Consider the following 57671-nt stretch of genomic DNA (forward strand, 5'->3'; position numbering starts at 1 on the left):
TGTTAACAGGTATTTGATTTTCGATTCCTTGATGTCTTCTTTTGGTATTATAATAGTTAAAATATTTCTTGAGTTGTCTGTATAAATCTATGGCAGAGTCTGGCGTATTATTATGTTGACTCACTCATGCTTGGCACTAGTTATAAACTAGCGCTAGCGCTCACTCTGTCGCTGACTTTCTATGGGCAGCTTGGTTTTTTTAGAAAAAAAATATCTAGAAAATTATTTTACTTAGAATTTAAAATTTCATCTAAACTTCTAAATGTATTATCATAATTGATTTCATTTTTCAAAACTTCTAAAAGTTCTTCTGAGTCATTCATTTTGACTCCATCTATTTCGATTCCATGATAGGCTCCAAAACATATACTATCTTTCTTATTATTTTTATATTTAATAAAAACTTTAATTTTAGAGTCTACAGGTTTACTGTCTTTGGATTCAGTAAGAACATTTTTTAAGGATAAAAACTTATCTATAAATTCATTATTTGTAATTTTTTTATAATGAATTTCTTCGATTGATCGCTCTTGATCAGCAACAAAACTGCAATCAATTCTTATTGGATACGTTGTTCCTTTCTGAATAAAATAGACATTTATATAATCTATATTCTTATCTACTTCATTTGATTTTTCACAGCTAAATGAAAAGGTCAGAAGTATTAAAAAATATTTTCCTAAGCTAAATTTCATTATTTTTTCTTTTTTCTAAAGCTTTTATACTTTTTCCCACTTAGATTATATGCAGGATATACTTTCTGTATACGCTTTGTTGGTGATTTTTATTTTTCAGCATCAACTTCTGTTGAAGTTGGACTACTTGTATTAACTTTTGCTCCGTTATGATTTGTGCTAGTAACCGTAACAGATTCACCATTACAACTAGCGCACTAGCTATAAACTAGCGCTAGCGAGCTTATTTCCATTTTCCAATTAATAGGTAATACAAGCATAAAATTATAGCAAGAACACAAGCCATTATTATATCGAATCTCGTAAAATCTTTTTGTTTGATAAAGGAAAAAATAAAGCTAATTCCAATTGCAACTATGCAGAAGAGTATTAAATAAAATGATATTCTTAGTTTTTTATTTCCATTTTTTGCAAATTTTATTTTGAGCAACTTTTATTATTCTGGCAATTCTATCATGTTCATTGCCTGATTCAACAGATTAAATTATTCCTTTAAATAAATTCCCTTGTTAGCGCTAGCGAATTAATATTTTATTCTCCATTTAGGATTTAGGATTAATTTTTTTTCTCCCAAAGCCTGTTGTTTTATTACTGATTCATCATCTTTTGAAAGTTTTGTATCAAATATCTTTAATATTCCAGTAAGTGTTATAATCTTGCCTCTTATTTTTTCAGGCCAGCTTTTAATACCATCAATAAAATAGAATTTATTATTTTGATTTGAAATTATGACTGCTCCAGCTTTCATATCTTCAGCCTTCCCAGTGATTTCCACAGATTGATTTTTCATTGTTACACAAGATAAATAACTCATTAACAGTATTATAATAATTATATTTTTCATATTTTTTAATTCATTGGTACTATAGTTATTGCTATACTAAAGGTTTGCCTGTTGAAATCCAAAAAAGGTCTTGAATAATAACTTAAGGTGCTTTCATATACTTCCATTTCAGATTCTTGATGATTAGCTATAATTTATAACAATTTTTTCACCATTAGCTTCTATCTTCTCATATTTTAAGTTACCTGCACCTATGTAGTATTTATTACCATCATCTGTATCAATCACAAATATTTTTTGTAAATCCCAATAAAAATAAAAGTTTTTATTCTGTGCATTGATGTAATTCTTATCTATATCTTTTCCAAATCTAATTTCAAAATTATTTATTGAAATAGGAATCTGAATATAGAAAACAGCAGAAAAGATTAAAGTTTCTGTAACTTTATCTAAAGAATCTTCTGGATATTTTTTTAATACTAATATTCTATGAGACTCTTTATACTCATATAATTCAAAAACATTTTTAAATCTAATCATTTTTCAAATGGATTAATTGGGTCTACACGATTCTATTTTGTGCCACTTATTTTATAGAAAAAGGTATTTTCAGCATGCTAGCGCGAGTTTATAACTCGTGACGATACACAAGCTAAAAATATTTAATATCATCAATTTCTAAAATAGTCTGATCTTCTTGATAATTTTTAGCACTTGAGTATTTCCAATCAATTGGATTGGTTACAAAACCACTTGCTAAGGGATTGTTATGAATATAATCATTTTTTTGCTTAATCACTTTTTCACTCCATAATTCTATCGGCTTGTTATGATGTTGCCAAAACTGATATTTACTTGTGGTTGTATTCTTTTTACCTGCACTCTCAAACATCTATAATACGCATTCTTTTCTGCTTTCTTGTGGATTACTTTGTAAGTTTCCAATAGTTTCTTTGATGTATGACGTTTAAAATCCCGTAGTAATTCCGATGGTTGATCTGTACTGGATCGAAAGATTAAATGGACGTGGCTTGGCATGAAACAATAACAATATAACTCCAAGCCTTTATTTGCCCTGCAATAATTTACACTATCAGCTAACACTTCAAAATACACTTGTCGTGTAAATACGTCTATCCAGTTTATGGTCGCAAAACTTACAAAATATTATCCACTCTTGTTATGAAATTTGTACCTCCTACTCATATCTCCAAAATACAAAAAGCTACACTAAAAAATTAGCATAGCTTTTTGTTTTGAGTATTATTATGTTGACTCACTCATGCTTGGCACTAGTTATAAACAACTGCTAACCCTTAATTTAGCATTAGTTATTTACATAGAGATTGTTTAAATAAATTAATAATGTTGTAAGTGATTGAATTTCTTTTCTTTTTACTTGTTTTTATCATGGAAATCGAGGGGAACGATGAACTCAAAAACATCTGTCAAATAGAACACTCAAGACATAGAAGCTTTGGCAATTTTTTAACCATTTTGATCACTGGTTTAATAGTAAACAGCTTCTTCCCTAAAAACCTTCTATCCGATATCAAAAAAAAGATTTAGCAAAAAATCATTTTAATCTGATAGCATAAGAAATAAGCCAACACCAAGGAAGGCACGCACTTTATTGGTATCATTTACCAATGATATATCTAAATTTGCAGGCCCTAATATAGAATCATAAGAAAAAGTTGTTCCAACAGAAAGTAAACTGCTTGGCTCAAAAGATTCTGTCCAATTTCCAGTTGGCAACACTGCTTTTTTTATATATTCATTAAAGTTTCCAAAACCTATGGTAGCATAATTTAGGTGCGGAGAAATATATACGTTATGAAATGGATTAGTTTGTAATTTTAGATGAAATTTAATGGCTTGCGTTACAGGAACATCGTTTTCATTCAATCCTGGAAACCTTAGACTGTTCTCTCGTGTACCATTTAAGTACCCTCCAAGGTAATAATGTGCTCCTAGGCCATACGTATCAAAGGGAACTTGGTTACTTTTCAATTGGTCTTGAAAAATAAAATGTACACTAGATCCTAATATGAGAGTTAAGTTTTTATGAAATCGCATTCGCTTTTGATAGGAAAGAAGTAGCTTCGTAAAATCACTAGTTTTTCTATCTTCTAAACTAATTCCTCCACCAGAAGATTGGTAATTCAATTTATGATCTATGGATCGTAAGACTTTACTTTTAAATAAAGATCCCTCTTTTGCAAAAAATAATTTACTCAAGTTATTGTTTACAAAATGAATGTCTACTGATAAGTTTTGAAAACGGTACTTTTCAAAACTAAATACATTGTCATTTATTTCAGTATTTACTCTTGGTTTCAGTAAAAAGTTTTCATAATTCATCCCTATTCCAACATAGCTTTTAAGAGACACAACATTTTTATTGATTTCATTTTTAAACTGTATAAAGTCAAAATTCAAATCTTCTGTATAGTCTCCTAGTCTGTAAATTTTTTGATTCAAAAATTCACCAAATATTTCATTGCGCCACCACCAAGATTTATTTTTCCCAAACTGCTTTTGATATTGAATTCTAAATCTGGGTTGTTTTCCAAAATCAATTGTAGTCACCAGTCTGGATGATGTTCCTAAAAAGTTTCTTCCTGTATAATTTAAAATTAGTCCTACACCTCTGTAATCGTCGTAATGCAAAGAGGTCCTTAATCGGTGATTAGAATTTTCTTTAGCAATAAATTCAAGGTTCATAAAATTATCTTTTGTGACAGGTTTTGCATCAATCTGACTAAATAGTGTGGTTCCCATTGATCTGTCAATTCCCTTGACAATTTCGTCAACAGTATACGCTTGTTTTGCTTTGATGTTAGAACGAGATTTAATCAAATCCAAATTGGAATTACTCACACCTTTAAAATAGATACTGTCAAAAATAATTTTTTGATTTTTATAGGGTATCAATGGTTTTTTTTGAGGATATTTTTTTATAATTTCGGAAAGCTTTACCAACTCATTCAGTTGAAGTTTTGTCGCTATAAGCCCTTCTTTATAGATTGCTTCGTGGTCTTGAAAATCTCCTGTCGAATAGGTAAGATGTGGATAATGATCAACTAAAATATCACACATTGCTCTGCTTTCAGGATTTTTCATATTGCTCACCAACATCGCGGCTTGAAATAAAATAGGTGTAATTCCTTCAAGTTCTTCTTTGCTTTGCATACCTCCACTTACATCACTACCGATGATGATGTCTGCACCCCATTTTTTTGCAATATCTACAGGAAAGTTATTTAATATGCCTCCGTCAACAAGCAACACATCTCCATAAGGAACAGGTTGAAAAATACTAGGAATAGACATACTAGCGCGCATGGCTAATGCCAAACTTCCACTTTTTAATACCACTTCCTTTCCATTAACAATATCTGTAGCAACGGCTCTGTAGGGAATAGGTAACTCATCAAAATTAGAGACATTATATACAGGATTCGTGTAGGTCATAAAAAACTCCCTTAGATACTGGTCATTGAGTATGGCTACTTTGCTCTTTATTTTTTTGTCTTTTATGTCAAAGTCAAGAAGGTACTTTCCGAACTCACTTTTTTCTTCAACGGTTACATCACTTAAAGAAGTTTTTCCACCCAACAATTGATCCCATTTTGCATTTTGCGTAATTTTTTTAATACTATCTCCTGAGTATCCCATGGTATAAAAACCGCCTACTAAACTTCCCATACTGGTTCCAACAATTAAATCTGGCACAATGTTTAAGGAGTCCAACGCTTGTAATAAAGGAATATGAGCAATTCCTTTAGCTCCCCCACCACTTAAAACAACAGCTATTTTCGGTTTATTTTTATGTTGCGCTTGCACTATCCCGAGACTTAATAAAGATGCAAAAAATACAGATGTGAGGATTTTGATAACTTTCATACTAAAGAGATTATTTAGCCACTTAAAGGTAATAAACTACAACATAACAATGGTGTATTATTGAAAGATTCTTTGTCTATTTGATATTGTTACCATATCATCACTTTTTATCTTAGACTTTCTTTTACAAATGGCATTCATTATTTTGAGTTACTAATAGTTAAATACAGGTGCTATACCATGTATTATCAGTTTATTTTTAATTTTTATCACATACATAATTTTTCATTTGTATGTGTGCTCCCCCTCTTAGTCGATTATCGAACCGCATTGATTTGAATTTTAGTGAGTTAGCTATTTTTTAGACCCCTCTTAGACATCGAACCAGTAGTGTTTTTCATTAATTTAGTTCGAATTTTCGAATCGAGGAAGATTCGACTTTCATATTGAGAGATTTTTGTTTTTCTTCTTTTTTTGTTTTTTTGATGATGCAACAGGTTTACAAAAAGTATCATTCGGATGTCAAAACATCTTATGCTCTTGGCATTCACGAACAAGTCCTTCCATATTCATTCACCAAAGATATTGTTCGAAGTACATCCTTCTATTGGAGAAAGGAAGACCCACAAAAATATATTGGTGGCGAGTTTGCTGATAAGATTCAAAGTTCACTTGATGATACTAAACTATTTCTTAATTCCTTTGAGAATATTTCTGATGACTTTCCTGTAAGTAAGCATGTCTTGCTTCGATTTCTTGATATTTCTAAACACAGATACATGATTTGGCTCAATGAACGTGCCTCCTATTGTAACAACTCGATCATCGGACAGTGTTTTAAGCGAAGACCTAATCAAATTTCTCCTTTGGAGATCAATGTCTTAAAACGTTACATGAATAATCCTAAGTACAAGATTTGGTGTATTCGATCAGTATGGGGTAAAGCCGTTCGTGATAGTGCTGTATCTATGGCGGTATCTACATGGTACAAGTACGTTCGTAAACTTGGATTTTCAAAGGCGAGAAAGCCACAAAAGATCAAACGTAAACGAGGATCGTATGATGCTTCTCGTCCTAATGAAACGTGGCATATGGATATTTCACAATACAAAACCTTTGATGATATTACCTATTACATCTATACCGTAGTTGATAACTTCTCTCGAAAGATCATTTCTTATGATATTTCTACGCAAAAATCTGCAAAGATCAGAACCGATACGGTTAAAAAAGCCATCAAAAAAGAGTTTGGTGTTGATCTGAAAGATTATTCCCTTGATCTTATCGTTGATGGTGGAACTGAGAATAATAACAAAACCATTCATCAGTTTATCCAAGAGTGTCAACTTAACATCAATAAAAAGATTGCGCTGAAAGACGTAACTTTCTCTAATTCCATCGTTGAAGGACCGTACAAGATTATGAAATCATATTATTTCAGAATCAAAAAGATACTTTCTACCACCATACAGCAAGAACTCGATTTCTTTGTTGAGAATTACAATGACGAAAAGCCCTGTAACAAGCATAAAATTTATACCCCAAACGAGGTGCATAAGAATCCTAAACTTGCTGAAGCAAAACTCGTCCTGAGTAAATCCAATAAAGAACGACTTGAATACAACAAGAACTATTGTTGTAAAATCGCTGTGTAATTGCATAAGTATATCAGCTTTATTTTACCTTTTTTATCTCTCAATACATCAAAGAACATTATTTTTTTACTCTTTCTTCAAGAGTTATTTTTTCATTCGTGATTTGTATCACATATTAATTTCAAAAATAGATTTTTTTGTCAATTCTATGACTCAAAAAATCAATATCAATACTAAAACAGTAGTTTCGAAAATTCGAACCTACTGACCTAGAACTACTTATGTTATTTATATCTAACTTACCTGATTTATTTTCAAATCGTTAGATAATATGTGTATGAACTCTATTATATGGCTTCTCAATAGAGGGAGCCGGGAACCTTTTTTGAATTATTATTCAGTAGTATCCAAAAAATAGGTAATGCAGTAAAATTGTCTAAAAAACTTGGAAAGTTGGCGGTTTACGAGAAGTATACGTATAAAAAAAGCCACCCTAATGGATGGCTTTTGAAAGCTTTGCTCCCCCTCTTGGGCTCGAACCAAGGACCCTTTGATTAACAGTCAAATGCTCTAACCAACTGAGCTAAGGAGGAGTGTTATTGCTTTTTGCGGTTGCAAATATATGCTATTTTTTATTTCGAACAAACATTTTTTAAAAAAAATCAAAAACTTTTAAGTTCTGTTCTAGTACTATTGATTAGCTACCTTTTATTAAGTTCCAAATATCGTTTCCAAAGATCACAACCATTAAACTCATAATGATTACAAAACCAATGATTTGGCCTATTTCCATCACTTTTTGAGATGGTGCTTTCCCCACAATGATTTCGTAAAGTAAGAACATTACATGACCTCCATCTAAAGCCGGAATAGGTAAGATATTTAAAAAGGCTAACCACACAGAGAACATTGCCATAAAACTCCAAAAGAACTGCCAATTCCATGATGTTGGCATCATTTCTACAATTCCAATAGGACCTTTTACTTTTTTGTACCCTTGAATAACAGGATTAAAAATGAGCTTGAATTGTTTTACCTGACGTACCAATACATTAATGGTTTCTTCAAAACCTCTTGGTATCGCCTCAAAAAAGCCATATTCACGTGCAATAGATAATTTTTCTTTGGCTAAATCTAAATCCGGTATAACACCCAATCCAAGACTGTCCGAAACCTGCGCATTAATATCAATTAATTCATTATTCCTCTTTACTTGTATTGCAATAGATTTTCCTTTTCTTTTAGCAATTTCTTCTGAGAATTCGTCCCAAAACTCAAAAGTATTACCATTAGCCATTACAACTTCATCTCCTGGTAATATTCCAGCCTTTTTTGCATTAGAGCTATCTGCAACATTCCCAATGACTAAAGTATTGTATCGTGGAACTATTATTTGTCTTCCTCTACTATCTAAAGCTGCTTTTTTTCCTTCATCACTTAATGCTACTGTTACTTCTTTTCCTTCACGTATTACCGTTACTTCGTCACCAAGTAATAAATCAATATTTAAGTATTTGTCTAATTTTTCAACTTTATCTCCATCGATAGCAATGATTTTATCTCCAGTTTTAAGACCTATTTTTTCACTTACACTATCAAAGTACAATCCATGCTCTATTTGATCAACAGGAACATAAGATTCTCCATAATACATGAATATTGATATGTATATCACCCACGCTAATAAGAAGTTTACAATAACTCCTCCTAACATAATAATTAAACGTTGCCAAGCTGGTTTTGAACGGAATTCCCAAGGCTGCGGAGGTTGTTCCATTTGTCCTTTATCCATACTTTCATCAATCATTCCGGCAATTTTCACATAACCTCCTAGAGGTAACCATCCAATTCCATAAACAGTATCACCGACTTTCTTTTTTACAATAGAAAACCACGGATCAAAGAATAAGTAGAATTTTTCAACCTTTGTTTTAAAAAGTTTTGCTGGTATGAAATGTCCTAATTCATGAAGAATTACTAGAATTGAAATGATAAGGACAAACGATGTAATCTGAATAAATACTCCCATTTATAGTATAAAATGTTTATAGAACGCACAAAAGTAAGCTTTTATGATTACTTAAAAAAAATAGCAGCACTCTAATAATTGGATTTTACTAGATTTATTCAGAAACGATACTGTATCGTATTATTTTTCAGGAGTAACTAAGGTAGTTTTGTTTCCGGTATTATTGATAGAAGATTGAATTTCTAATTCGGCAATAGCTTCAATGTCAATTCTAATGCTGTTATTTTTAGAAATCATATCAAATTTTGGATCAATAATGATATCTGCAATTTCAAAGTCAAAAGCTAAAGAGAAAGATTCACCATCAAAAGTATTATCTACAGTTACATATTTTTCTTCTCCATTCATTCCTACAATTAAAAAGGGAACTTTCATTTCAAAGAAATCTACTTTTTTGCTTGATTGTGATTGATTCATCGTGATGTTTAACTCATTTTGAGCTTTTTGATACCAAGCAACATCATACGAAGGATATCCTTCACCATAAATCCAATCACTAAAAAAATTATCTAAGTTTTGACAACTTTCATTTTCTAAATGCTCCTTTAATTGATCTGTATTGGCATATCCATAGGCTAATTCTTCATCATTCAAATAATTTCTGATGGCTTTAAAGAATACATCATCTCCTAATTTTTGACGTAACATGTGAATTACCATTGCACCTTTGTTATACGTTAATCGTGAGCTAAAGATGCGTCCAGGATTATCTAACTTCTCATCTTGTACATATACAGAACCTGCTCTTGCAGTTGTAATATCTGCAATTTTTCCACGCTTCCAATTGATAAAGTCTTGTTCTCCATCAAAATGATTTTCAACTAATCCAGATAAGTATGTAGCAAAACCTTCATTTAACCAGATGTCATTCCAGGAATCACAGGTAACTTTGTTTCCAAACCATTGGTGTGCTAATTCATGTGCGATTAAAGATCTGCTAAAGTTCCCCATAAAAGAAATTGTAGAATGCTCCATTCCGCCACCATATTCAAACTCAGCATGACCATATTTTTCATCTTTATAAGGATATTCGCCAAATAAATCTTGGAAAAAGTTCATAATTTCAACAGTCACTTTCGTGTACTCTTCTGCTTTTTCTCTAGATTCAGGATATACATAGTTTACAATGTCAAAACTATATCCGTTTCTTTCAACAGTTTGTGAGAATACTTCATAATCAGTTACAGCAATTCCAATTAAATAAGTTGGAATTGGGTAATTGTGTTGCCAATGCGTCGTCATCATAGCTCCATTCTGTTTTTCTGATATTACCATTCCATTAGAAACAGCTTTGTATGCCTTCGGAGCCGTGATGATGACGTCAATTTGATCTATTTTATCGTTTAAGTCTTGTTTGCAAGGCCACCAATCTCTTGAACCATAAGGCTCAGAAAGTGTATATAATGATGGCGTTTTGTTATGTGTTGTTGTTACAAATCCATCTCCATCTACGTTTTTGTTTGGAACACCTTCATACGCTACAGTAAGTGTGCGTATAGCGTCTTCACAAACATCATCGGCAAATGTGATAGTGAGTTCGTTGTTAGTATGTGTAAATTGTAATGCTTTTTCTTCCGAAGTAACAGACGATACTTCTAATTTGTCTGATAAATCAAAAACGATAGTGTTTTTATTTTCTAAAGAACGAAATTCTGTAGTAACTTTTCCTTTTATATAATGAACAGCTGGATCTACTTCTAATTCTAGTTTTTGCGATAATAAATCGTAAGATTCAGTGTTTTCATTTGCTTGAAAATCCTGTAACTTTTTAGCTTTTTTATACTCTCCCTGAACCACATCGATCAATTCCTGATCTGTTTGGCTAAAGGCTATAAAATTACATAAAAAACCAAGGGCTAATATGGTTTTCTTCATGGTAATGTGGTTAGATTTGGTTCAACCAATATAGGAATTTTTCCTGTTTTCAAAATAAAAATTGTAAATTTGCACTTAGTTTTTCGACGAACGACCCAAATTTAATCGGCGAACTGTAGATTTATCCGCCAAACAACACTAAATGTTATCATTTTTTAAAAAATACAGACTTTTTGCGGTTGTAATGATCTGTTTATCAGCCATCATAATGACACTATTCTACTTTGCGCTTCGCAAGGACAATGTGCTTCCTGTATATCAACCTACGAATGTAAATGTTGAATTAGTAGACAATTCCATACAACACATAAGTAAATATCATAAAATAAATGACTTTTCTTTGTTAAATCAGAATGGAGAAACCGTCACACAAGATCATTACAAAGGGAAAATTTACGTAGCAGATTTCTTTTTTACTACATGTCAAACTATTTGTCCAATCATGACAAAAAACATGGCAAATATTCAAAAAGAGATTATGGATGACGATCAAGTAATGCTTTTGTCACATACAGTTCTTCCAGAAATTGATACCGTAGCACAATTAAAACGTTATGCAATTGAGAAAGGTGTAAATGACGCCAAGTGGAATTTAGTCACTGGTGATAAAAAACAAATCTATGACCTAGCGCGTAAATCGTATTTAGCTGTAAAATCGGATGGTGATAAAGATTATAGCATGGTTCACACCGAAAATTTTATGCTAATTGATAGAGAACGTCGCATTCGCGGATTCTACGATGGTACTAAAGAAGAAGAAATTGAACAATTACTGAGAGACATTGAAACCCTAAAAGCTTCTTACGAGGATTAATGCTTTTTTGGTACGGAAATTTTCTAACTAAACTTTTTAGCTTATTTTTACTTCTTTAAAATAAATCTAAGTATTGAATAATTGACTGTTGCAGATTTAAAAAAAGGAGAAAAGGCAATCATTCTTGATTTTCCTGTAGACACTATTCCATTAAAACTTATTGAAATGGGCTGTTTGCCCGGAAATGAAGTTTCCCTAATACAAACTACCTTATTCAACGGACCTCTATTTTTAACGATTAATGGTAGTAATATTGCTATCAGAAAAGATACTGCTGCAGAAATCCAAATTGAAAAAGTTTTGTAATCCTATTTGCTCATGAATCATTCCACAATAAAAGTAGCCTTAATAGGAAACCCGAACACAGGAAAAACATCATTATTTAACCACTTAACAGGTTTAAACCAAAAAGTTGGGAATTATCCCGGGATTACGGTTGATAAAAAAACAGGAACGTGTAGACTATCCAGAACACAAAAAGCAACAATTTTAGATTTACCCGGAACGTATAGTTTAAATGCTTCTTCCGCTGATGAAAAAATTGCGATTGATATTTTAAATGATCCTGAAAATGTTAATTACCCAGATGTCGCAGTTGTGGTAACAGATGTAGAACAACTAAAACGCAATTTACTCATCTTTACGCAGGTAAAAGATTTACAAATTCCTACAATCTTAGTTATTAATATGGCAGATCGAATGAAATCGAAAGGAATTTCACTCCATATTGCACAACTAGAAATCGATCTTAAAACAAAGATTGTTCTAATTAGTTCAAAAAAACAAACAGGAATTGGCAAGGTTAAAGAAGCTATTGTTGCGTATCAATCTCTTTCTATAGAACCTTGTATTATTGCAGAAAAAATTACACAAAATACCATTACCAATACAGAACTGTTAACGTCGCTTTCTAAAGTTGAACTTAAAAAAGTACAGCATCGCGAAACAATTGTTCGTTATCAGTTTATCAATGAGGCCTTAAAAAAATCGCATACAGTAGATCGTTCGAAAGCGACAGATTTACAAGCGAAACTCGATCGAGTTTTTACACACAAATTCTTCGGGTACATCATTTTTGCTTTGTTATTATTGTTGATTTTCCAAGTGATATTTGAGTGGAGTTCTGTTCCAATGGACTTTATTGATGAAACTTTTGGAAATATGGCAGAATGGACTAAAGAAGTACTGCCAGCGGGAATGTTTACTGATTTACTTGCTGATGGAATTATTGCAGGTTTGGGAGGAATCGTCATATTTATTCCACAAATTACCTTTCTGTTTCTCTTTATTTCCATCTTGGAAGAAAGTGGTTATATGAGTCGTGTTGTCTTTTTAATGGATAAAGTTATGCGGCGGTTTGGGTTGAGCGGGAAAAGTGTTGTTCCTTTAATTTCTGGTGCTGCTTGTGCCATTCCTGCAATTATAGCAACCAGAAACATCGAAAGTTGGAAAGAACGTTTAATCACAATTTTAGTAACCCCATTTATTACTTGTTCGGCGCGTTTGCCTGTATATGCCATTTTAATCTCCTTAATAATTCCAGGCGATAGTGTGTTTTGGTTTTTCAATTGGCAAGGAATTACCTTAATGTTATTGTACTTAATCGGATTCGCTATTGCACTGCTTTCTGCTTATATTTTACACAAAACACTTAAGATTGAAAGCAAGTCTTATTTTGTGGTAGAATTGCCAAATTATAAAATTCCACTATTCAAAAACGTTGCAATTACGGTAGTTGAAAAAACCAAGGCGTTTGTGTTTGAAGCTGGAAAAATCATCTTAGCAATCTCTATTATTTTATGGGTATTAGCATCTGTTGGTGTGAATGATACATTTAAAAATGCAGAGACTATTGTTGCTGTATCGTATGAAAAAAATGGCTTGAATGAGATTCAAAAAATTGCATTAGACAATAAAATTGTGCGTTATAAAGAAAGTTTGCTGAAAGAGTTTACGACCAACGATATAACGTATACAGAACAACAACTCACAGATTCAATTGCAGCGAAAACTTCGCTCTTTGAAGCAGCACTGATTGAAGATGAAGTAGCTGGATTACGATTAGAAAATTCGATCTTAGGTGCTATTGGAAAAAGTATAGAACCCGTAATACAACCTTTAGGATACGACTGGAAAATTGGAATTGCTTTGGTAAGTTCGTTTGCAGCACGGGAAGTATTTATTGGAACCTTAGCAACGATTTATAGTGTTGGTAGTGAAGGTGACGACGAAGAAGGAAATACGATCAAAGCCAAAATGGAATCGGAAGTATATGCAAGTTCTGGAAAAAAGGTATTTAGCTTTGCTACCGGAATTTCTTTATTGTTATTTTATGCATTTGCCATGCAATGTATGAGTACGCTGGCAATTGTAAAACGTGAAACTAACAGTTGGAAATGGCCTATGATCCAATTAGGAACGATGACAGTTATTGCGTTTGTTGCTGCATTAATTGCATATCAATTTTTAAAGTAAAAAATATGATTCAGGAACTATTAGTCGGTATTACATTTCTGTTAGCTGTAGGTTTTTTGGTGAAAAAATTTTTCTGGAAAAAGAAAACCGCAAAAGCTTGTGGGAAAGACGATTGCGGCTGTCATTAATTATTGCTTTTAAAAATAATAATTTAACCCAAAGAGTAAATTAGAAGAGTCAAATGACGCTCTAAACGCTTTAGAATTACTTTCAGAAATTCTACCTTCCTCTTCTGAAGAATTTGAAAAATATCCTAAAAAACCTAAAGAAGTTTCAAATGCTAAGTTTTTGCTCATCATAAATGTAATTCCTGGTCTGAGACCAACTGAAAAGCTGTTTGTATTTTCCCAGTCAAAGTTTACATGTCGAAACGAGGTTTCTCCTTGAAGATATAATGCCAGTTTTTTTCCAACTCCTTTGTAATAACGGACATACGGAAATATTCCATACAAATTGCTACTACTTTTTGAATCTGAGGCTGGATTTGAGCTATCATTAGTATTGGACCAATGTCCATAACGAAGCCCAACTCCTACAAAAAGATCATTCGCAATTGCATAAGCATACGATCCTCGTATACTAAATGATTCACGATTATATTCTGTAATTGTATCATCATTCAATGATCTAATTTTCCCGTCGCTAATACGTGCTGAAAGGTTCGTATTGACAAACTGTGTTCCTTTGTCAAAACTAAGTATATCAACATCTTTTGTGTCTACTACTTGGGCATCAACAAATGCAACTAAAAGCAAACATATATAGTATATATATTTTTTCATATTTATATTTTTTTATGCTTTTAGAAATAATAATTCAACCCAAAAAATAAATTAGAAGAGTTTAATGAGAGATCGAATGAATTGGTTGTCACTTCAGTATTAAATTGTCCATTATCTAACTTTGTATGTGTATATCCTAATGCTCCAAAAGAAGTTTCTAATGCAAAATTTTTATTGAGCATGAAAGTAATTCCAGGTCGTATCCCTACAAAAAAGTTATCAGATTCTCCCTCGTTTAAGGCGTTAAATTCATTTTCAAAATGAGAAAAGCGCGCTTCCCCTTGTATAAAAAGTGCTATTTTTTTCCCTATTCCCTTGTAATAACGAACGTATGGAAATACTTGATATGATTTACTCTCAGAATCGTTATCATTTTGATTAGTAGCTGTTACTTCTCTTTTATTACTTCCATACCCTACACCCAATCCTAAAAATAGATTATTGTTGATTGCGTACGCGTAGGAAGCACTAATGCTAAATCCGAATGCTTTCGTTTCCCCCGTATCTAACTGGTTTTGATTTTGTCGTTCAAAGTCGCTTTCAGTACTATTTACAGAAAAATTTAGGTTTACAAACTGTGTGTTTTTTTCAAAAGTTAGCTTGTCAGAAGTGGCCTTGTCATCATCTTGAGCATTTACAAAGGCAATAAAAAGAAGACACATTACTAGTGTAATTTTTTTCATATTAATTTGGTTTTAATTTTTAATGTTAGAACCAAATGTAAGAAAGCAGTTATAATAGCATCATGTATTTAACAGCGTTTTAAGCTTTTTTAATAAAGTTTAACGTAAAAAGAAACCGCAAAGATTTTCTTATAGATTTTTGCGGCTTGTATGCAGTATTGTGGATGTTTCTTAAAAATAGTAACTCAATCCAACCAATAAGTTTGATGAATTTAATGAGAAGTCAAAGCTATTAAAGTCTGATTCAGAATTATTTCCTTCATCTTCTAAGTTACTTGTTGTATATCCTAATGCACCAACTGAAGTTTCTAATCCTATGTTTTTGCTTAGCATGAATACAAAACCTGCTCGCACTCCAAAAAAGAATGAATTTGTGGTTCTTGCCTTTGCATTGTTCAACTCACTTTTTGAATATGTATAACTTGTTTCTCCTCGTACAAAGAATGCTAATCTTTTTCATATAATTTTTAAGGTTAAAATATTACTAAAATATATTATAGCTATTCATAAAAACAGACACTTTTAACATATTTATATTGACTTTTATACGCTGTAAAAAACAGTTTGCAAATTAAAAATTGAAGAAGCTATACAGGAAAATAAAAGGTAAAAAAAAAGAGAGTGTTAAGCCTCACTCTCTTTTCTTAACAAAGTTGTTAATTAATGTCTTAAGTTAAACAACTAAATGATTTCTAAAATTACTCATCACTAATGTACATTGTTTACCCATGAAATGTTCATTATTTAGGTTAATGCACATAGTTCATCGATAAATGCACTGAATTATTCGATAAATGGTATTTTCAACAAAACGCAACATGCTGAAAATCAATTTACTAACACTTGTTAGTAAATTTTAAGTATATTATTACTTTATTGAGAGAATATACTTTTTTTAAGTGTATCATTTGTCTTTAACTTAGGAAAGAATCATTCCTGTTTATTCTTTTTACTAGCTTTTTCTAAGGCCTTCTTTTTTGTATCAACCTTATAAAAACGTTCTGTAGTTTCAAAAAGTAGTAAATAACCTTCTTCTTTCTCTTTATCTGGAGAGCTATCGGTCCAAGCAGGTATAAATTCTTCTTTGGTATATGTAACCAAACCATGCGCAGGATCTGCAACCCAAACACTGTCTTTACTTACATTATACACTACTACAAAATGTCTACTTCTCCAGTGCGCCATCGCTGGTTATGGCACTTCTTTTAATAAAGTTTCATAATCTACAATCACCGCTAAATTATACAATCCTATCAATTCACCTGCATCACCTATATTGCCCATGGAAGTTCTTTGTTCACTTAAACTACAGAGTTTATTTAAAGTATTTATATTATATTTTACGCCATGGTAACTACTGATCATTTGCAAAAACCTTGTTCCACGTTCCATTTGCGATTTTTGCATAATAATCGGAAATGGCTCTTCCTCTACTTGTACTTCTTCATCGGAAAAAAGTGAGAAAATGATATACCAAATAACTTTTATAATGTTCATTATAATGAAGTTGAAATTTATCCTCTAAACAGAAAGAAATCATCTTTCATTTCTTCTATTTCGGTGTCTTTATTTGTGATGATGTAATCTGTGGCTTTTTCTGTAAAATCAGCTCCTTTTTCTGTTAACGAAATAATTTGATCCGTAATGGTTATCATATTATTTTTTTGTGCTAATTCAACAATTGATTGCGAACGTAAACGCTGCCAGTTTATATGCTCATTCAAATGTTTTACATGTCGTTCGCTTTCTTCTGTATGATTACGAATGTGTAATAGAAACACTAACAACATAATTTCTGTTTTTTGTTGACGCACTTTATAATGTCCGTATACTAAACCTCTTTTTGGCAAAATATAAATTAAAATTGATGCTAATACTGCTGCAATCAATAAGATATAGACATAGTCTAAAAAGATAAATTGTGAAAATATAGCACTTATTTTATCACCTAATAACAAACTTTCAAAACCAGAACCTACTCCCATTACAAAATCATAGTATTGGGAAAATACAATACTAACTCCTATAACCAGACTTACAATTATAGACGTAATTATTGGTTCATACACTAATAAAAACAGAATTGCCAATACCGTAGTCATAGAACCCGAAATAGACGCATCTAAGAAATGTGCTAACCAATAGCCTGCAATGGCTGCCAATACACCAAAGAAGCAGGACAGAAATAACATTTTCTTTAAATCTTTGGTAAAAAGATACGCAGTTGCTGCTGGCGCAATCATCAATGCAACAACCAATATAGGACCTACCGCATCAAACGCTCCAACGATAGTAACGGAGGAAACTGTCATTAATCCATAATGCATAATTACAGGCGAAAATCCTAATGCTGCTGCCAAACCAGCATCAAACGTACTGACTTTTAATTCTTTGAAAAAAGCAATTAGCAAGGTTAGCGTGATGACTAAAATAATTCCAATTACCCAAATGGCTTTTGGCCCCAAGTTGATACAGGAATCTGCAATACCTTCTTGACAATTAATTTGTAATAAATCAAATGGTGCTAGACTTAAATCGCCAACCATTACAGAATCAATATCTAAATGTACATCATTCGCGTTTTTAGAAATGAGTATCACACCAATACTAAACAATACTGGAAATACCAATCCTATGGCTGTATCTTCTTTGACCAAACCTGTTTTTTGAATAAATTCTACAAGCACAACCGTGACGACTCCTGCCAACGTCGCTAACACAATGAGTAGCGGTGAAGAAGTATCTTCCACAATAAAAAACCCAATCACAATTCCCAATAAGATGGAATGACTAATAGCATCACTGATTAACGACATTTTTCGCAATACCAAGAATGTTCCCGGAATAGCGCAAGCAATAGCAACCAACGTCACAATAATTTGTATGGTGATTTGCGCACTATTCATGGAGATTTTCTATTTGTTGATTGTATAAATTGGCTGCGGTTGTATAACCTTTTTGTGTCATAGACCATTGTTGTCCGTTGATTTGAACATAATTTAAGTCCACGAGTTCTTGTAACGATTTTTTTGAAAATCCTTGAAATCCATTTAAGATTTTAATCGCATGCGGATGTGATATGTTTTCATGTGTTTTGGCAATTTCATACATAAATGCCAAGGTTTTATACATCTTAATATCGTTTCTGTTTTTTCGGAAGCGAATTTCACGAAATAGCAATCCTCTTTTTGGTGAAAATATAAACGAGAACAATACAATACTTGCCGCCACCAATACAATTACAGGTCCTGTAGATAAATTTCCAACAACGGTACTGATTCCAGTGCCAAAAACTCCTGAAAACGCTCCAAATATAGCTGCCAAAATTACCATAGTTTCCAAACTATTTGTCCATTGACGTGCTGCCGCTGCTGGCGCCAACAACATAGCACTCATCAAAATAACACCAACTGTTTGCAATCCTAATACAATGGTGATTACAATAAATGTGGTGATCAAAATGTCTATAAAACGTGTATTAAAACCTAATGTTTTGGTATAATCTTCGTCAAAGAGTAAGATTTTAAATTCTTTCCAAAAAACAAGCAAAATCAACAAGGCAATAGCTGCTACAATAGCAATTAACCAAACGTCTTCTATCAATAACGTAGCTGCCTGTCCAAACAAATATGTGTCCAATCCTGCTTGACTAGCATTCGGCTGTTTTTGGATAAAGGTTAAGAGTAGCATTCCAAAACCAAAAAATAAGGAAAGTGTTAATCCTAAAGCTGTATCTGATTTTAAGTGCGTTTTTTTCGTGATGCTACGAATCCAAAACGTACCAATAAGTCCACTAATTAAAGCGCCTAATAGAAATAAGTTACTGTCTTTTACACCTGTAATTAAGAATGCGATAGCAATTCCAGGTAATGCTGCATGTGAAATAGCATCACCTAACAAACTCTGTTTACGCAATACAGCAAAACTTCCTAGCATACCACAAATAGCACCTAAAATGGCAGTTCCTAACATCACAATTCGTGCAGTGTAATTAGAAAAAATGAGCTCTATGTATCCTTGAAAATCTATGGTTTTTTGTTTTTTATTCTTTTTTTGAATGTTTTCATTGATTCAGTTTATTCTTGGACGCTTACTTTATAATTAATTCCATAAGTCTTCGTCAAATTATCATCATTGAAAATATCTTTTACCGGACCTGTGGCAATTTTTTTCACATTGAGAAACCTTACCCAATCAAAATATTCAGGAACTGTTTGCAAATCGTCATGCACCACCACGACTGTTTTTCCTGATTTACGAAGTTCTTTTAAGATATTGATAATGGCTTTTTCCGTGGTAGCATCGACTCCTTGAAAAGGTTCATCCATAAAATAAATAGAAGCGTTTTGTACCAAAGCTCTCGCCAAGAAAATTCGCTGTTGTTGTCCACCAGAAAGTTGGCTTATTTGTCGGTTTTTAAAAGGCAACATTCCTACTTTTTCAAGTGCTTCTAAGGCTGCTTTTTTCTCCTTTTTCCCTGGACGTTTGATCCAACCAAGACTTCCATAGGTTCCCATCATCACAACATCTAATGCTGTTGTTGGAAAATCCCAATCTACACTCCCTTTTTGTGGTACATACGCTACTAACGAACGTTGTTTTGCATAAGGTTTTCCAAAAATAGAAATGGTTCCTGCAATGGGTTTTAAAATTCCCAAAATGGCTTTGATTAAAGTAGATTTTCCTGCGCCATTTGGTCCAACAATACACATCAACACACCTTCAGGAATTGCCAAATCAATATCCCAAAGTACAGGCTTGTAATTGTATGCAACCGTAAGGTCATCTACTGAAATAGCGTATTCTTTTTTCATTCTCTTTTTGTTGATTTGTTTTTTGCTGATCTGTTCTTTATTCGACTTAAAAGCCAACTGCCAAACTCGTAAACATCTAAACTATCGCAATGCTTCCACTATCGTTTGCACATTATATATATACATTCCAATATACGTTCCTTCTACAGTTCCAGCATCACCTAAGGCGTCAGAATATAAAGTTCCACCAATTTTCACTTCATGTCCACTTGCTTTTACGGAAGCTTGCAATGCTTCAATTGTACGTCTTGGCACTGAACTTTCAACGAAAATGGCTTTTACATTTTTTTCAATGATAAAAGTTGCCAGTTTTTCCACATCTTGTACCCCGGCTTCTGTTGCCGTAGATAATCCTTGTAATCCAACAACCTCAAAGTTGTTTAGTTTTCCAAAGTAATTAAATGCATCATGTGCTGTTACTAAAATTCGTTTTTCTAAAGGTAATGCTTCAATTGTTTTAGCTATTTCAGCATTCAAAGCCTCTAGTTTTGCAATATAAGCTTGTCCATTTTTTTCAAAAGTGTTCGCATTCGTTGGATCTAGTTTTTTGAGCTTATTAATTACAAACTGTGCTGCTTGCTTCCAATATCCGACATGAAACCAAATATGCGGATCATAGCTTGAAGCAAAATATTCAGAACTAATCAATCCTTTTTTATCTATGGCATCCGAAACGGCAATCGTTTTCTTTCGCTGTTTGCCCATTTTTTCAAAAATATCTTCCAATTTCCCTTCTAAATGCAATCCGTTATAAATAATTACATCTGCATTAAATAGTTTGCTTACATCACCTTCGCTTGCTTTGTACAAATGTGGATCTACGCCACTTCCCATTAAAACTTGAACTTCTACAACATCGCCACCGATATTTTTTACCATATCAGTAATCATGGTTGTCGTGGTTACTATTTGTAGTTTCCCATCTTGCTTTTTGACTTCTTTTTTACAAGCTATCAAAGTCAAGGTTAGAAATGCTACTAGTATGTATTTTTTCATTTTTTATGTATTGTATTTTCTGTTGATTTGGTTATTTGTTAATCTGATTTTTTTACTAACCCGTTTTTCTTACAAATTAACTCATAACCTTTGTCTTGATTTGTTTTTTCACAATTGTCTCGACTGCGATCGACACGACAATTCAATATTCGATATTCAAAAATTATTTCTTCATATAAATATTATTCGCAATTTGCTGTGAAATAGTGAATTCCTCTTTCTTGATCCGAATTTTCATAGAATTATCAAATGGCTCTTTATCAATTACTTTTATTTTTTTACCCAATGCAATTCCTTGTTTATCCAAATATTTTAAAAATGATGATGACGAATCTTTCACGCCGACAATAATTCCTTTGTCATTCTTATTCAAAGTAACTAGCAACACATCTGCATGATCAGACATATTTCCATCTTTATCAGGAATTGGATCTCCATGTGGATCACGCTTTGGAAACCCTAAAAATTCATCCAATTGATTAATGAGTTTTTCAGATTTTATATGTTCTAATTGCTCTGCCACATCATGTACTTCATCCCAAGTAAAATTTAATTTATCTACTAAAAACACTTCCCAGAGTCTATGTTTTCTGATAATACTAGCAGCCACCAACTTTCCTCTTTCTGTTAACTCTACTCCTTTATAGCGCCTGTAGTTGACCAATTCTTTCTCAGATAGTTTCTTGATCATGTCTGTCACGGAAGAAGCTTTGGTTTTCATTTTTTCTGCAATAGCATTTGTGCTAATTCCTCCATCAAAGGTATCACTTAGATGATAGATTGCTTTTAGGTAGTTTTCTTCCGAACGTGTCATCATAATTCTTTAATTAACAGTACAAATATACAATTTTGTATTTAGACTGATTCTTTTTTTAGATATAACTAAATATTAATCATATATTTGCAAAAAAATTGTTTACAATGAACCTAAGAGTTTGCTTTATAATACTACTAACTTATTTCACAGGTTTTTCTCAAAACACTGAAATAAAAGGAATTGCAACTTCCAATAATACTCCCATTCCGTATGCGAATATCTATTTGAAGAACAAGAATAAAGGTACAATTACGGATGATCAAGGAAAGTACTCGCTGCATGTTGCACAAGGAACATATACCATAGTTGCACAATCCATCGGCTTTAAAACTATTGAAAAGGAAATCACAGTTGGAAATACCAATTTGACATTGGATTTTAATTTAGAAGAAGATGTATTAGGATTGGATCAAGTTGTGGTTTCAGCTACTAGAACTGCGCTTAATCGACGAGAAGCACCAGTTTTGGTAACAGTAACTAATGCAGAATCCTTAAAAAAAGTTCAGGCAGCAACCTTGTTTGAAGGTTTGAACTTTCAACCTGGCTTACGTACCGAAGTGAATTGCCAAAATTGTGGTTTTTCTCAGATTCGAATTAATGGTTTAGATGGTGCATATTCTCAGATTCTTGTAAATAGTCGTCCTGTTTTTGGCTCTTTGAACGGAATTTATGGTTTGGAGCAGATTCCAACGAATATGATTGAGCAAATTGAGGTTACACGTGGTGGCGGATCTGCCATTTTTGGTTCAAATGCTATTGCAGGAACCATCAATGTGATTACCAAAGATCCTGTCGAAAATCAATTTCAAGTAGCTTCTAAAATCGGATTGATTGATGGAGACAGTACCGATGCAATCACAACGTTTAACTCTACATTTGTGTCAGATGATTTGAATAAAGGAATTACGTTTTTTGGAATGCATCGCGATCGTGAAGGTTACGATAACAATGACGATGGCTTTACTGAAATGACCAAATTGCGCAACTTAAATTTTGGCTTAAAATCTTTTTACAAATTTGATTTCCAACGTAAGTTGACTTTAGAGTTTAATACCTCACACGAATATAGACGCGGAGGCGATTTCCTTGATAAATCACCGATTTTTGCCAATATTGCCGAAGAAATTACAAGTAATGTGATTGGCGGAGGAATTACATTTGATTATTTTACAAAAGATTATCTGCAAAAGTTTTCCGCTTACGGAAATATTCAAAATACACGTTCAGACAATTATTATGGAACGAATCAAGATCCGAATGGTTTTGGTTTGACCAAAGATTTTGTAACCGTAGCTGGAATTCAACATACGGCAAAGTTTGAAGATTTTATTAGCGGAAGTATGGATTTAACTTCTGGCGTAGAACATCGTTTTAACCGCATTAAGGAACGTAGAGAAAATCCGCTCGTGATTCCAATTACACAAAATACCAATACATTGGGAATTTATACACAACTCGACTGGAAAATTTTAGAGAATTTAAAGTTATTAACTGGTGCACGAGGTGAATTATTTACCTCTAATTTAAATGATGAATCACTTTTTATTGTGAATCCGCGTGTCAGTCTTTTATACAATATTACAAAAACCATTAGTTTTAGAGGTGGTTACTCTCAAGGATTTAGAGCGCCGCAATTTTATTCGGAAGATGTCCATTCGGAAATTATTACAGGCGAAGTGCGTCGTGTGCGTTTGGCCGAAAATTTAAAAGAAGAATTATCACATAGCTTTATTGGCTCGTTAGAATATTCCCATCAACATGAAGATCATCAACTGATATTAACTTTAGAAGGTTTTTATACTACTATCAACGATCCCTTTGTGTATGAAGCGCGTGGTGAAGTTGACGGTTTGGAGATTAAAGAAAAAATTAATGGTGATAATGCCATTGTTAATGGTTTTAATATTGAAGCCAAGTACAGTCCAAATCCGAAGTTTTTATTCCAATTAGGCGGAACTTTCCAGAATAGTTATTTTGAGAATTCATATGAACCTGAAGAAGGAATTGTTACGAACAAGATTACGCGTACACCAAATATATATGGAAATATGATGGTGAATTATACTCCGAATGATCGTTGGGCTTTTAATGTAAATGGTGTATTTACCGGAAGAATGTTTGTGCCACATGTCGCTGGTTTTATTCCTGAAACCGTTTTTGAAGAAACACCAAATATGTTAGAAGTTGGTTTGAATATGAGTAGAACTTTTAGTATTTCTGACGAATATCAATTGGAGATCAATGGTGGTGTAAAGAATATTTTCAATTCCTATCAAGATGATTTTGATCAAACAGTAGACAGAGATCCAAATTATATTTACGGACCATCACAACCGAGAACTATTTCTATAGGATTGAAGTTTGGAACGAATCTTTAGATTTGTGATAAATTTGTTGACTTATCAATGTTCATTCACACATAAATTATAGTCTATTCAATTTTAAAGTGGTTATCGATTGCGCTCAAACTGACACTTAGTGTATCTTAAGAATACACGCGAAGCGACCCAAAAGCGAAGCGACCCAAACACTAAACCGTTCTATTCATCAATTGTTCGCCAAATACTTTTAATACTTGTTTTTCTTTGTCGCCAATGTTTATCGTATTCAATACCTGAAAAGCTTTCTGCGTATAGTCTGAAATAGCAGTTTTCATAATTTCTGGCACATTAGCTTCATTAAAAATTGTTTTTACTGTAGCAACTTTTTCATCTGTATTTGTAGGTTTCTCAGAAAACAACTGTATCAATTTTTCTTTATTTGTGTCCGAACTGTTTTCTAAGGCTTTTAAATATAAATACGTTTTTTTGTTTTCAATAATATCGCCACCAACTTGCTTTCCAAAGGTTTTTGGATCGCCATAAGCGTCTAAATAATCATCTTGTAATTGAAATGCTAATCCTAAGTAACGACCAAAATCATAGATGCTTTCTGCGTCTTTTTCACTTGTTCCCGCTACAATCGCGCCCATTTTCATGGCAGCACCAACCAAAACCGCTGTTTTATATTCAATCATTTTTAAATATTCAGGAATCGTAACATCATTTCTGGTTTCAAAGTCTACATCATATTGTTGTCCCTCACATACCTCAATTGCTGTTTTGCTAAACAATTCAGCTAAAGCTTTAAATGTATTTCCATCATAATTTTCAAACAGTTGATATGCAATAATCAACATGGCATCACCAGAAAGAATTCCCGTATTAAGGTCCCATTTTTCATGAACAGTTTCTTTTCCTCTGCGCAAAGGTGCATCATCCATAATATCATCATGCACTAAGGAGAAATTATGAAAAACCTCAACCGCAAGTGCTGCATCTAGTGCTTTTTTATGCGAGATTCCAAAAATTTCAGCAGTCATTAAAGTTAAAACAGGGCGCAAGCGTTTTCCTCCGAGTTGCAGAATGTATACAATAGGTTCGTACAAGTTTTTTGGTTCAGTTAAAACCACTTTTTCATCTAAATATTTTAAAAATGTTTCTCTGTACTGAGCAATATCAACCATGAATATAAAATTTTAACAAAAATACCATATTTCCTTTTCCTGCAAATTAAAATCAACTGTTAAATAATTGCAAAAACTTAGGAAACTTTTTTTGTTTTTAAAGTTTCCATATTACTTTTACACCCTACTTATGAAAGAAAAAATTACAATAACGGCAACAGAATTATTCTTAAACTTAGGGTTTAAGAGTGTAACTATGGACGATATTGCCAACGAAATGGGCATATCAAAAAAAACTATTTATACGCACTTTAATAATAAGACAGCGCTTGTTACAGAAGTGACTAGCTCTTTGTTTTGTGTTATTAGTGAAGGCATCGATTTAATTTGTGCAGCAGAAAAGAACTCTATTGAAGAGCTGTATGAGATTAAACGATTTGTCATGGAGCATTTAAAAAATGAAAAATCATCACCACAATATCAATTACAAAAATATTATCCAAAAATTTATGCAACATTAAAAAAGAAGCAATTTGATGTCATGCAAGATTGTGTAAAAGATAATTTAAATCGTGGCGTTAACTCTGGAATGTATAGAAATAATATTGATGTTGAGTTTGTAGCACGTATTTATTTTACAGGAGTTATTGGCATTAAGGACAATGAACTGTTTCCTGCCAAAATGTTCCCGATGCATAGCTTAATGGATCAATTTTTAGAACACCACTTGCGTGGAATTTGTACACCACAAGGATTAGAAACTTTACAAAAATTTATAACAACAACAAATCAATCATCATAACATGCGAAACAAACTAATATTTGTCTTTAGTTTATGTTTTCTGAGTTTGGGATTTTCTCAGAATCAAGATATACCAGAGAGTTTTTCTTTGGATGAAGCCATTGCTTTTGCACTCGAAAATAATAGAACTGCCAAAAATGCCGTTCGAGATATTGAAGCTGCAGAAAAGCAAAAATGGGAAACTACAGCAACTGGACTTCCACAAATTAATGGGTCCGTTAATTATCAAAACAATATAAAACAGCAGGTTTCATTACTTCCTGCTAGTGCTTTTGATCCGTTTAGTCAAATTAGACAATTGGAAGATTTTTACGATCTAAGTAGTTTACCTGTCCTCGACAATATTCCCGCTGCGCCAGCTTCAGACGATTTTATTCCAGTAATTTTTGGAACAAAGCAATCCGTAACTGCAAACATTACCTTGAATCAGTTGATTTTTGACGGTTCGTATTTGGTAGGATTGCAATCAGCAAAAGTATTTTTAGAAATTTCTCAAAATGCCAAAGAAAAAACAGATTTAGAAATCCGCAAAGCAGTTATTAACGCTTATGGAAACGTTTTACTTTCAGAAGAGAGTGTTTTAATCTTTGAGCGCAACAAAGCAACTCTTGAGAAGAACTTGAATGAAACAAGAAAAATCTACGAAAACGGACTTACAGAAGAAGAAGATGTAGAACAGTTAGAAATTACACTAGCAAGTATTGAAAGTAACTTGAGAAATGTAAAACGTTTACGGGATATGTCATATAAGATGCTCAATATTACGTTGGGAATCGATTTAAACAATGATACAAAATTGACGGATACTTTAGAAGCGTTAACACTTGAAAATATTACGCTTTCATTGTTAGCTGCAGATGACGACGTTACAAAAACAGTAGATTATAGAATTGCGGCAAACGATAGGCGATCAAAAGAATTGTTATTAAAGTTAGAGAAAAGTAAAGCGTTGCCTTCACTTTCAGGATTTGTAACTGCTGGATATAACGGAAATGCAAATTCATTTGACTTTTTCAAAAGAGAACAACAATGGTTTGGAACTGCTGCTTTTGGCGTAAGTTTAAATATTCCAATATTTAGTTCTTTACAAAGAAGCGCTGCTACACAACGTGCAAAAATCAATTTAGAAAAATCAGAAGATGATTTAACAGAAGTAGAGCAGCAACTCAGATTGCGAGTTTCTTCCGCTAAAAGTGATTATCAATTATCGATAGAAGAATATGAAACTTCGAAGAAAAATCTTAGGCTTTCTGAACGCATTGAAAAGAAAAACCAAGTAAAATTCTTTGAAGGTGTTGGTTCAAGTTTTGAATTGCGTCAAGCACAAACACAATTGTATACAGCACAACAAGAATATTTGCAAGCTATGGTCGATGTGATTAACAAAAAAGCAACGTTAGAAACTATTTTAAATCAAACGAATTAGCCTATTGAAATTGGGTTTAGGCATTTATAAGTTTAAATGTTTATGAAACAGTTCTCATTTGAAAAATTAAATGTTTGGCAGAAATCAAAAAGCCTATCAGCACGGCTGTATAAGATCACAGAAAGATTTCCTGAACGAGAACGCTTTGGACATATCAGTCAAATAAGAAGAGCTAGTATTTCTATTGCTTCTAACATAGCTGAAGGAACAACAAAGATAAAGCACGATTTACTGAAATCGCCTATGCATCTTTAATGGAATTATTAAGTCAAGTTATTATAGCTTATGACTTAAACTTCGTAACAAAAGATCAATACGAATTAAAAAGAAAAGATATGGAAGAAATTAGTAGAATGTTGAATGCCTTGTGCAAATCACAATTAAACTCATAAACTTCTAAACTGATTAAAGATAAAAACCAAAAAAGAACAACAAGAAAAATCAATCATAATGAAAAAAATAAATATCCTTTTGCTCCCATTAGTACTTGTACTAGCTTCTTGTGGCGGTGGAAAAGAGAAAGATGTTGATACATTAATCTCTGAAAAAAATGTAGATGCACTTACCAAAAAAGTAACTGCATTGAAAGCGGAAAAAAGTGAATTGGATGCTGAAATCAAACGATTATCTGATGCTATTGAAGAAATCAATCCAACAAAAAAGAAAACATACATTACCTTATTTTCTGCGAAAGACAGCATTTTCAATCACTATTTAGAGTTACAAGGAAATGTTGATACAAAAAAGAATATTGTAATCACTCCAGAAACAAACGGAATTCTAAAACAAGTTTTTGTAAAAGAAGGACAACGCGTTTCTAAAGGACAAATTTTAGCGAGAGTAGATGACAATGGATTAAGTCAGCAAGTTGCTCAATTACAAATTCAAGCAGACCTAGCGAAAACTACCTACGATCGTCAAAAAAGATTATGGGATCAAAAAATTGGTTCTGAAATCCAGTATTTGCAAGCAAAATCTGCTTACGAAGCACAACAAAAAGCTGTAGATCAACTAAAGACACAGTTAAGTAAAACTGCTGTAAAAGCTCCATTCTCAGGTGTAGTTGATGATGTAATAACTGAGCAAGGTTCGGTAGTAGCTGCTGGACAATCACCGTTGATTCGTATCGTAAATTTACGCGATATGTATATTGAAGCCGTAATTCCTGAAAAATACTTAACAAGTGTAACTAAAGGAAAAAAGGTAGAAATATATTTCCCAGTTTTAGGAAAAACATTTGATGCTAAAATTCGTCAAGCAGGAGATTTCATTGACCCAAACAATCGTACGTTTAAAGTAGAAATTGCCGTACCAAACAAAGATGGAAACATCAAACCTAACTTAACGGCTAAGCTTAAAATCAATGATTACACAAACCCTAAAGCCATCTTAATTCCACAAAGTATTATTTCGGAAAATGCAGAAGGAGAACAATATGTATACTTAGCAGATTCATTACAAGGAGAAACTGCCAAAGCTAAAAGAGCATATATCACAACTGGAAAAACTCAAGGTGATTTTATCGAAGTTTTAAAAGGATTAACTGATGGAGACGCCATTGTACAAGAAGGTGCGCGTAGTGTAAATGATGGTCAAGAAATAACTATTTTAACTAAAAAATAACCTATCAAACCAATGTCTGATAAAAAAATCAATAAAGAGTTTAAATTATCATCATGGGCCATAGATAATGCCACAATTATCTATATCGTCATGGGATTACTCTTAGTACTAGGGCTTTCAGCGTACTTTAGTATGCCTAGAGAGAACTTCCCTGAAATTAAAGAAACTAAGATTTACATTAGTACAGTATATCCAGGAAATACTGCGGAAGATATTGAAAAGCTAATTGTAGATCCACTCGAAGATCGCATCAAAAATGTAAGTAATGTGGTAGAAGTTACTTCTACATCACAAGAAGATTACGGAATTATTGTAGTTGAATTTGATGAAAGTCTTACGGTTGAAGCTGCTAAACAAAAGATTAAAGATGAAGTAGATGCAGAAAAAGGTAGAGAAGATTGGCCAATTTTTAATGATGCCAAAGTAGAACCAAATGTGTTTGACTTAAATATTTCGGAAGAAACACCTATTCTTAATATTAATATTTCGGGAGATTATACCGTAGAAAAATTAAAGGAATACGCAGAGTTTCTAGAAGACGAAATTGAAGATTTAAAAGAAATCAAACAAGTTGATATTCGTGGTGCACAAGAAAAAGAAGTAGAAGTTGCAGTTGATGTCTATAAAATGATGGCAGCGCAAGTAAACTTTGAAGATGTAAGAAGAGCTATTGCTGATGGCAATGTAACGATTTCTGCTGGTAATATGATTACTTCTGGACAAAGACGGACCATTCGAATTTTAGGTGAAATAGAAGATCCTAAAGAATTGAACGACTTTGTTGTAAAGTCATTAGACGGACCTGTATACTTACGTGATATTGCAACTGTTACATTTAAAGAAGAAGACAAAACTACCTATGCGCGTGAATTTGGAGAAAGCGTAGTGATGTTAGACGTGAAAAAGCGGGCAGGAAAAAACATGGTTGCTGCCGCAGAACAAATCAATGTGATTATTGATGAATTCAAAGAAGTTCATGAAGATTTGAAAGTAACTATCACCAATGATCAATCTGAAAAAACAATCAACCAAGTAAATGACTTGGTAAACAACATTATTTTCGGAATTATTCTGGTAGTATTTGTCCTAATGTTCTTCTTGGGGTTTAGAAATGCCTTATTCGTAGGACTGGCAATTCCGATGTCGATGTTTATGTCATTCATGATCCTAGATACACTTGGATACACCATGAATACGATGATTCTATTTGCCTTGATTATGGGATTAGGAATGTTGGTAGATAACGGAATTGTGGTAGTAGAAAACGTATACCGTTTGATGGATGAAGAAGGCATGTCGCGTATAGAAGCTGCCAAAAAAGGTATTGGTGAAATTGCTTTTCCAATTATCATCTCTACGGCAACTACAGTAGCAGCATTCGTACCACTTGGAATGTGGCCAGGTGTTATGGGGCAATTCATGATTTACTTCCCTATCACCTTATCCGTAGTATTAGGTTCTTCACTTTTCGTCGCGATTTTTATCAACTCCATGATGGTATCAAAATTCATGGAAGTAGGTGAACGTGAGCTTAAAATAAGACAATTAATCATTTTAACTGCTGTTTTAGTATTCTTAGGAGTTTTATGTTACCTCATTGGAGGAAGTGCTACAGGATTAGGAACACTATTCATCTTTACAGCATTGATGTTCTGGGCTTATAAGTTTCTTTTAAAGCCAATGGCACGTTATTTCCAAACAAAAATCTTAGCAGCATTGGAGAGAGCATACGAGCGTTTCTTAAGATTTGCCTTAACAGGATGGAAAGCTTATGCTTTTTCAATTGGAACCTTTGTACTATTACTAGCTACATTTATGATGTTCGGACAATCGATTGGAAGCAAACGTACCAAGGTAGAATTCTTCCCAGACAATAAACCATATCAAATTATTGTCTATATCGAATATCCTCAAGGAACAGCCATTGAAAAAACGAATGTAATCACCAAAGATATTGAACAACGTGTATATGCTGTATTGAATGATAATACATATATGGACGGAGACGAAAACTTCTTAGTAGAATCTGCGGTATCACAAGTTGGTGAAGGAGCTGGTAATCCACAAACAGATGGTGGTTCTTCTGCAGAAATGCCGCATAAAGGAAAAATTACGGCTTCTATGCGCGAATACAAATTCCGTAAAGGAGAAGACAGTGAAGTACTGCGTACGAAAGTAACAGAAGCTTTAAAAGGAATTTACCCAGGAGTTGCGATTTCTGTAGAAAAAGATGCCGTTGGTCCGCCGCCAGGATATCCAATTAATATTGAATTGGAAGGTACAGACTATACAAAATTGATTGCAGAAGCAGAAAATTTACGTGAACTTATCAATTCAAAAAATATTGCAGGAATTGAAGAGTTAAAAATTGATGTCAATAAAGGAAAACCTGCTATGCAAGTGGTTGTTGACAGACAAAAAGCAGGAGAATTAGGTGTTTCTGCTGGACAAGTTGGACAACAATTACGTAATTCATTATTTGGTGTAAAAGCGGCTGTATATAAGGAAGACGGTGAAGATTATGACATTAATCTACGTTTCAATCAAGACAATCGCTATAATACGAGCTCTTTATTCAATCAAAAGTTGATTATTAGAAACCAGATGGGACAGTTGAAAGAAATTCCTGTTTCTGCGGTAACCAAGCAACGAAACACATCTGGATTTAGCGCTATTAAACATAACGATTACAAACGTGTAGTAACCGTATATTCAGGATTAGCGCCAGGATACACAGATGCTGCCGCAATTGTAGATCAAATTAAAGCAGAAATCGGCGACAACTTCAAACCAGAAGGAATCAAAATTGATTATACTGGACAAATTGAAGAACAAAACAAACAAATGTCATTCTTAATGAGCGCTTTCTTTGCCGGTTTAGGATTGATTATGTTGATTTTGATCTTCCAATTTAGTTCTATATCGAAGCCAACTATCATTATGATTGCTATTTTCTTGAGTTTAATTGGAGTTTTTGGAGGAATTTTAATTACAGGTGCTCCATTTGTAATTATAATGACCATGTTGGGAATTATTTCACTTGCGGGAATTGTGGTAAACAATGGTGTAGTATTGCTTGATTATACACAATTGTTAATTGACAGGAAAAAACATGAATTAAATATTCCTGAAACTAGTTATTTACCTATTCCAGATGTATATGAAGCAATTGTGAGGGCTGGTAAAGCGCGTTTACGACCTGTATTATTAACAGCAATTACAACCGTATTAGGGTTAATTCCACTAGCAATAGGATTTAATATTGATTTCTTCTCACTATTTAGTGAGTTTGATCCAAAAATATATATCGGAGGAGATAATGTAATATTTTGGGGACCATTAGCATGGACAGTAATTTACGGATTAATCATTGCTACATTCTTAACATTGATCATTGTTCCAGTATTATTCTACCTCATCACAAAATTCAAATTCTGGATCTTTAAAAGCAAGCGCCCTAATCTTGAAATGAAAGATGTTCCATACCTTAACCAAGAAGGTGAAGATGATATTGATTTGAACGAAATTGATTTACCAATAGAAACGGTATAAGTATGCCAGAGACTACCTTAATTTTACATTAAAATTAAAGCAGTTTTTAACAACTGCTCGGAATAACATTTGAAGTTTTTAAATGTTATTCCGAGCGTTTTTTATGTAAAAGATATGAGTTAAAAACTCTAAGGAATTCAATTAAAATAGCTGTTTGGAATACTAAAAAATAAACTCTTGTCATTCTGAACGCAGTCGTGAAAAACAGGTAGTTTATTTTATTGCTTACATTGAATCTTGAAGCTATACTCGATTTTTGATGATACTTAACTGATGTCTGTAGAACGATCTATAATTTTAAAGAAATCTATCAAATAAAAAATCCCGAAATCTATAAATAGACTTCGGGATTTTTTTTAAGCTAAAACAAGCTTATTTATTTTTGGCTACAGTAGTAGTTTGTTTCCAAGTGTTAACATCTTTTATTCTACTTTGCTGGTAATCAACTTCACTTAATTGGTCTGTATTCCAAAAGAACCACTTTCCAACTTTTTGTCCTTTATCATAATTTCCAACGGCAGTTTTCTTTCCATTTACATCAAATGACCTCCATTCTCCTTGTAGTTTTCCGTCTAATGTAAAAAATCCAGTTTGCGCTACTACTCCATTATCATGATAATATGTAGCTTTTACCAAATCTCCTTCTTTCTCTAGCGTCGGTTTGTTATTGTTTTGTGCGAATGCGGTAAGTCCTGAAACTAGGAAAATTGCTATTAAAAGTAACTTTTTCATGTATATATATATTTTAAAATTTAAGGCTTCTGTTAATAATTATATTACAAAATTAACGATTTTTTTACTCTTAAACAACATTTACATAACATTAAATTAACATTGTGGCTACAAAAAACTGAATAACAAATAATTAAAAGAACACCTAATGTTAATAATAGCCTTAAAAAGCGGAAAATATTGATCCCATTTTGGTGTTAACATTACCGTAACATATGATATGAAATAGCGATGAAAGAAAGTAGAGAAGTTATGATTGACAACAGTTATTGGGATAAAACTTCAACTACTAAACACATACATAAAAAAAGGCGTTTCTACAATAGAAACACCTTTTTAAAATATGTGAATTATAATAATATTTATAGGTTGAAAGTCAATCCTGCACTTAAGGTCATACCATTAAACCCAAACTGATTTACTTCCCATGGATATCTGAAACGACCACCTAAGTCAGTTCCAAAATCTCCAAATGTATTAATTTCGTCAGGATACACATCTAACAAGTTGTTGATAGAAGCTTTTGCCGATATAAGCTTAGAAAACTCATACGATGCTGTAAGATCTGTAATAACCTTTCCTGCAAATGTTTGATCAAAAGCTGGGTTGCTTGGATGTTGCCAAGTCACTTTCCCAAAGTATGTATTATTTAATGCAATGAACCATTTTCCTAGTTCATACTCTAATCCTAACACACCTTTTAAGTTTGGACGTGCTGTAGTAATTCTTGATTGCTCTTCCCTGTTAAAGATATCAGTATATCCTGCATTTAAGATTTTTTCAGGCACAGAAATTGTTCCATCAATATCCGTCTTATTCCAGTTGAAAGCTCCATTTACAGCTAATTTTCCTTTTCCTAACTCAATACCTCTATAATTTGCCACTAAGTCAATTCCTTGTGTTTTCGTATCAACTGCATTCACAAAGAATGTAATGTTTCCAATACTATTATTTATTAATACTTGCTCTACTGCATTGGTTGTAGTATCATCTCCATCAAACCCTAATGGATTTGTGAATAATACTCTGTCATCAACTCTGATATTGTAGTAGTCTAAAGAAACTGTAAACTGTGGTGTAAATTTATACGTAAATCCAGCAGCTATATTAAATGACTCTTCCGCATCTAATTGTGGTACCCCTAACCCCGCTATTGGATCAATAATAATTGGGTCTGAATTATTAAAAGTTCCTTGCTGGCCAATAGTTCCATCTGCCAATTGTAATGTTTGAATGTTACTCAAATAAATTTGGTGTAATGATGGTGCTCTAAATCCTGTATTTACAGAAGCTCTAATAGCTCCTTTCTTTTCAGGAAGTAAATATCTAGCATTGATCTTCCAAGAAACATTATCTCCAAAATCACTATAATCTTCATAACGAACAGCTCCACCAACCAGTAATTGTTCTGAAGCATCCCAATCTATTCCTCCATATACACCCACGTTAGAACGCTTTTCACGTAACGCATTTTCTGGACGTAATCCTGGGAAAGATTGTGCTCCTCCATTGATATAAGAAGCTTGTTCTCCTGCTTTAGTAACAAATTGTTCGCTACGTATTTCAGATCCTAATGAAATAGAAACATCACCAAAACTTTTTGAAATATCTAAGTTTCCAATATCATTCTTAAAGCTATATCCTCCTGGGTTAAATTCTGTTGGGCTATTAGCTCCTAAACTAGGATTGATGGTATTTCCAATCGTATAATCTACAGCATTTCTTCCGAATGTATAACTCAAATCAAATTTCCATCCGTTAAACATTTCCCAACGGTTTCCTACAGAAAACGTATTGTCTCTAATATCTGTTTCAAAGGTTGGCTGAAAACCATTATAAGGCTGTCCTGGAGGCGTTAATAAACCAAAGTCGTCTGTAATCCAGTATGGTGCTCTGTATAATGCAAAACTTTTTCCGTTACGTTGTTGTAAACTTCCAAAAAGGTAAAACTCAGCTTTCCCTTCGTTATAAGGCAATCCACTGTTAAATGACAATCCAAACTTATCATACTCAGGTTGTCCTACAATCATTCCCAAATCAGGGTTTGCTTGAATCCAAGGATTTGTTCCATCTAATAAGCTAGAATCTCCAAAAATATTTCCGAATAGTAAATCATTTCCTGGCTCTCCTGCTCTATTGGTGTAATCTTGATGGTAGAATTCTGCTGTAGCATTAAAATAACCACCTTCTCCAAAAGTAAATCCAGTATTAATGTCAGCATTATATCTAAATCCGTCACCTTCTGAAGTAACTCCAGATCCTAAATTAATCGTTGTTTGTTTTGGCTTTTCTTTTAAAATAATATTGATTACACCTGCAATAGCGTCAGAACCGTATTGTGCAGAAGCTCCATCTCTTAAAACTTCTACTCTTTCAATAGCAGAAGCAGGAATACTTTTCATATCTACACCAACTTCACCACGTCCTGGAGTTTCGTTTACGTATACCAATGCGCTTTGATTCTTTCTTTTTCCATTAATAAGTACCAATGTTCTACTTGGTCCTAAATTACGAAGTTCAGAAGGATCAAAATGTGCTGTTGCATCCGAAATTGTTTGATTGGTAGAGTTATACGATGGTACGCGGTAACTTAACATTTTATCAACCTCTGGTTGTGCACTAATTGCTAATTCTTTAGCACCAATATTATCAATAGGTACTGGAGACTCTAAAACAGTTCTAGGCTTTGCTCTGTTACCAACCAAAACAATTTTATCTAAAGCAACTCCTGATTTTAAAGCAACATTAACAGAACTACTTGAAGAACTTACTTCTACCTCTTGTGATTCAAAACCTGTTGAAGAAATAACAAGTGTAATTGGTAATTGAGCTACATCAAGTATGAATTTCCCATCAAAATCAGTAACTGTTCCTTGCGATGTTCCTTTCACAGAAACATTAGCACCTGGCAATGGAGTTCCTGTATCAGCATCAGTAATAGTTCCTTTAATGGTATTTTGTAGCTTTATATCTTTTACTGCCAAACCTGAGTTTACTCCTTTTGGATCAAGATTACTAGCAATCGCTTTAGCTCTATTGTTTTTCTTGTTATAAATTACATAATATTTATCACCAAGATGTTCAAACACAAAGCGTGTAGTTTGCTCTAATTTTGTAATGACTCTACTTAGGTTTTTGTAATTATAATCTTTAGGATTTAGTTTCGTATCCACTACATCTTTTGCATTATAAGAAAAGAACACTGCATGTTCATTACTTAGTTTGTCTAAAAATTTTGGAAGGGAAATATAATCTCCGGTATCCAATTCTGAATTGCTCGCTTCAATTACTTGTGTAGCCCCAAAAAACAAGGCAATGACAAGTAACAAACTTACGGTCGATTTTTTAATCATAATATTTACATTTACTTTGGTTAGTTAGTTGGTTTATATATTAATAGTTTCTCTTTACTTTTCTCAATTTTAACATCTGTTATTTTCTCTATAGCTTTCAAACATATTTCTAAATTTTCATTTGGTATACCACCTGATATTTCAGAATATTTTAAACTATCGTTATCAAATTCAACAGATAATCCGTAGGTATTTTCTATATGCTTCATTACAGACTCTAAGGTTTTTTTGTTAAAAACATACGTCTTAGGTTTCCATATAGCATAAGTATTATTCTTTTCTATTTTTTTACAGGAAATTGTCTCTTTATTAGAAGACACTGAAACGATCTCTCCAGGCTTCATAATCTTCTGTTTACCATCGTTAAAGACTAGGTTAATAGAACCTTCGTCAAGAATAACATCTGTTTTTTCTAGTCTACTATTTACATTAAATTCGGTTCCATATACTTCTACGGTAAGATCATTAGTATTCACCCAAAATTTGGCTTTTGTAGATGGTATCGATTTTACTTTAAAATATGCTTCTCCATTCAACGTTACATTTCTTGGTTCATCCTTATGATAACTCAACTCTGAATTTCCATTTAACGTAACCAATGTTCCATCCTGTAATTTAATATTAGCAACTTCACCAAATCCAGTTTTATAATTTATTTCACCAGAAACAGCAAAGAAATTTAGTAGCGAGAAGAAAATAATAAGCCCTACAGCAGCAATTGACAATGCATATCTAGTATATAACATAAGTTTAGCAGACTTTTTCATTGTCGGTTTTGTTGATATACTGTCCAATACACTTTGTAGAGACTCATTAATTTCCGTGGTATCTACACTATTTTTCTTAAAAGATATACCTAAGATCATGGCTTTCGCCGTGTACACTTCGTCAATATGTTCTGGATGTTTTTTTATCCAATCTTTCCAAAAAGCAACATCATTTTGGTTACTTTCATGTACCCAATTTTTAAATGAGTCATCATTTAAAAGATCCTCTAAATGTATGTTAGGTTTTTGATTCATTAACCTTAAAAGTTTGGCTGTTTATTAATATGGAGACAAAAGCTTTCTTTTTATACCCTTTATTTTTCAATATTTTTTTAAAATATTTGAAATGATCTCATTTTCAGAGGCATTTCTTATTTTTTTGAATGCCTTTTGAATCGTATTTAGCACACTTTGATAAGAAATATTCATTATTGAAGAAATTTCGGAAACCTTCAATTCACTGTAGTACTTTAGGTAAATAGCTTCGCGCTCTCTAGGGGATAAATTGTTTAAGATATTCGTTAACGTATCAGACTTGATAGCTGATATCTCTTGTCGTATTGCAATTTCTTCAGGAGAAAATTCAAAATTAGAAAAAAAGGCGCTTTCTACACCTACAAAACGACGCTCATTTTTAAGCTTTTTCAATAAGGTTCTTCTAAAAGACACAAATAAATATCCTTTAATTGATTTTACTTCTTTGATAGAATCTCTATGTGTGTATAGATAAATAAAAAAATCTTGAAGACAATCTTTCGTTAAGGAAGAACATTTGGAAAACTTCAAACCATAATTGTATAACTCACTGTAATTCATTTTAAAAATTACAGAAAACGCATTTTTGTCTCCCGATAAAAAAGAATACCATAAAGTGTTTTCTGAATTATCCATTCCCAAATAATTATCTGATAAGATGTTACTAATTTATTAAAATAAATTTTAACATTTTATTTTAGGTAATTTAGGATATTTAAAAAAGATGTTTTTGTGGGGGAAATTATATATTTCTGCTGCTTTTTTACATTTTTTGAAAACGCTAATTTACAAAAAGTATTTTTTTCATATTAAGAATCCAAAAATCGGAAAAGAATTATTCATAAAATATATAAATTCGTCGGTTTCTTTCAGTTCTTAAATTTCCAAAATATTTCTATTCCAAGACATATCATCCACTAAAAACCATTAAATTTGCGCTTTTAAAATCGCATACACATGTACAGATCACATAGTTGTGGTGAGTTAAGAGCATCACACGTTACACAAGAAGTTACCTTAGCAGGTTGGGTACAAAAGTCTAGAGATAAAGGATTTATGATTTGGGTCGATCTTCGTGACCGTTACGGAATTACACAATTAATTTTTGATGAAGAACGCACACCTGCCAACGTTTTTGAAACAGCAAAAACACTTGGAAGAGAGTTTGTGATTCAGGTAAAAGGTGAGGTGATTGAACGTGAAGCTAAAAATTCAAAAATACCAACTGGAGATATTGAAATTTTAGTGAAAGAATTGACAGTATTAAATGCTTCACTATTGCCGCCTTTTACAATTGAAGATGATACAGACGGCGGAGAAGATATCCGAATGAAATATCGTTACTTAGATATTCGAAGAAACCCTGTAAAAGACAGTTTAATCTTCCGTCATAAAGTAACTATGGAAGTTCGTAAGTATTTGTCTTCACAAGAATTTATTGAAGTAGAAACTCCGTATTTAATTAAGTCTACGCCAGAAGGTGCACGTGATTTTGTGGTTCCATCTCGTATGAATGAAGGGCAATTTTACGCCTTACCACAATCGCCACAAACCTTCAAGCAATTATTGATGGTAGGCGGAATGGATAAGTATTTCCAGATTGTAAAGTGTTTCCGTGATGAAGATTTACGTGCCGACAGACAACCAGAGTTCACACAGATTGACTGTGAAATGGCATTTGTAGAGCAAGAAGATATTTTAAATATTTTTGAAGGCTTAACACGTCACTTATTAAAAGAAATCAAAGGAATTGATGTTGAAAAATTCCCAAGAATGACGTTTGATCACGCGATGAAAACCTACGGAAATGACAAGCCAGATATTCGTTTCGGAATGGAATTCGGTGAGTTGAATGATGTAGCACAACATAAAGATTTTAAAGTATTCAACTCGGCAGAATTGATTGTTGGAATTGCCGTACCAGGAGCCGCTAGTTATACACGTAAACAAATCGATAAACTGATTGATTGGGTAAAACGTCCACAAGTTGGTGCGTTAGGAATGGTATATGTAAAATGCAATGAAGATGGAACGTTTAAATCATCTGTAGATAAATTCTACGATCAGGAAGATTTAGCAAAATGGGCAGAAGCTACAGGAGCAAAACCAGGTGATTTAATCTGTGTTTTATCTGGTAATACGAATAAAGTTCGTGCACAATTAAGTGCCTTACGTATGGAAATGGCAGAACGATTAAATCTGCGTAATCCAGAAGAATTTGCACCACTTTGGGTCATTGATTTCCCATTATTAGAACTTGACGAAGAAACAGGACACTATCACGCAATGCACCATCCATTTACATCTCCAAAACCAGGACAATTAGAATTATTGAACACAACACCAGGCGATGTAAAAGCAAATGCATATGACTTGGTATTAAACGGAAATGAAATTGGTGGAGGATCTATTCGTATCCACGATAAAGAAATTCAAGCCATCATGTTCAAACATTTAGGATTTACTGAAGAAGAAGCAAAAGCACAGTTTGGTTTCCTAATGGATGCTTTCCAATATGGAGCGCCACCACACGGAGGATTGGCTTTCGGATTGGATAGATTGGTTGCTATTTTAGGTGGACAAGAAACAATCCGTGACTTTATTGCCTTCCCTAAAAACAATTCGGGTCGTGATGTCATGATTGATGCACCAGCAACAATTGATGATGAACAACTAAAAGAACTGAGTATACAACTTAATTTATAAAATACTTCATCAAATATATGACTAAAAAAAGCCTGCTAATGCAGGCTTTTTTAATAGTAAATTAGGGGAGAAACCAATACAATTTCACTTTCTTGCAGAAATACTTTCAATTCATCTTTTGAATTGAAAAATTTATTTTTTTATTACTTTCTTTACGAGTGTTCCAGCCTCTGATTGTACTTTTATAAGATACGTTCCAGCTTGTAACTGCTCCATGTTAATTTCTATACTTTTTGTATTTTGTATTGAGCTTGTTGTATACGTTGATAATTTTTGACCTAATAAAGAAAATACTTCAACTTCTGTAATTGACACATTAGAAGTTAATTGAACATTTCTACCTGTTGGGTTGGGTGTCAGGGTAAAGTCAACAGCTCCTTTACTGAATGTAGGCGTATTGAGTACATTTGCATTTCTCATAATTTTTGTGTCTCCACCTACAGTTCCTGTGGTAATGTATAGATCTGAACCATTCTTTCTAAGAACTTCTGGCGCAGTAACCGTATACGCAACGGTAGAAGAACTTACAGGAAAAGAACCTGTAAGATCGAATAACAAAATTTGATTGTTATTTCGATCAGATAGATATAAATCTGTACCATCTATTTCTATCCCGATAGGATTTGCAACAGTTCCATCTGCAGTTACCTGCTCCGGAGTTGGAATGACATCATCCAAATTAATACGCTTTACATTACTATTAAATAAATCATTATAATACAATAGGTTTCCTGTACCTGCAAAATTGTATGCGGTCTGATTAACTAAAAGCTCAGTAGAAGTAACAGGAAATGAACCACTCAAATCAGCTTTTATAATATCCCCAAAACCATAATTGGCAATATAGATATTGTTTCCATACACATACAAATCAGTTGGAACTGCCAAGTTTGAAGTAATCAGTGTTGCTGCTCCACCAGTAACCAAATTGTATCGATACAGCTCAGTACTCGTTGTGTAGTATAAAAAATCACCATCTACAGTCATAGAAGATATGCTGGTTTCGTTTACAACTGATGTAGCATTTACAGGTAAACTAGAGAGATCTCCACTGTAAACTGCACTATTGGGCGTGTCAAGATCACTAAAGATAATATCAGTGCCTCTGAATTCTATAGATAATATAGCGGCATATTCGCCTGTAACATCTACAAATTGTGCATTCACAGTTGGTAGCAACAATATATTGCATAATAGAAGAAATAAATATTTTTGCATCATTTTGGGGTATTTGAGATTTAAAGAGTGTAAAATTAAGATAATATTTAACTATTCATAAGTTATTTGTTAATAAAATGAGTAAAATCAAATAATTTGTGATTAAAATAATTATTATTGCGTATATTGTTATATTTAAAACAATTTGTGTTTAAAACAAGAGGATGTTTACAAAGGAATAACCTCAAGTTGGTGAATACTAAAATCCAAATTAGTATCCCTTTTTTAGATAAAAAGTGTGTGGTAATTCAATGTGAAAATATATGAAATAGACAAGCTAAAAGAGAATAAAAATGAAAAAATACCCATAAATTTACCAAATAGAGTTTCATTTTTTTATTAATTTTTAAATTTATGAGAATTCATAAAATGCTTAGAAAGTTCAGTGGGGTTTCAGTGATAATAACCATCACCCTTGCTTGTGTTAAAGTTCCGAAAGAAGAAACATTTTTACCATCAAAAAATGCCTTTACCGCAGATGCAGAACATATTGATCCAGCTACTGCGTTATTAAGTGACGGATTTGAAACCTGTAATGAATTAATTTTTCAATATTACAATCCCAAACCGGCTCGTTATAGCAGTGGTAAAAATGGGCTTCGCAAGTTTATTATGTCTAAGTATGTGAACAAAAACTATCCTGATTCTGGCTATCTTAATATCCGCTTTGTGATTAATTGTCACGGAAAACCTGGTCGGTATGTGATTCACGAAAATGATTTAGACTTATCGCCAACCAGCTTTACTAAAGAGCTTACTGAACAACTTGTTACACTCACCACACAACTGCAAGAATGGGAACCCAATCTCTTTACGACAGATAGTACAAGTAGTTATGTGGATTCATATATGTATATCTCATACCGAATAGAACATGGAAATATTACAGAAATTCTTCCCTAGTGTTATTATTGTCATACTGCTTTCTTCTTGTGAAGAAAAAGTTGACTTAAAAAAACGTTCTATGGAATGTTTTAAACACGGTTTGTATTATTATCAAGGAACACAAGAAAGCATCAATGCGTTTGCCAAAGCAATAGAACTCGATCCTACACATGCAGAATCTTGGCGTGAATTGTCAATTCCTTTTTTAAAAAGAGGCATGCCACATTTATGGAAAAAGTATATTGACAAAGCTGTGGAACTCGACCCAATTGCTTGGCAAGGTTATCGCGGTTATAATTATTTGTGGTTTTACCGTGATTATAAAAAGGCCATTGCCGATTTTGACGCTACCGATACATTAACACCAAAATTTATTGATGCTCCGCAAGGTCATAGTGTAAATTATTGGCGTGGAATTGCGTATTTAGGCTTAAAAGATTATAAAAATTGTATTGCTTATTTTGACCTACATATTCAAATCGAAATTGATGAACTTGGTGAAGATTGGGTTGAACTTGAAGCCTTTTTATATCGCGGAATTGCACATTATGAAATAGAAAAAGACAAGGAATACCTCAGTAAAACTAATCAATCTAAGTATGAACTTGCATTAAAAGACTTCAACACTATATTAAAATACTTTCCAAATTTTGCCGATGCCAAATATTATAAAGCATTGATCCTATTTGACGAATGTGAATCCTTACAACTCAGAATCAACTTTGAGCAACAGACACGAAGCAGTAATCACTTAGCAAAAATTCTTATCGCTCAAAGGCAAAAGAAGCAACAAAAAGCTTTAAAAATCATTGAAGACGCTATTGACAATTTTAAGAACGGATATTCAAATCAACGTCCATACGTAGAAACAATGCGACAATTATATTTGGAAGATTATGTAGGTCTAAAAGCAATGTTAGAAGCCATGAAATAAACAGAAAATTCCATTAAAAAAATGGTGATCAAAGTTCATTTAAAAAATAAGAGTGCATAAAATTGTATTGAATATATTATTTTTGTTGCACTAATATCTTATATAAAAACTTAACCAATAACAATTTACAAATGAATAGATTTACAAAAACAGGAATTTTAGTAGCATTAATTTTTAGCGCCCTTAGCATTCAAAGCTGTAAAAACGATGAAGCAGAGAAACTTCATAAAGAACTGGCTGCTGCACATAAAAAAATGGACTCTATCCATAGCATTATGGTAAACGAACATACAAAGTTTGAAACGATGCATGCTGAATGGAAAAGGAAACACAAATCTGTAACGGATACTATTCCGGGAGAAGATGTCCACAAAGCTTTTGAAAGTAAGCATCAAAAAATTGTTACAAAACACGCTGCTATCATGAAAAAACATCATGAAATTATAGACGCTCACAAAGCAATTGAAGAAGCACATACTAAAGGAGAGAAAACAGTTGAGGAAATCAAGAAAGAACACGAAAAGTTATCAGCTGACCACAAGCGTATGGAAGAAGAGCATCAAAAAATGATAAAAGAACACGATGCCATGAAAGCTGAGCACGAGAAAATGAACAAAGATCACAGCGAAACAACAGAAAAATAATTCTGATCGCCAAAATAATTAGAAAATGAGCAGGTTCTCCTTGCTCATTTTTTTTATAGTATATCGTATCTTTACTAATACAACCTGAGCTGCAGACATCAATTCCTAAATATGCCTTCGCAAAAAAAATCACGCTTTACACGCTTTTTGATTTGGAGATACAAACATATTTCCAACAAAAACTTTGTATTTATCTTAAGCGTGTTGGTTGGGTTGAGTTCTGGCTTAGTAGCAGTTACTATAAAAAACATCACATTTTCCATTCAGGCATTATTGGAAAATGGAATCATTTTTTCTAAAAATCAACTGTACTTTATTTTACCAATTCTTGGATTGTTTTTAGTGTATGTTTTGTTGCGATATGTGTTTAAAAAAGAAACAGAACACGCCATCTCCTCTATTCTATATGCGTTGTCAAAACGCACGGGAATCATGGAAAATTATAAAATGTATGTTCCACTTGTTACAGCACCATTAACGGTTGGTTTTGGAGGTTCTGTAGGATTGTTAGGTCCTGCAGTGGCTTCTGGCGCTGCGATTAGCTCCAATATTAGTAAGCTGTTTCATATTAATAGTAAAACAAGAATATTACTCATTAGTTGCGCTGCCGCCGGCGCCATTTCATCTATTTTTAAATCGCCCATTGCGGCCATCATATTTTCCATAGAAGTATTTAGTCTCGATTTAACCTTAACTTCATTAATTCCATTATTATTGGCTTCGGTCTCGGCAGTCGTAACTTCGTATTTTTTCTTGGGTAACGAAAACTTATTCAACTTTACCTTATCAGAACAATTTCAATTGGGTGACATTCCTTTTTATATTGCTCTTGGTGTGGGAACTGCCTTTGCGTCTATCTATTTTACCAAAATGCACTTTGGAATTACGAAGGTTTTTGAACGTTTTAAACAGAAAAAACACAAGCTTATTTTTGGTGGATTAACCATTGGTGTAATGCTTTATTTTATTCCACCATTATATGGAGAAGGTTTTGGATTTATTACCAATTTGTTAGATGGAAATCATATAGAAGCACTCGGCACAACACCTTTAGACAATTACACGGATAATATTTGGGTTGTAATTCTATTGTTGATCGGAATTACCATTTTTAAAGCCATTGCCATGACCACAACTTTTGCAGCTGGTGGAGCTGGTGGAATTTTTATTCCAACAATGGTGATGGGAAGTGCGCTAGGAAATGTAGTGTCAAAAGTTATCAATCAGTTTGGATTTACGGTTTCAGAATCTAATTTCACCTTAGTCGGAATGGCAGGATTAATTGCAGGTGTACTACATGCTCCATTAACCGCCATTTTCTTAATTGCTGAAATTACTGGCGGCTACGATTTGTTTATTCCACTAATGTTGACGTGTGCTATTTCGTTTTTGATCACAAAAAATCTACTGAATTATACCATTTACACACGCGAATTGGCTGCTACTGGCGATTTATTAACCCATAACAAAGATGAAACTGTATTAACTTTGATGGCGCTTGATAGTGTTATTGAGAAAAACTTTAGTGTGATTCAACCACAAATGACTTTAGGAACCATGTTGCATGAAGCTGTGACAAAATCGAGTCGTAATTTATTTCCTGTGGTAGATGATGATGAAAATTTAGTGGGAATTATCTTGTTGGATGATATCCGCGAGTTTATGTTTGATACTTCTTTGTATGATACACTTTTTGTAGATGATATTATGCATCACGCGCCCGACTATATTATTTATGAAAAAGATAATATGAAAACCGTGATGAAAAAGTTTCAAGATAGCAGTGCTTGGAATTTGCCTGTTTTAAAAGATGAAAAATATTATGGATTCGTCTCAAAATCCAAATTGTTGACAGCGTATCGCAGAAAGTTGATTACTTTTACACGGTAATTATAAGATTATGCTTTTAGAAGAAAAAACACTCTATCCTAAAAAATACAAAACCTTTTTTTGGCTATTTTTGTGTCTAATATTTACGGTAGGAGGAGTTTTTATGATTAACGATGAAAGTCCTTTAGGTTGGTTAGTTTCTGCCTTTTTTGGTTTAGGAGTTATAGTCTTTTCCATCTCGCTTTTGTCCAATGCAGCATATCTCAAATTAGATAATGAAGGTTTTGAGGCTTGTACAATGTTTAAAAAAATAAATATCGATGGCAAGATGTAGTTTTTTTTACGGTTGGAAAAATTCATGCCAATAAAATGGTAATGTTTAATTACTCACAAAAAAATCAGAACCATAAAACAATTAGGAAAATTAATGTTACAATTGCTGGTTCAGAAGCTGCTTTGCCAGACACTTATGGACTAAAAGCAAAAGACCTTGCACACTTAATGAATGAATACAAACATAAATATTCAACAAATTAGTCACGAACAAACAAATGAAATACATTCTTATCATACTCATCATAGCACTAGTAGGAGTCGGAGTTTTTGCCTACAATTATGAATTTGCCGAAGAAGACTACGATCAAAAAGTCATTGGTATTTGTATTTTGATCTTTTCTTTTATTTGGATGCCACTTTTTATTTACCATCGCTATAAAGGAAGAAAAAAGGAAGATTTTATACTTTCCAATGAGAAATTGAAGGAAATGAACGATTATGGTCGAAAAGAATAACATAAAAAAACACACTTTATTTGTCAAGGTTGTGCTCGAAAAATGTTAACTTAGGTTTCTATTAATTTTATTTTTATCACAAATGACTGGTACAGTTAAATTTTTCAATGAAGACAAAGGCTTTGGATTCATTACCAACGACGACACAGGAAAAGACATTTTTGTTCATGTTTCCAACTTAAACGGCTTAGTTATCACTTCGGATGACAGAGTTTCGTTCGAAGAAGAAGAAGGTCGTAAAGGCATGGTTGCAGTACAAGTACAAATTATTGAATAAATTGTTCCAACCCACCATTACAAGCTATGCGCGCAATACTGATTGCGCGTTTTTTTATGGAATCAATTCAAGTTTCGCTTTTGAATAAAGAATTTTTTCAGCAATTGGGAAGCTTCTTCTGCCATAACGCCGCCTTTTATCACCGTTTTTGGATGTAATTTGGTATTCAGCTTGATGCATCCGCGTTCTTCATCGCGTGCGCCATACACAATATTTGAAATCTGACTCCAATACAAGGCTCCTGCGCACATTTGACAAGGTTCTAAGGTTACATACAACGTACATCTTTTCAAGTATTTTCCACCTAAAAAATTTGCCGCCGCCGTAATAGCTTGCATTTCTGCATGTGCTGTAACGTCATTCAGCGTTTCCGTTAAGTTATGTCCACGTGCAATCACTCGATTGTCTATGACGATCACAGCTCCTACAGGAACTTCGCCTTTTTCAAAGGCGATTTCTGCTTCTTGCAAAGCTTTTTTCATGAAGTAGTTGTCATCAAAGATGTTTTCCAGCTGCATATTGAAATATTATGACGTAAAACTAATAAGTTTTTAGTGAACCAACTTCAAAAATCGTAATTTTATGCACTTAAATTCATAGATGGAAAATTTACTTTCACATATTCATTCTCCAATAGATTTACGGAAACTTTCTAAAGAAGATTTACCACAAGTCGCTAAAGAATTACGTGAGTTTATTATTGATATTGTGTCTGTAAAAGAAGGCCACTTAGGCGCTAGTTTAGGTGTGGTCGATTTAACGATTGCCTTGCATTATGTGTATGATACACCAAATGATTTACTCGTTTGGGATGTGGGTCATCAAGCGTATGGGCATAAGATTTTAACAGAGCGACGCGAAATTTTCCATACAAACCGGCAAAAAAATGGCGTTTCTGGTTTTCCAAAACGCGATGAAAGCGAATATGATACGTTTGGCGTAGGACATTCATCTACGGCGATTTCTGCCGCACTAGGAATGGCAATTGCTTCCAAATTACAACAAGATTTTACTAAACAACATATTGCCGTCGTTGGCGACGCTTCTATTGCAAGCGGAATGGCGTTTGAAGCCATGAATCATGCAGGTGTAACCGACACAAATATGTTGATTATTCTGAATGATAATGCCATTGGAATTGACCCAAGTGTCGGTGCGCTAAAGATGTATTTGACGAATGTAAAAAAAGGAACACAGAAGCAAGATAATATTTTTGAAGCACTAAATTTTGACTATTCTGGACCGATTGACGGGCATGATATTTTTGCTATTGTGGACGAATTGGAACGTTTAAAAACGGTTAAAGGTCCAAAGTTTTTACATGTAATTACCACGAAAGGAAAAGGGTTGCGCAAAGCAGAAGAAGATCAAGTGAAGTATCATGCGCCTGGAAAGTTTGATAAACATACAGGCGAGTTAAAACCTAAAAATACCGCACATTTACCACCAAAGTTTCAAGATGTATTTGGACATACCATCGTAGAATTGGCGGAAAAGAATGAAAAAATTGTGGGAATTACTCCTGCGATGCCTACTGGAAGCTCGTTGAAATTTATGATGGAAGCCATTCCTGATCGTGCGTTTGATGTTGGTATTGCCGAACAACATGCAGTGACATTAGCTGCCGGAATGGCAACTCAAGGGTTGATTCCGTTTTGCAATGTATATTCCACATTTTTGCAACGCGCGTATGACCAAGTGATACATGATGTAGCATTGCAAAATTTGCCTGTGGTTTTGTGTTTAGACAGAGCTGGTTTGGTTGGACAAGATGGCGCTACTCATCACGGCGTGTTTGATGTCGCCTATTTACGTTGCATTCCGAACCTTATTATTTTTGCTCCTTTTGATGAAATTGCCTTGCGAAATATGATGTATACAGCGCAACTTGGCTTGGAACATCCGATTGCGATTCGGTATCCAAGAGGTCGTGGTGCTATTGTTGACTGGAAGCAAGCTTTTTCTAGAGTTGAAATTGGAAAAGGGCGTTGCCTGAAAGAAGGTTCAAAAGTTGCGGTTTTGAGTATTGGACATATTGGACATCTCGCAAAAACAGTAATCAATGAATTGGAGAAAAGTAATGAAGTTGGATTGTATGACATGCAATTTATAAAACCACTAGATGAAGCTTTATTACATCTAGTTTTTGAGAAGTATGAAACAATTATCACACTCGAAAATGGTGTGATTAAAGGCGGATTTGGAAGTGCGATTGCTGAATTTGCAGCAACACATCAGTATACAAACACGCTACATCTTCGCGGAATTCCTGATGCGTTTATTGAACATGGAACTGTTGCTGAATTGTATGAGGAATGTGGAATTTCTGCAGCAGCTTTGAAAGCGTTTTTGGTTTCTTTACAATAAGTCCCTAAAAGGGAGCAATAGCGAACTACCCAATTATCAAATTAACACATTAAACTACCGTTGCCAACGATCGCTTTTCTCAATAAGCTGTTTTAAAACATCCATATCCAGATCTGTCAAACTTTTAATATACAAACAACCTCTTCCTGTTTTGTGTTTTCCGAGTTTGTTTAGCAATTCCTCTTCCGTATTAACATCATAGGTCATGTATAAAGATAAGTGTGCTTTTCCTGGCGAGAATCCTGTGTGAAACCATTCAAACTCATCACCATTTTTTTGCTGATGGGTGTACTTTCCATACCCAATAATGCTGGTTCCCCAAATTTTGGGTTCTTTTCCCGTAATTTCCTTAAAGACTTCTAGCAAAACTTTTGCATCTACTTTTCGTTTTCCATTTTGAACAGCTTCTACAAACGCATTGACATCTTTAATATTTTCTTTTTTGCCATACTGAAGAAGGTTTTGCGTTAGAAAAAATATGTTTTATTAATATAAAATTATGTGTTTCTAAGCACTATTCGATACTATTTTCCTTTGAAAAATCACTCGAAGTAACAACTGAATATTTCAATAAAACACATAAAATTATTCGTGAATTCGTAGTAAAAAGACAAAATTCTTACGAAAGTCTTTTGTTTTACTATAGAAATCGAAATATCGTTTGACTTCTAAATACTATTCTATAATAATTTTGGTCACTTTTGATTGTGTTCCTTGTTCAATTTTCATCAGATAGATCCCTGAAGATAGTTTGTTGAACACAATTGTATTTGACTGATTCTTTAGTAAGGTACATTTTTTTGAGAAAACTTGCCTTCCTTGTAAATTGTACAATTGTACATTTGCTTCTCCACTTAGATCACTTTGTATGTGTACTGCTCCATTAGAAACTGTTGGATATACGCGAAATTGTTCTTCTGCCTGAAACACTTCAGTATTTAAAACTCCTGATAAGAATTGCCCTGTAAAAAATCCGCGTCCGTGTGTAGTTGCTAAGACAATTTTATCCGAATCGCGCATGTCCAAATCAAGTACAGGAACTGCACGCATTCCGTTATTTGATTGCACCCAAGTAGGCGTTGCTGTCTCAAAAGTTTGTGTTCTCCAAACACCTAATTCGGTTCCAACAATCACTTCTACGCCAGAGGTCAACGGGTTCATAAGGATACACTTTACAGGAATATCGGGTAAATTTCCTTCTTTGTCGCTCCAAGAATTCCCTTGATTTGGCGAATACCAAATATTACTCACACCATAATTGTGAAAGGTTACTAAGAGTTGGTTTTCGTTCAAACCAAATTCAATGTCTGAGATGCTTCCCACAAAACTACCATCACTAATATCCGTAAACGTTGGAGTTTCCGTATGTGCATTGTCTATTTTAAGCAATCTTCCGTTTTTTAAACCAGCGTATAAGGTTTGTCCATCTGCTGAAATTTTCAATGCTGTTGGCGCATTATTTAGTGATGGATCTACAAATTCAAATGTAATAACATTGCCATTTCCGCCATTTACATTAGAATGTTTTCCTATTTGAAAAGCGCCATTAGAGATAGAAGCATTGGTATACAATACATTGTTCGTTTTATCTAACTCTGCCACATTAATAAATTCACCTTCGCGAAAGCTAAATGGATCTGATTCAGAAGCCACGAAATAGCCTGAAAAAAGGTCGAATGAAGGATACGGAACGTAGGCATGATTTAAGAAAGGAAACGAAATGATAGCGTATCCGTCCGCTTCGTCAATTTCGGTATAAGCACCATCGCCTCCTGCTACTGTTGAAAAATTATTGATTTCTATCGTAGCATCAATTGCAGCTAAAGTTCCATTGTCTTGCGTTCCTCCTACAATATCATCACCATCTAAAATATCAGAATCTGCAATAGTACCATAGTAAAACTGCGTTACATTGTAATCTTTTACACGTGCCTCCATCGCTATGGGATTATTCACAGAAGTAGAAAAAGCAGCACTATAATACACTCCTCCATCATTTCCTATAACGGCTTGATTGTTATCGTTGGGACGAAATACAATCGCATGTTGATCAGCATGTACAAACGAAGCTGTAATATTTTGCAGGCCGCTATCGTTTTTCCATTTCGAAATTTGATCCCAATTAGTATTTGTAGTGTTGTATTTGAATAAGTCAATTCCACCAACATATAGATTGTTGTTTGCATCGGCTTCAATGACTAAATCGTAAAATGCTTGTCCTCGTGTAAAATCGGAAGCAGAAATTCCGCTATCGGCATCATTAGGTTCTGTCAGTGTGTTAACCGAACCAAAATTGTTAGTGGTGATAAACACATCTGCTTGTCGATTGACTTCTGCTAGAATCCAAAAAGTTCCTGCATCAGTTTGTGAAGGTTCTATTTCTGTACGTTGTCCATTCGGAAGGGTATATTCTAATGTAAACGTATTTCCATCTGTAGATTGATAGATATAACCACCAGGATTATTGAAGAAATCGTTGGTTGTTGCTAGCCAAATATTGTTGTTGATGTCTAATTCTATATCATTTGGGTTTACATATAATCCGCTTATATATTGTAATGGAAATCGCGACCAACTTGCGCCATCATCTATAGATTTATACAATCCTCGCTCGTCAAATCCTAATATATTGAATGGTGCTGCTGCATCACGGTAAGAAGCACTTGCAATAGCCGCATAAATTTCAGTAGTTCCATTATTATTTCGTGCTACAATATCATTTACATGAAAAATTCCATCTACAAGATAAGAAGCGCCATCTATTGAGGAAGTTCCGTTATTCCCTCCTAATACTTGTTGCCAAATAGTTCCGCCATCTACAGATTTGTAAATTCCGTTTCCGACACCAAATCCACTTGTATACGATTCTCCAGAACCTAAATATAAGATGTTGCTGTTATTTGGATCGGCTGTTAAAACTGTGACTGAGATATTGTCAGGTAAACCTGTAACCAATTGCCACGAAGAGTTAACATCTGTAATATCATCGTTTACCCACAAACCTCCTGAAACACTTCCTGCAAAAACGCGTGTATAGTCGTCGTTAGGATCAGGATTATTGATGTCATTTGGATCAAATAAAATAGCACGCGTACGTCCGCCAATATTGTTTGGACCTCTTTCTACCCAAGCATTGTCAAAATCATCTCCAGGCGCTCGTTTTTGTGTACTTTTTGATGATAATTTTTGTTGTAAATCACCTAAATTTTCAGGAGTTGGACGTCCCAAAGAAGGATTCATAGTCAATTCCCATTGTTGTTCATAGTATGCATTTGGTGGTATTCCTTGTGCTTTACGATCTGATTGTGATTTGTATTTTGATGTTGTGTAAGGACTATTTTCAAGATGGTAGGCATGTTTTTCTTGAAGTTTTTCAGTAGGTGTTTTTTCTTCTGCTGCTTCTTTTTTCTTTTTACTACTGATCATATAACCAATAATCGCCAGAAACAGTAAAATTATAAATACCCTTCTTTTTCTCGTTCTATCATCCATAGTTGTAATCTTGCTACTTCTTAAACATGATTGTGATTCATAGGTTCACTTTCTCAAAGTTACGTGTTCTTACCAAATTAGTAATTTTTTGTAGATGAATTACCTTTATTTGTGTCAAATAGATTTGTGTTTGTATGGATCGTAAAAAAAGCGAACTTATTACATAAGTCCGCTTTTATGTTTTATGGTAATTACTACTTATTCTATAACAATCTTTTGCGTTTTAACGGCATCGTTTTGTTGAATTTTTAGAATATAAATTCCTGATGATAACTCTGAAAGATTTAATCTTGCTGGTGTATTTCTACTTAAATTCAATACTTTCACACTAGCTTGTTGTCCTGCTAACGTATACGCTGTTACTGTAGTTTTTCCACTATCTTTTCCTTTGAGCGTCATATTTCCGTCTGAAATTGTTGGATAGATAGAAAAGTTATTGGTAGCACTAAATTCTTCTGTACTTAAGATTCCAGGCAAGAATTGACCTGTAAAGAAACCTCTTCCGTGCGTTGTAGCAAGTACTGTATTATCAGAAGGTCTTAAATCCAAATCAAATACAGGAACCGAACGCATTCCGTTATCAGAACGCACCCATGTTGGACTTGCTGTGTCAAAATTTGAAGATCTCCAAACCCCTAATTCGGTTGCAATAATTACTTCTGCACCATCAGCAACTAATGGATTTGCTAATATTGCCATTACTGGGATATCTGGTAAATCTCCATCTTTTTGTTCCCAAGTAACTCCAGCATCAGGAGAATACCATACGTTATTTACTCCATAATTATGGAAGGTAACATATAAGTCATTCTCAGTCTCTCCAAATTCAATATCAGAAATACTTCCAACAAAACCAGGGTCTTGTATATTTGACCAAATCCTAATAGTTGTTAAAGCCGCTTCTACTTTTAATAATCGTCCATTGCGTAATCCAACATATAAAGTTTGTCCATCAGCCGATGTTTTAAAAGCAGAAGGTCTACTGTTTAATAATGTATTTGTTAACTCAGATCGAACAATATTTCCAGAGCCATTATTTATATTTTGAAATTGTGAGATACGATTAGTACCACCTTGTGATGTGTTAGCATAAAAAGTGTTCGTATTTCTATCTAATTCAGCAGTATTGATAAAACCTCCTGAGTTTCCTTCATTTACAATAAAGTATGCTCCACTAAAATTCAAAGTAGGATAAGGAATGAAAACGTGGCTTGCAAATGGAAAAGAAAAAATTATGTACCCATCATCATCATCAATATCTGTAAATGCTCCATCACCTCCTAAAGTTTCACCAAAGCTATTAACTCCAGTATCAGCATCTAGCCTAGTTAAACTTCCATTATCTTGTGTCCCTCCTGCTATGTCATCTCCATCTGCTGCATCTAAATTACCAATGGCACCATAGTAAAATTGCGTCACATTATAGTTAAAGTTTCTAGCTTGAATAGCGTTTCCGCTAAGTGCTGAATTTACTATATCAGCACTATAATATACACCACCATCATTTCCTATTATTGCTTGTGTATTGTCATTTGGACGGAATACAATTGCATGCTGATCTGCATGTACAAGAGAAATATTAAGACCTCCAAGTCCTGGATTGTTTGACCATTTTGAGATTTGGTCCCAGCTATTTGCTGTATTATCATATTTGAATAAATCAATCCCTCCTACGTACAGATTGTCATTTTCATCAGCTTCAATAGGCAAGTTATAAAATGCTTGTTGTCTTGTATAGTCTGATGCAGGAATACCATTATCTGCATCATTTGGTTCATTTAGTATTGTAATAGTAGCAAAACTGTCTGTTGTTTGATAAATATTTGCTTGCGAACCGTTACCTACATCTGCAGCAATCCAAAATGTTCCTGGAGTTGTAGAAGAGGGTTCTAATTCTGTACGTTGTGTATTTGGTAAAGTAAATACAGAATTAAATGTAACACCGTCAGAAGATGTGAAGATAGCTCCTCCTTGATTTCCAAAGTTGTCACTCGTGGTCGTTACCCATATATCATTGTTTAAGTCTAACTCAATATCGTTGGGATTCATGTATGTTCCATTTGGAAATTGTATTGGAAAACGTGACCAGTTTACCCCAGCGTCTGTAGACTTGGACAATCCTCTTTCACTAAAACCTAATATATTAAAAGGTCCACTTGCTGAACTATAACCTCCACTAGCAAAAGTTGCATACACTTCAGTAGTTCCATTGTTATCTCTGGCTACAACATCATTTACATAAAAAATTCCATCTACAACAAGAACTCCATTTATGTTTTGTGTTGTTCCTGTATTTCCTCCTATCATTAATTGCCAAGTAACTCCACCATCAGTTGATTTAAAAACTCCACCTCCAACTGTATTACTAGCCGTATTAGCTGTATAGGATTCTCCCGAACCAATGTACATTATATTAGAATCATTAGGATCGGAAACAATTACTGTAACTGATAAGTTTCCAGGAAATCCTTCTACCAATTGCCAAGAAGAATTAGCATCCGTAATATCTTCATTTACCCATAATCCTCCAGCAACTCCTCCTGCAAAAACACGTGTATAATCATCTGAAGAATTGGCATTGTTGATATCATTAGGGTCAAACATAAGTGCTCTGGTCCGACCTCCTATATTGTTGGGCCCTCTATCTTGCCATGTATTATCCATAGCATCACCGGGTGTACGTTTTTCTATTGAAGATTGCTTAAGATCACGTTCAATATTCATGATATTTTCCGGAGTAGGTCTTCCTAAGTTTGGATTCATTGTCAATTCCCACCTTTGCTCATTGAAAGCATTTGGTGGTAATCCTTGTGCTTTGCGTTCTTTCCTAGATAGCATTTGTGTTTCCTTAAAAGGGCTGTTTGCTAAAAAGTCAGCATGTTTTTTCCGTAATTTTTCAACTTGTGAAATACTTTCTTCTTCTTTGTTTACAAGATAATTACTAAGAGTGTATCCCATTACTCCTAGAAATAAAATACCTGCAGCTACTTTAAATGTAATTTTCTTTTTCATCATTTTTTTTTACGATAGGTATATAATTAATAATTTGGGTTTAAATGTTAGTTTTTATGGATTATAAAGTTTTGCTGTGAGTTTATTAAACAGAATGACGGCTTTACTATCAGATAATTTAGCGATATAATTTGTGATATTCATCAATCGGTTATATAATTGATTTGTTTCATAGTCAACATTTTCAGGAAAAACTCTCAAAATCAGTTTATCATAATTTGAAAGTGAATCGTTGTGATAGTTTTCGACAGCAGTGATAAAGGTGTCTAGCAAATGTTGCAATACATGATAACCAGTAATTTCTTTTTCGATAACTTCATCACTTTTATAAATCTTATCTATACTTATTTTAATGATATCATCAATTTGTGCTTTGTATTTACTTTTTTCCATTAATCCAATTGAAAATTCACCTGCACAAATAGCTTCTTCATTTTCCAAGAAAATACGAACTGCGTCTTCTATAAGGGTATTGATCGATAAGGCTCTTAAATAGCTCAAACGATCTTCACGATGTTGCAATAAGCTATATTTATCTTTTTGAATGGTATCGCGCACTAAATTGATTAAATATTCAAGTGCTTTTTCTTCTTGAATTAATCCAAGGTTGATTCCATCTTCAAAATCGATAATTGTGTAACAAATATCATCAGCGGCTTCTCCCAAAAACGTTAGCGGGGGTCTTGCATATCGGAGATTTTCTCCTTGTCCAAAAGTTTTTAATCCTAATTCGTTAGCAACATCTGTAAACGCCTCTTTTTGCGACTGAAATATTCCATACTTCTTATCTGCAATATGTGATGTTGGTTTTTTAGGAAGCGATTGTTTCGGATATTTCATAAAAGCCCCTAATGTGGCGTAGCTCAGTCGTAAACTTCCATCAACACCTTTGCGATTTTCGGTTAAAATCTTAAAACCATTTGCATTTCCTTCAAAATCACATAGGTCTTGATATTGTTTTGGAGCTAATTTTGACTGGAATTGTATTCCTTTTCCAATTTTAAAATACTCTCCAATTGCTTTTTCACCTGAGTGACCAAACGGTGGATTTCCAATATCGTGAGCTAGGGCTGCTGCTGCTACAATAGCGCCAAAGTCATTGAATTGAAATCCATGAACCTCTTTTAAATGCGGATATTTTTCTAAGAGTTTTATTCCTACTTTTCTCCCCAAACTTCGCCCAACTACTGATACTTCCAAACTGTGTGTAAGTCGTGTATGTACAAAATCGGTTTTGGATAGCGGAACTACTTGTGTTTTATCTTGTAAGCTTCTGAAAGCGGATGAAAAAATTACCCTGTCATAATCAACTTCAAAACCCAATCGGGTTTCATCTTGTTCTTTACGCAATC

The 57671-nt window shown here is 33.5% G+C and carries 44 protein-coding genes, 1 tRNA gene and 3 pseudogenes (1 of these 48 running past the window's edge); 20 read left to right on the forward strand and 28 right to left on the reverse strand.

All coding sequences use genetic code 11. The annotated features are described in order from the left end of the window. Window positions 1–227: 227 nt before the first annotated feature. The 5 genes and pseudogenes from MK119_RS17480 to MK119_RS17500 all read right to left on the reverse strand — a co-directional run bounded on the left by MK119_RS17480 (window position 228) and on the right by MK119_RS17500 (window position 5388). Window positions 228–695, reverse strand: coding sequence for a hypothetical protein (locus MK119_RS17480; protein WP_290681386.1), 468 nt, complete (start codon window positions 693–695; stop codon window positions 228–230). A gap of 523 nt (window positions 696–1218) precedes the next feature. Further along, a complete protein-coding gene (locus tag MK119_RS17485; protein ID WP_290681389.1) occupies window positions 1219–1539 on the reverse strand; it encodes a hypothetical protein in 321 nt (106 codons plus the stop codon). 123 nt (window positions 1540–1662) lie between these two features. Beyond that, complete coding sequence (locus MK119_RS17490) at window positions 1663–2019, reverse strand: hypothetical protein (protein WP_290681392.1); 357 nt, start codon at window positions 2017–2019, stop codon at window positions 1663–1665. Window positions 2020–2131: 112 nt separating this feature from the next. Further along, a pseudogene (locus MK119_RS17495) lies at window positions 2132–2625 on the reverse strand (transposase). A 435-nt stretch (window positions 2626–3060) separates the two neighbouring features. Next, window positions 3061–5388, reverse strand: a complete 2328-nt coding sequence (locus MK119_RS17500; RefSeq protein ID WP_290681395.1) for a patatin-like phospholipase family protein — start codon at window positions 5386–5388, stop codon at window positions 3061–3063. A 425-nt stretch (window positions 5389–5813) separates the two neighbouring features. On the opposite strand from MK119_RS17500, the gene MK119_RS17505 reads away from it, so the two are divergent. Next, window positions 5814–6983 carry a DDE-type integrase/transposase/recombinase gene (locus MK119_RS17505; protein ID WP_290681397.1) on the forward strand — a complete coding sequence of 390 codons (1170 nt, stop codon included), beginning with the start codon at window positions 5814–5816 and terminating at the stop codon, window positions 6981–6983. A 459-nt stretch (window positions 6984–7442) separates the two neighbouring features. Here the strand turns inward: MK119_RS17505 and MK119_RS17510 are convergent. The 3 genes from MK119_RS17510 to MK119_RS17520 form a co-directional block, all read right to left on the reverse strand. Next, window positions 7443–7516 (reverse strand) — tRNA-Asn (locus MK119_RS17510). A gap of 104 nt (window positions 7517–7620) precedes the next feature. Next, window positions 7621–8952: an RIP metalloprotease RseP gene (gene rseP / locus MK119_RS17515; RefSeq protein ID WP_290681399.1), complete on the reverse strand. Its 1332-nt coding sequence runs from the start codon at window positions 8950–8952 to the stop codon at window positions 7621–7623. A gap of 120 nt (window positions 8953–9072) precedes the next feature. After that, complete coding sequence (locus MK119_RS17520) at window positions 9073–10827, reverse strand: M1 family metallopeptidase (protein WP_290681402.1); 1755 nt, start codon at window positions 10825–10827, stop codon at window positions 9073–9075. Between the two features lie 142 nt (window positions 10828–10969). Between MK119_RS17520 and MK119_RS17525 the strand changes: the two genes are divergently transcribed. From MK119_RS17525 to MK119_RS17540, 4 genes are all read left to right on the forward strand, one after another. After that, window positions 10970–11641 carry an SCO family protein gene (locus MK119_RS17525; RefSeq protein ID WP_290681404.1) on the forward strand — a complete coding sequence of 224 codons (672 nt, stop codon included), beginning with the start codon at window positions 10970–10972 and terminating at the stop codon, window positions 11639–11641. An 81-nt stretch (window positions 11642–11722) separates the two neighbouring features. After that, the gene (locus MK119_RS17530; RefSeq protein ID WP_290681407.1) at window positions 11723–11947 is read left to right on the forward strand and encodes a FeoA family protein; all 225 of its coding nucleotides are present in this window, start codon (window positions 11723–11725) and stop codon (window positions 11945–11947) included. Window positions 11948–11959: 12 nt separating this feature from the next. After that, complete coding sequence (feoB, locus tag MK119_RS17535) at window positions 11960–14116, forward strand: ferrous iron transport protein B (protein WP_290681410.1); 2157 nt, start codon at window positions 11960–11962, stop codon at window positions 14114–14116. A 5-nt stretch (window positions 14117–14121) separates the two neighbouring features. Continuing rightward, on the forward strand, window positions 14122–14244 hold the full coding sequence (locus tag MK119_RS17540) for a FeoB-associated Cys-rich membrane protein (protein WP_290681413.1): 123 nt from the start codon (window positions 14122–14124) through the stop codon (window positions 14242–14244). Window positions 14245–14253: 9 nt separating this feature from the next. Here MK119_RS17540 and MK119_RS17545 read toward each other — a convergent pair whose 3' ends face one another. The 9 genes and pseudogenes from MK119_RS17545 to MK119_RS17585 form a co-directional block, all read right to left on the reverse strand. Then, window positions 14254–14898, reverse strand: coding sequence for a hypothetical protein (locus MK119_RS17545; RefSeq protein ID WP_290681416.1), 645 nt, complete (start codon window positions 14896–14898; stop codon window positions 14254–14256). A 20-nt stretch (window positions 14899–14918) separates the two neighbouring features. Continuing rightward, window positions 14919–15581, reverse strand: a complete 663-nt coding sequence (locus MK119_RS17550) for an outer membrane beta-barrel protein (protein WP_290681419.1) — start codon at window positions 15579–15581, stop codon at window positions 14919–14921. Window positions 15582–15752: 171 nt separating this feature from the next. Further along, on the reverse strand, window positions 15753–15980 hold the full coding sequence (locus MK119_RS17555; RefSeq protein WP_290681421.1) for a hypothetical protein: 228 nt from the start codon (window positions 15978–15980) through the stop codon (window positions 15753–15755). A gap of 531 nt (window positions 15981–16511) precedes the next feature. Then, window positions 16512–17078 (reverse strand): annotated as a pseudogene (locus MK119_RS17560) (cysteine peptidase family C39 domain-containing protein). A 17-nt stretch (window positions 17079–17095) separates the two neighbouring features. Further along, window positions 17096–18487, reverse strand: coding sequence for a metal ABC transporter permease (locus MK119_RS17565; protein WP_290681423.1), 1392 nt, complete (start codon window positions 18485–18487; stop codon window positions 17096–17098). Next, complete coding sequence (locus MK119_RS17570; RefSeq protein WP_290681491.1) at window positions 18480–19553, reverse strand: metal ABC transporter permease; 1074 nt, start codon at window positions 19551–19553, stop codon at window positions 18480–18482. Before MK119_RS17570 ends, MK119_RS17565 begins: the two co-directional genes overlap by 8 nt. 104 nt (window positions 19554–19657) lie before the next feature. Continuing rightward, window positions 19658–20395 carry a metal ABC transporter ATP-binding protein gene (locus MK119_RS17575; RefSeq protein WP_290681426.1) on the reverse strand — a complete coding sequence of 246 codons (738 nt, stop codon included), beginning with the start codon at window positions 20393–20395 and terminating at the stop codon, window positions 19658–19660. An 81-nt stretch (window positions 20396–20476) separates the two neighbouring features. Beyond that, entirely contained in the window at window positions 20477–21391 is a 915-nt protein-coding gene (locus tag MK119_RS17580) for a zinc ABC transporter substrate-binding protein (RefSeq protein WP_290681429.1), read from the reverse strand. Window positions 21392–21554: 163 nt separating this feature from the next. Next, on the reverse strand, window positions 21555–22205 hold the full coding sequence (locus MK119_RS17585; RefSeq protein ID WP_290681493.1) for a metal-dependent transcriptional regulator: 651 nt from the start codon (window positions 22203–22205) through the stop codon (window positions 21555–21557). Window positions 22206–22312: 107 nt separating this feature from the next. Between MK119_RS17585 and MK119_RS17590 the strand changes: the two genes are divergently transcribed. After that, a complete protein-coding gene (locus MK119_RS17590) occupies window positions 22313–24586 on the forward strand; it encodes a TonB-dependent receptor (RefSeq protein WP_290681431.1) in 2274 nt (757 codons plus the stop codon). 152 nt (window positions 24587–24738) lie between these two features. Here the strand turns inward: MK119_RS17590 and MK119_RS17595 are convergent, their stop codons facing one another. Then, entirely contained in the window at window positions 24739–25713 is a 975-nt protein-coding gene (locus tag MK119_RS17595; RefSeq protein WP_290681434.1) for a polyprenyl synthetase family protein, read from the reverse strand. 130 nt (window positions 25714–25843) lie between these two features. Here MK119_RS17595 and MK119_RS17600 point away from each other — a divergent pair, with 130 nt between their 5' ends. From MK119_RS17600 to MK119_RS17620, 5 genes and pseudogenes are all read left to right on the forward strand, one after another. Next, a complete protein-coding gene (locus tag MK119_RS17600; protein ID WP_290681436.1) occupies window positions 25844–26455 on the forward strand; it encodes a TetR/AcrR family transcriptional regulator in 612 nt (203 codons plus the stop codon). A 1-nt stretch (window position 26456) separates the two neighbouring features. Then, window positions 26457–27881 (forward strand): TolC family protein, encoded by a 1425-nt coding sequence (locus MK119_RS17605; protein ID WP_290681438.1) that lies wholly within the window; start codon window positions 26457–26459, stop codon window positions 27879–27881. 42 nt (window positions 27882–27923) lie between these two features. Continuing rightward, window positions 27924–28273: pseudogene (locus MK119_RS17610) on the forward strand (four helix bundle protein). Window positions 28274–28331: 58 nt separating this feature from the next. Then, complete coding sequence (locus tag MK119_RS17615; protein WP_290681440.1) at window positions 28332–29504, forward strand: efflux RND transporter periplasmic adaptor subunit; 1173 nt, start codon at window positions 28332–28334, stop codon at window positions 29502–29504. 12 nt (window positions 29505–29516) lie between these two features. Further along, on the forward strand, window positions 29517–33056 hold the full coding sequence (locus MK119_RS17620) for an efflux RND transporter permease subunit (protein ID WP_290681443.1): 3540 nt from the start codon (window positions 29517–29519) through the stop codon (window positions 33054–33056). A 372-nt stretch (window positions 33057–33428) separates the two neighbouring features. Here MK119_RS17620 and MK119_RS17625 read toward each other — a convergent pair whose 3' ends face one another. From MK119_RS17625 to MK119_RS17640, 4 genes are all read right to left on the reverse strand, one after another. Next, complete coding sequence (locus tag MK119_RS17625; RefSeq protein ID WP_290681446.1) at window positions 33429–33788, reverse strand: nicotinic acid mononucleotide adenyltransferase; 360 nt, start codon at window positions 33786–33788, stop codon at window positions 33429–33431. Between the two features lie 362 nt (window positions 33789–34150). Continuing rightward, entirely contained in the window at window positions 34151–37141 is a 2991-nt protein-coding gene (locus tag MK119_RS17630; protein ID WP_290681448.1) for a TonB-dependent receptor, read from the reverse strand. A 20-nt stretch (window positions 37142–37161) separates the two neighbouring features. Continuing rightward, a complete protein-coding gene (locus MK119_RS17635; protein WP_290681450.1) occupies window positions 37162–38163 on the reverse strand; it encodes a FecR family protein in 1002 nt (333 codons plus the stop codon). 66 nt (window positions 38164–38229) lie between these two features. Continuing rightward, a complete protein-coding gene (locus MK119_RS17640) occupies window positions 38230–38799 on the reverse strand; it encodes a sigma-70 family RNA polymerase sigma factor (RefSeq protein WP_290681453.1) in 570 nt (189 codons plus the stop codon). Between the two features lie 321 nt (window positions 38800–39120). Between MK119_RS17640 and aspS the strand changes: the two genes are divergently transcribed. Beyond that, window positions 39121–40869: an aspartate--tRNA ligase gene (gene aspS, locus MK119_RS17645; RefSeq protein WP_290681455.1), complete on the forward strand. Its 1749-nt coding sequence runs from the start codon at window positions 39121–39123 to the stop codon at window positions 40867–40869. A gap of 132 nt (window positions 40870–41001) precedes the next feature. On the opposite strand, the gene MK119_RS17650 is transcribed toward aspS, so the two are convergent. After that, window positions 41002–42090 carry a T9SS type A sorting domain-containing protein gene (locus tag MK119_RS17650; protein WP_290681457.1) on the reverse strand — a complete coding sequence of 363 codons (1089 nt, stop codon included), beginning with the start codon at window positions 42088–42090 and terminating at the stop codon, window positions 41002–41004. A gap of 366 nt (window positions 42091–42456) precedes the next feature. Between MK119_RS17650 and MK119_RS17655 the strand changes: the two genes are divergently transcribed. From MK119_RS17655 to MK119_RS17685, 7 genes are all read left to right on the forward strand, one after another. Beyond that, window positions 42457–42990: a hypothetical protein gene (locus tag MK119_RS17655; protein WP_290681459.1), complete on the forward strand. Its 534-nt coding sequence runs from the start codon at window positions 42457–42459 to the stop codon at window positions 42988–42990. Further along, window positions 42962–43906 carry a tetratricopeptide repeat protein gene (locus MK119_RS17660; protein ID WP_290681460.1) on the forward strand — a complete coding sequence of 315 codons (945 nt, stop codon included), beginning with the start codon at window positions 42962–42964 and terminating at the stop codon, window positions 43904–43906. The genes MK119_RS17655 and MK119_RS17660 overlap by 29 nt, the downstream gene beginning before the upstream one ends. Window positions 43907–44037: 131 nt before the next feature. Beyond that, a complete protein-coding gene (locus MK119_RS17665) occupies window positions 44038–44550 on the forward strand; it encodes a hypothetical protein (RefSeq protein WP_290681462.1) in 513 nt (170 codons plus the stop codon). Window positions 44551–44661: 111 nt separating this feature from the next. Beyond that, the gene (locus MK119_RS17670) at window positions 44662–46440 is read left to right on the forward strand and encodes a chloride channel protein (RefSeq protein WP_290681465.1); all 1779 of its coding nucleotides are present in this window, start codon (window positions 44662–44664) and stop codon (window positions 46438–46440) included. Window positions 46441–46450: 10 nt separating this feature from the next. Next, the gene (locus tag MK119_RS17675) at window positions 46451–46714 is read left to right on the forward strand and encodes a hypothetical protein (RefSeq protein WP_290681468.1); all 264 of its coding nucleotides are present in this window, start codon (window positions 46451–46453) and stop codon (window positions 46712–46714) included. 217 nt (window positions 46715–46931) lie between these two features. Next, window positions 46932–47171 (forward strand): hypothetical protein, encoded by a 240-nt coding sequence (locus MK119_RS17680; RefSeq protein WP_290681471.1) that lies wholly within the window; start codon window positions 46932–46934, stop codon window positions 47169–47171. Between the two features lie 82 nt (window positions 47172–47253). Beyond that, window positions 47254–47448, forward strand: coding sequence for a cold-shock protein (locus MK119_RS17685; protein ID WP_290681473.1), 195 nt, complete (start codon window positions 47254–47256; stop codon window positions 47446–47448). 62 nt (window positions 47449–47510) lie between these two features. On the opposite strand, the gene MK119_RS17690 is transcribed toward MK119_RS17685, so the two are convergent. Further along, window positions 47511–47960 carry a nucleoside deaminase gene (locus tag MK119_RS17690; protein WP_290681495.1) on the reverse strand — a complete coding sequence of 150 codons (450 nt, stop codon included), beginning with the start codon at window positions 47958–47960 and terminating at the stop codon, window positions 47511–47513. Window positions 47961–48048: 88 nt separating this feature from the next. Here MK119_RS17690 and dxs point away from each other — a divergent pair, with 88 nt between their 5' ends. Continuing rightward, window positions 48049–49815, forward strand: a complete 1767-nt coding sequence (gene dxs, locus MK119_RS17695) for a 1-deoxy-D-xylulose-5-phosphate synthase (protein WP_290681475.1) — start codon at window positions 48049–48051, stop codon at window positions 49813–49815. A gap of 54 nt (window positions 49816–49869) precedes the next feature. Here dxs and MK119_RS17700 read toward each other — a convergent pair whose 3' ends face one another. From MK119_RS17700 to dgt, 4 genes are all read right to left on the reverse strand, one after another. Then, window positions 49870–50181: a DUF1801 domain-containing protein gene (locus MK119_RS17700; protein WP_290681477.1), complete on the reverse strand. Its 312-nt coding sequence runs from the start codon at window positions 50179–50181 to the stop codon at window positions 49870–49872. 309 nt (window positions 50182–50490) lie between these two features. Beyond that, window positions 50491–53307, reverse strand: coding sequence for a T9SS type A sorting domain-containing protein (locus MK119_RS17705; protein ID WP_290681479.1), 2817 nt, complete (start codon window positions 53305–53307; stop codon window positions 50491–50493). Between the two features lie 198 nt (window positions 53308–53505). After that, on the reverse strand, window positions 53506–56322 hold the full coding sequence (locus tag MK119_RS17710) for a T9SS type A sorting domain-containing protein (protein WP_290681481.1): 2817 nt from the start codon (window positions 56320–56322) through the stop codon (window positions 53506–53508). Between the two features lie 51 nt (window positions 56323–56373). After that, window positions 56374–57671, reverse strand: partial view of a dGTP triphosphohydrolase gene (gene dgt, locus MK119_RS17715; protein ID WP_290681483.1) — the 3' portion only. It continues 52 nt past the right edge of the window; only the last 1298 of its 1350 coding nucleotides appear in the window; its start codon lies off the right edge, out of view; its stop codon occupies window positions 56374–56376.

Source organism: Kordia sp. (assembly GCF_022447245.1).
In the GTDB taxonomy this organism is placed as follows: Bacteria; Bacteroidota; Bacteroidia; order Flavobacteriales; family Flavobacteriaceae; genus Kordia.

Coding starts and splice junctions, on each gene's coding strand:
- MK119_RS17480 (WP_290681386.1), bottom strand. CDS start 695: ATGAAATTTAGCTTAGGAAAATATTTTTTAATACTTCTGACCTTTTCA.
- MK119_RS17485 (WP_290681389.1), bottom strand. CDS start 1,539: ATGAAAAATATAATTATTATAATACTGTTAATGAGTTATTTATCTTGT.
- MK119_RS17490 (WP_290681392.1), bottom strand. CDS start 2,019: ATGATTAGATTTAAAAATGTTTTTGAATTATATGAGTATAAAGAGTCT.
- MK119_RS17500 (WP_290681395.1), bottom strand. CDS start 5,388: ATGAAAGTTATCAAAATCCTCACATCTGTATTTTTTGCATCTTTATTA.
- MK119_RS17505 (WP_290681397.1), top strand. CDS start 5,814: ATGATGCAACAGGTTTACAAAAAGTATCATTCGGATGTCAAAACATCT.
- rseP (WP_290681399.1), bottom strand. CDS start 8,952: ATGGGAGTATTTATTCAGATTACATCGTTTGTCCTTATCATTTCAATT.
- MK119_RS17520 (WP_290681402.1), bottom strand. CDS start 10,827: ATGAAGAAAACCATATTAGCCCTTGGTTTTTTATGTAATTTTATAGCC.
- MK119_RS17525 (WP_290681404.1), top strand. CDS start 10,970: ATGTTATCATTTTTTAAAAAATACAGACTTTTTGCGGTTGTAATGATC.
- feoB (WP_290681410.1), top strand. CDS start 11,960: ATGAATCATTCCACAATAAAAGTAGCCTTAATAGGAAACCCGAACACA.
- MK119_RS17540 (WP_290681413.1), top strand. CDS start 14,122: ATGATTCAGGAACTATTAGTCGGTATTACATTTCTGTTAGCTGTAGGT.
- MK119_RS17545 (WP_290681416.1), bottom strand. CDS start 14,898: ATGAAAAAATATATATACTATATATGTTTGCTTTTAGTTGCATTTGTT.
- MK119_RS17550 (WP_290681419.1), bottom strand. CDS start 15,581: ATGAAAAAAATTACACTAGTAATGTGTCTTCTTTTTATTGCCTTTGTA.
- MK119_RS17565 (WP_290681423.1), bottom strand. CDS start 18,487: ATGAATAGTGCGCAAATCACCATACAAATTATTGTGACGTTGGTTGCT.
- MK119_RS17570 (WP_290681491.1), bottom strand. CDS start 19,553: ATGTTAGGAACTGCCATTTTAGGTGCTATTTGTGGTATGCTAGGAAGT.
- MK119_RS17575 (WP_290681426.1), bottom strand. CDS start 20,395: ATGAAAAAAGAATACGCTATTTCAGTAGATGACCTTACGGTTGCATAC.
- MK119_RS17580 (WP_290681429.1), bottom strand. CDS start 21,391: ATGAAAAAATACATACTAGTAGCATTTCTAACCTTGACTTTGATAGCT.
- MK119_RS17585 (WP_290681493.1), bottom strand. CDS start 22,205: ATGACACGTTCGGAAGAAAACTACCTAAAAGCAATCTATCATCTAAGT.
- MK119_RS17590 (WP_290681431.1), top strand. CDS start 22,313: ATGAACCTAAGAGTTTGCTTTATAATACTACTAACTTATTTCACAGGT.
- MK119_RS17595 (WP_290681434.1), bottom strand. CDS start 25,713: ATGGTTGATATTGCTCAGTACAGAGAAACATTTTTAAAATATTTAGAT.
- MK119_RS17600 (WP_290681436.1), top strand. CDS start 25,844: ATGAAAGAAAAAATTACAATAACGGCAACAGAATTATTCTTAAACTTA.
- MK119_RS17605 (WP_290681438.1), top strand. CDS start 26,457: ATGCGAAACAAACTAATATTTGTCTTTAGTTTATGTTTTCTGAGTTTG.
- MK119_RS17615 (WP_290681440.1), top strand. CDS start 28,332: ATGAAAAAAATAAATATCCTTTTGCTCCCATTAGTACTTGTACTAGCT.
- MK119_RS17620 (WP_290681443.1), top strand. CDS start 29,517: ATGTCTGATAAAAAAATCAATAAAGAGTTTAAATTATCATCATGGGCC.
- MK119_RS17625 (WP_290681446.1), bottom strand. CDS start 33,788: ATGAAAAAGTTACTTTTAATAGCAATTTTCCTAGTTTCAGGACTTACC.
- MK119_RS17630 (WP_290681448.1), bottom strand. CDS start 37,141: ATGATTAAAAAATCGACCGTAAGTTTGTTACTTGTCATTGCCTTGTTT.
- MK119_RS17635 (WP_290681450.1), bottom strand. CDS start 38,163: ATGAATCAAAAACCTAACATACATTTAGAGGATCTTTTAAATGATGAC.
- MK119_RS17640 (WP_290681453.1), bottom strand. CDS start 38,799: ATGGATAATTCAGAAAACACTTTATGGTATTCTTTTTTATCGGGAGAC.
- aspS (WP_290681455.1), top strand. CDS start 39,121: ATGTACAGATCACATAGTTGTGGTGAGTTAAGAGCATCACACGTTACA.
- MK119_RS17650 (WP_290681457.1), bottom strand. CDS start 42,090: ATGATGCAAAAATATTTATTTCTTCTATTATGCAATATATTGTTGCTA.
- MK119_RS17655 (WP_290681459.1), top strand. CDS start 42,457: ATGCTTAGAAAGTTCAGTGGGGTTTCAGTGATAATAACCATCACCCTT.
- MK119_RS17660 (WP_290681460.1), top strand. CDS start 42,962: ATGGAAATATTACAGAAATTCTTCCCTAGTGTTATTATTGTCATACTG.
- MK119_RS17665 (WP_290681462.1), top strand. CDS start 44,038: ATGAATAGATTTACAAAAACAGGAATTTTAGTAGCATTAATTTTTAGC.
- MK119_RS17670 (WP_290681465.1), top strand. CDS start 44,662: ATGCCTTCGCAAAAAAAATCACGCTTTACACGCTTTTTGATTTGGAGA.
- MK119_RS17675 (WP_290681468.1), top strand. CDS start 46,451: ATGCTTTTAGAAGAAAAAACACTCTATCCTAAAAAATACAAAACCTTT.
- MK119_RS17680 (WP_290681471.1), top strand. CDS start 46,932: ATGAAATACATTCTTATCATACTCATCATAGCACTAGTAGGAGTCGGA.
- MK119_RS17685 (WP_290681473.1), top strand. CDS start 47,254: ATGACTGGTACAGTTAAATTTTTCAATGAAGACAAAGGCTTTGGATTC.
- dxs (WP_290681475.1), top strand. CDS start 48,049: ATGGAAAATTTACTTTCACATATTCATTCTCCAATAGATTTACGGAAA.
- MK119_RS17705 (WP_290681479.1), bottom strand. CDS start 53,307: ATGGATGATAGAACGAGAAAAAGAAGGGTATTTATAATTTTACTGTTT.
- MK119_RS17710 (WP_290681481.1), bottom strand. CDS start 56,322: ATGATGAAAAAGAAAATTACATTTAAAGTAGCTGCAGGTATTTTATTT.